The 56,667-nt window shown below is 57.2% G+C and carries 53 protein-coding genes and 4 pseudogenes (2 of these 57 running past the window's edge); 33 read left to right on the top strand and 24 right to left on the bottom strand.

The genetic code is table 11. The features are described from left to right. Positions 1-978: the 5' portion of a UDP-2,4-diacetamido-2,4,6-trideoxy-beta-L-altropyranose hydrolase gene (pseG, locus tag I6L36_RS04965; RefSeq protein ID WP_109111779.1), read on the bottom strand. It extends 294 nt beyond the left edge of the window; the window shows 978 of its 1,272 coding nt (coding positions 1-978); its start codon is at positions 976-978; its stop codon lies off the left edge, out of view. Beyond that, entirely contained in the window at positions 968-1,663 is a 696-nt protein-coding gene (gene pseF, locus I6L36_RS04960; RefSeq protein WP_053288546.1) for a pseudaminic acid cytidylyltransferase, read from the bottom strand. Before pseF ends, pseG begins: the two co-directional genes overlap by 11 nt. 205 nt (positions 1,664-1,868) lie before the next feature. Here pseF and I6L36_RS04955 point away from each other — a divergent pair, with 205 nt between their 5' ends. The 18 genes and pseudogenes from I6L36_RS04955 to I6L36_RS04870 all read left to right on the top strand — a co-directional run. Beyond that, positions 1,869-2,432: a GNAT family N-acetyltransferase gene (locus I6L36_RS04955; protein WP_053288545.1), complete on the top strand. Its 564-nt coding sequence runs from the start codon at positions 1,869-1,871 to the stop codon at positions 2,430-2,432. Then, positions 2,432-2,665 (top strand): acyl carrier protein, encoded by a 234-nt coding sequence (locus I6L36_RS04950; RefSeq protein ID WP_053288544.1) that lies wholly within the window; start codon positions 2,432-2,434, stop codon positions 2,663-2,665. Before I6L36_RS04955 ends, I6L36_RS04950 begins: the two co-directional genes overlap by 1 nt. Next, positions 2,665-3,411, top strand: a complete 747-nt coding sequence (locus I6L36_RS04945; protein ID WP_081000964.1) for an SDR family NAD(P)-dependent oxidoreductase — start codon at positions 2,665-2,667, stop codon at positions 3,409-3,411. The genes I6L36_RS04950 and I6L36_RS04945 overlap by 1 nt, the downstream gene beginning before the upstream one ends. Then, positions 3,408-4,793 carry an AMP-binding protein gene (locus tag I6L36_RS04940; RefSeq protein WP_081000963.1) on the top strand — a complete coding sequence of 462 codons (1,386 nt, stop codon included), beginning with the start codon at positions 3,408-3,410 and terminating at the stop codon, positions 4,791-4,793. The genes I6L36_RS04945 and I6L36_RS04940 overlap by 4 nt, the downstream gene beginning before the upstream one ends. 32 nt (positions 4,794-4,825) lie before the next feature. Next, positions 4,826-5,884: an acyl-protein synthetase gene (locus I6L36_RS04935; protein WP_053288541.1), complete on the top strand. Its 1,059-nt coding sequence runs from the start codon at positions 4,826-4,828 to the stop codon at positions 5,882-5,884. Beyond that, positions 5,863-7,044 carry an acyl-CoA reductase gene (locus I6L36_RS04930; RefSeq protein WP_053288540.1) on the top strand — a complete coding sequence of 394 codons (1,182 nt, stop codon included), beginning with the start codon at positions 5,863-5,865 and terminating at the stop codon, positions 7,042-7,044. Before I6L36_RS04935 ends, I6L36_RS04930 begins: the two co-directional genes overlap by 22 nt. 206 nt (positions 7,045-7,250) lie before the next feature. Further along, positions 7,251-8,222 carry a glycosyltransferase gene (locus I6L36_RS04925; RefSeq protein WP_053288539.1) on the top strand — a complete coding sequence of 324 codons (972 nt, stop codon included), beginning with the start codon at positions 7,251-7,253 and terminating at the stop codon, positions 8,220-8,222. Next, positions 8,219-9,379: a UDP-galactopyranose mutase gene (gene glf / locus I6L36_RS04920; protein ID WP_109111778.1), complete on the top strand. Its 1,161-nt coding sequence runs from the start codon at positions 8,219-8,221 to the stop codon at positions 9,377-9,379. Before I6L36_RS04925 ends, glf begins: the two co-directional genes overlap by 4 nt. Before the next feature lie 344 nt (positions 9,380-9,723). After that, on the top strand, positions 9,724-10,836 hold the full coding sequence (locus I6L36_RS04915) for a glycosyltransferase family 8 protein (RefSeq protein WP_081000962.1): 1,113 nt from the start codon (positions 9,724-9,726) through the stop codon (positions 10,834-10,836). Between the two features lie 17 nt (positions 10,837-10,853). Beyond that, positions 10,854-12,176 (top strand): glycosyltransferase, encoded by a 1,323-nt coding sequence (locus tag I6L36_RS04910; protein ID WP_152952581.1) that lies wholly within the window; start codon positions 10,854-10,856, stop codon positions 12,174-12,176. Positions 12,177-12,234: 58 nt separating this feature from the next. Further along, the gene (locus tag I6L36_RS04905; protein ID WP_152952580.1) at positions 12,235-13,713 is read left to right on the top strand and encodes a glycosyltransferase; all 1,479 of its coding nucleotides are present in this window, start codon (positions 12,235-12,237) and stop codon (positions 13,711-13,713) included. 26 nt (positions 13,714-13,739) lie between these two features. Then, positions 13,740-15,023 (top strand): glycosyltransferase, encoded by a 1,284-nt coding sequence (locus I6L36_RS04900; RefSeq protein ID WP_160317947.1) that lies wholly within the window; start codon positions 13,740-13,742, stop codon positions 15,021-15,023. Positions 15,024-15,040: 17 nt separating this feature from the next. Continuing rightward, positions 15,041-16,144 (top strand): DegT/DnrJ/EryC1/StrS aminotransferase family protein, encoded by a 1,104-nt coding sequence (locus tag I6L36_RS04895; RefSeq protein ID WP_081000958.1) that lies wholly within the window; start codon positions 15,041-15,043, stop codon positions 16,142-16,144. Between the two features lies 1 nt (position 16,145). After that, positions 16,146-16,799, top strand: a complete 654-nt coding sequence (locus I6L36_RS04890; protein WP_081000957.1) for a NeuD/PglB/VioB family sugar acetyltransferase — start codon at positions 16,146-16,148, stop codon at positions 16,797-16,799. Between the two features lie 105 nt (positions 16,800-16,904). After that, entirely contained in the window at positions 16,905-18,032 is a 1,128-nt protein-coding gene (locus tag I6L36_RS04885) for a hypothetical protein (protein WP_216987044.1), read from the top strand. Positions 18,033-18,405: 373 nt separating this feature from the next. Next, positions 18,406-19,080 (top strand): annotated as a pseudogene (locus I6L36_RS04880) (IS481-like element ISAs19 family transposase); the annotation flags it as partial. An 88-nt stretch (positions 19,081-19,168) separates the two neighbouring features. Continuing rightward, the gene (locus tag I6L36_RS04875; protein WP_049636888.1) at positions 19,169-20,782 is read left to right on the top strand and encodes an IS1634-like element ISAs25 family transposase; all 1,614 of its coding nucleotides are present in this window, start codon (positions 19,169-19,171) and stop codon (positions 20,780-20,782) included. 20 nt (positions 20,783-20,802) lie between these two features. Beyond that, a pseudogene (locus I6L36_RS04870) lies at positions 20,803-21,162 on the top strand (integrase core domain-containing protein); the annotation flags it as partial. A gap of 168 nt (positions 21,163-21,330) precedes the next feature. Here I6L36_RS04870 and I6L36_RS04865 read toward each other — a convergent pair. From I6L36_RS04865 to I6L36_RS04830, 8 genes are all read right to left on the bottom strand, one after another. Continuing rightward, positions 21,331-21,705 carry a class I SAM-dependent methyltransferase gene (locus tag I6L36_RS04865; protein WP_109113141.1) on the bottom strand — a complete coding sequence of 125 codons (375 nt, stop codon included), beginning with the start codon at positions 21,703-21,705 and terminating at the stop codon, positions 21,331-21,333. A 418-nt stretch (positions 21,706-22,123) separates the two neighbouring features. Next, positions 22,124-23,266, bottom strand: coding sequence for a UDP-4-amino-4,6-dideoxy-N-acetyl-beta-L-altrosamine transaminase (gene pseC, locus I6L36_RS04860; RefSeq protein ID WP_053288533.1), 1,143 nt, complete (start codon positions 23,264-23,266; stop codon positions 22,124-22,126). Continuing rightward, positions 23,263-24,267 (bottom strand): UDP-N-acetylglucosamine 4,6-dehydratase (inverting), encoded by a 1,005-nt coding sequence (pseB, locus tag I6L36_RS04855; protein WP_053288532.1) that lies wholly within the window; start codon positions 24,265-24,267, stop codon positions 23,263-23,265. Before pseB ends, pseC begins: the two co-directional genes overlap by 4 nt. Before the next feature lie 168 nt (positions 24,268-24,435). Further along, positions 24,436-25,212: a cobalamin-binding protein gene (locus I6L36_RS04850; protein WP_162540678.1), complete on the bottom strand. Its 777-nt coding sequence runs from the start codon at positions 25,210-25,212 to the stop codon at positions 24,436-24,438. A gap of 61 nt (positions 25,213-25,273) precedes the next feature. Further along, positions 25,274-26,206: a cobalamin biosynthesis protein gene (locus I6L36_RS04845; RefSeq protein ID WP_043156392.1), complete on the bottom strand. Its 933-nt coding sequence runs from the start codon at positions 26,204-26,206 to the stop codon at positions 25,274-25,276. 26 nt (positions 26,207-26,232) lie between these two features. Next, positions 26,233-26,925: a 5'-methylthioadenosine/S-adenosylhomocysteine nucleosidase gene (gene mtnN / locus I6L36_RS04840; RefSeq protein ID WP_043156394.1), complete on the bottom strand. Its 693-nt coding sequence runs from the start codon at positions 26,923-26,925 to the stop codon at positions 26,233-26,235. A 100-nt stretch (positions 26,926-27,025) separates the two neighbouring features. Next, positions 27,026-27,784 (bottom strand): ABC transporter substrate-binding protein, encoded by a 759-nt coding sequence (locus I6L36_RS04835; protein WP_010674307.1) that lies wholly within the window; start codon positions 27,782-27,784, stop codon positions 27,026-27,028. A gap of 142 nt (positions 27,785-27,926) precedes the next feature. Then, positions 27,927-28,856: a ZIP family metal transporter gene (locus I6L36_RS04830; RefSeq protein WP_109113155.1), complete on the bottom strand. Its 930-nt coding sequence runs from the start codon at positions 28,854-28,856 to the stop codon at positions 27,927-27,929. Positions 28,857-29,151: 295 nt separating this feature from the next. Here I6L36_RS04830 and I6L36_RS04825 point away from each other — a divergent pair, with 295 nt between their 5' ends. Together I6L36_RS04825 and I6L36_RS04820 are read left to right on the top strand one after the other, a co-directional pair. Further along, positions 29,152-30,783 (top strand): methyl-accepting chemotaxis protein, encoded by a 1,632-nt coding sequence (locus I6L36_RS04825; protein ID WP_109113156.1) that lies wholly within the window; start codon positions 29,152-29,154, stop codon positions 30,781-30,783. 121 nt (positions 30,784-30,904) lie between these two features. Then, a complete protein-coding gene (locus tag I6L36_RS04820; RefSeq protein WP_010676218.1) occupies positions 30,905-32,233 on the top strand; it encodes an IS4 family transposase in 1,329 nt (442 codons plus the stop codon). A gap of 57 nt (positions 32,234-32,290) precedes the next feature. Here I6L36_RS04820 and gloA read toward each other — a convergent pair whose 3' ends face one another. From gloA to rsxA, 8 genes are all read right to left on the bottom strand, one after another. Beyond that, positions 32,291-32,698: a lactoylglutathione lyase gene (gene gloA / locus I6L36_RS04815; protein WP_109113135.1), complete on the bottom strand. Its 408-nt coding sequence runs from the start codon at positions 32,696-32,698 to the stop codon at positions 32,291-32,293. A gap of 77 nt (positions 32,699-32,775) precedes the next feature. After that, positions 32,776-33,417 (bottom strand): endonuclease III, encoded by a 642-nt coding sequence (nth, locus tag I6L36_RS04810; protein WP_005302279.1) that lies wholly within the window; start codon positions 33,415-33,417, stop codon positions 32,776-32,778. Between the two features lie 14 nt (positions 33,418-33,431). Beyond that, positions 33,432-34,190 carry an electron transport complex subunit E gene (locus I6L36_RS04805; RefSeq protein ID WP_010674312.1) on the bottom strand — a complete coding sequence of 253 codons (759 nt, stop codon included), beginning with the start codon at positions 34,188-34,190 and terminating at the stop codon, positions 33,432-33,434. Between the two features lie 16 nt (positions 34,191-34,206). Beyond that, a complete protein-coding gene (gene rsxG / locus I6L36_RS04800) occupies positions 34,207-34,839 on the bottom strand; it encodes an electron transport complex subunit RsxG (RefSeq protein ID WP_043156385.1) in 633 nt (210 codons plus the stop codon). Positions 34,840-34,882: 43 nt separating this feature from the next. Continuing rightward, positions 34,883-35,935: an electron transport complex subunit RsxD gene (gene rsxD, locus I6L36_RS04795; protein WP_109113134.1), complete on the bottom strand. Its 1,053-nt coding sequence runs from the start codon at positions 35,933-35,935 to the stop codon at positions 34,883-34,885. A gap of 3 nt (positions 35,936-35,938) precedes the next feature. Further along, the gene (rsxC, locus tag I6L36_RS04790; RefSeq protein WP_216987043.1) at positions 35,939-38,410 is read right to left on the bottom strand and encodes an electron transport complex subunit RsxC; all 2,472 of its coding nucleotides are present in this window, start codon (positions 38,408-38,410) and stop codon (positions 35,939-35,941) included. A 14-nt stretch (positions 38,411-38,424) separates the two neighbouring features. Next, positions 38,425-38,991, bottom strand: a complete 567-nt coding sequence (gene rsxB, locus I6L36_RS04785; RefSeq protein WP_043156390.1) for an electron transport complex subunit RsxB — start codon at positions 38,989-38,991, stop codon at positions 38,425-38,427. A gap of 4 nt (positions 38,992-38,995) precedes the next feature. After that, entirely contained in the window at positions 38,996-39,577 is a 582-nt protein-coding gene (gene rsxA / locus I6L36_RS04780; RefSeq protein WP_039038677.1) for an electron transport complex subunit RsxA, read from the bottom strand. A 111-nt stretch (positions 39,578-39,688) separates the two neighbouring features. Between rsxA and I6L36_RS04775 the strand changes: the two genes are divergently transcribed. Further along, a complete protein-coding gene (locus I6L36_RS04775) occupies positions 39,689-40,585 on the top strand; it encodes a DMT family transporter (RefSeq protein ID WP_041212829.1) in 897 nt (298 codons plus the stop codon). Between the two features lie 61 nt (positions 40,586-40,646). Then, positions 40,647-40,844 (top strand): hypothetical protein, encoded by a 198-nt coding sequence (locus I6L36_RS04770; RefSeq protein WP_104455715.1) that lies wholly within the window; start codon positions 40,647-40,649, stop codon positions 40,842-40,844. Between the two features lie 72 nt (positions 40,845-40,916). On the opposite strand, the gene I6L36_RS22140 is transcribed toward I6L36_RS04770, so the two are convergent. Then, positions 40,917-42,164 carry a methyl-accepting chemotaxis protein gene (locus tag I6L36_RS22140; RefSeq protein ID WP_162540669.1) on the bottom strand — a complete coding sequence of 416 codons (1,248 nt, stop codon included), beginning with the start codon at positions 42,162-42,164 and terminating at the stop codon, positions 40,917-40,919. A gap of 137 nt (positions 42,165-42,301) precedes the next feature. On the opposite strand from I6L36_RS22140, the pseudogene I6L36_RS04760 reads away from it, so the two are divergent. After that, positions 42,302-42,571, top strand: a pseudogene (locus I6L36_RS04760) (transposase); the annotation flags it as partial. Between the two features lie 55 nt (positions 42,572-42,626). Here the strand turns inward: I6L36_RS04760 and I6L36_RS04755 are convergent. Continuing rightward, positions 42,627-43,544, bottom strand: coding sequence for an IS5 family transposase (locus tag I6L36_RS04755; protein ID WP_216987042.1), 918 nt, complete (start codon positions 43,542-43,544; stop codon positions 42,627-42,629). A 75-nt stretch (positions 43,545-43,619) separates the two neighbouring features. Between I6L36_RS04755 and I6L36_RS04750 the strand changes: the two are divergent. The 8 genes and pseudogenes from I6L36_RS04750 to I6L36_RS04720 all read left to right on the top strand — a co-directional run. Then, positions 43,620-44,279 (top strand): annotated as a pseudogene (locus tag I6L36_RS04750) (IS5-like element ISAs13 family transposase); the annotation flags it as partial. 209 nt (positions 44,280-44,488) lie between these two features. Continuing rightward, complete coding sequence (locus tag I6L36_RS21905; protein WP_254203467.1) at positions 44,489-44,935, top strand: hypothetical protein; 447 nt, start codon at positions 44,489-44,491, stop codon at positions 44,933-44,935. Between the two features lie 24 nt (positions 44,936-44,959). Beyond that, positions 44,960-45,364: a hypothetical protein gene (locus I6L36_RS04740; protein WP_216987041.1), complete on the top strand. Its 405-nt coding sequence runs from the start codon at positions 44,960-44,962 to the stop codon at positions 45,362-45,364. Positions 45,365-45,391: 27 nt separating this feature from the next. Beyond that, positions 45,392-46,384: a hypothetical protein gene (locus I6L36_RS21900; protein ID WP_254203466.1), complete on the top strand. Its 993-nt coding sequence runs from the start codon at positions 45,392-45,394 to the stop codon at positions 46,382-46,384. Continuing rightward, the gene (locus tag I6L36_RS21895) at positions 46,381-47,340 is read left to right on the top strand and encodes a hypothetical protein (RefSeq protein WP_254052434.1); all 960 of its coding nucleotides are present in this window, start codon (positions 46,381-46,383) and stop codon (positions 47,338-47,340) included. The genes I6L36_RS21900 and I6L36_RS21895 overlap by 4 nt, the downstream gene beginning before the upstream one ends. Beyond that, complete coding sequence (locus I6L36_RS04730; protein WP_109113040.1) at positions 47,337-47,561, top strand: hypothetical protein; 225 nt, start codon at positions 47,337-47,339, stop codon at positions 47,559-47,561. The genes I6L36_RS21895 and I6L36_RS04730 overlap by 4 nt, the downstream gene beginning before the upstream one ends. 228 nt (positions 47,562-47,789) lie before the next feature. Continuing rightward, positions 47,790-48,983 (top strand): enoyl-ACP reductase FabV, encoded by a 1,194-nt coding sequence (gene fabV / locus I6L36_RS04725; protein WP_041212832.1) that lies wholly within the window; start codon positions 47,790-47,792, stop codon positions 48,981-48,983. 162 nt (positions 48,984-49,145) lie between these two features. Beyond that, on the top strand, positions 49,146-50,621 hold the full coding sequence (locus I6L36_RS04720; RefSeq protein ID WP_109113039.1) for a YfcC family protein: 1,476 nt from the start codon (positions 49,146-49,148) through the stop codon (positions 50,619-50,621). A gap of 65 nt (positions 50,622-50,686) precedes the next feature. Here the strand turns inward: I6L36_RS04720 and I6L36_RS04715 are convergent, their stop codons facing one another. Continuing rightward, complete coding sequence (locus tag I6L36_RS04715; protein WP_005302243.1) at positions 50,687-51,901, bottom strand: pyridoxal phosphate-dependent aminotransferase; 1,215 nt, start codon at positions 51,899-51,901, stop codon at positions 50,687-50,689. A 355-nt stretch (positions 51,902-52,256) separates the two neighbouring features. On the opposite strand from I6L36_RS04715, the gene I6L36_RS04710 reads away from it, so the two are divergent. Both I6L36_RS04710 and I6L36_RS04705 read left to right on the top strand, forming a co-directional pair. After that, positions 52,257-52,466 (top strand): DUF1653 domain-containing protein, encoded by a 210-nt coding sequence (locus I6L36_RS04710; RefSeq protein WP_010674028.1) that lies wholly within the window; start codon positions 52,257-52,259, stop codon positions 52,464-52,466. A 121-nt stretch (positions 52,467-52,587) separates the two neighbouring features. Then, positions 52,588-53,916 (top strand): IS4 family transposase, encoded by a 1,329-nt coding sequence (locus I6L36_RS04705; RefSeq protein ID WP_010676218.1) that lies wholly within the window; start codon positions 52,588-52,590, stop codon positions 53,914-53,916. A 47-nt stretch (positions 53,917-53,963) separates the two neighbouring features. Here I6L36_RS04705 and I6L36_RS04700 read toward each other — a convergent pair whose 3' ends face one another. The 3 genes from I6L36_RS04700 to I6L36_RS04690 form a co-directional block, all read right to left on the bottom strand. Beyond that, positions 53,964-54,221, bottom strand: a complete 258-nt coding sequence (locus I6L36_RS04700) for a GrxA family glutaredoxin (protein ID WP_010674029.1) — start codon at positions 54,219-54,221, stop codon at positions 53,964-53,966. A gap of 211 nt (positions 54,222-54,432) precedes the next feature. Continuing rightward, on the bottom strand, positions 54,433-55,866 hold the full coding sequence (dacB, locus tag I6L36_RS04695; RefSeq protein ID WP_216987040.1) for a D-alanyl-D-alanine carboxypeptidase/D-alanyl-D-alanine-endopeptidase: 1,434 nt from the start codon (positions 55,864-55,866) through the stop codon (positions 54,433-54,435). Positions 55,867-55,953: 87 nt separating this feature from the next. Continuing rightward, positions 55,954-56,667, bottom strand: the final stretch of a protein-coding gene (locus I6L36_RS04690) for a DEAD/DEAH box helicase (RefSeq protein WP_053288525.1). Its footprint extends 1,047 nt past the window's final position; the window shows 714 of its 1,761 coding nt (coding positions 1,048-1,761); the start codon falls outside the window, past its right edge; the stop codon is at positions 55,954-55,956.

Here is a 56,667-nt window from a genome sequence, read left to right as displayed (position 1 = left end):
GGCGGTGAGGCGATCGAGCCCCAGACCATCCACTTGCTGCTGACCGCGTTGGCGATACGCCTCGGCCTCTTGTTCCAGTGAACACAAGGCCTGCGCGAGTCGTGAGGGGTCAGCGAGCTCGCTTAGCGTCAGGCGTTCGGCCAACTGGAAGCGGGCGATCACCTCATCATTGAACTGCTGGTTGTCGACGATGGGCACCGCCAGGGTTGGCAGGCCGAGGCAGGCGCGCTCCCAGGTCATGCCGCCGGCGGCACCGATGGCAAAATCGTGGCGCGCCATCAACTGCGCCATCTGATCGTTCTGGCGCAGCAAGTCGATGCGAAGTTCGGGCAGTTCGACAACCCTCTGCTGCAATTCGTTCCAGAAAAGGTTGGCGCCGCCCGCCACCAGAGTCCACTGGATGGTGCGGGCCCAGGGTAGACGAGCCAAGCTGTTGAGGGTGGTGAGGCAAGCGCCGGCTGGATCGGCGCCGCCAAAGCAGATGAGTCCCCGTTGCCACAGGTTGATCTCTTGGCGTGCAAGCTGTCGGAATGCCGGGCGCAGCAGGGCGTAATCCGTTCCCAGCAGCAGGCGACAGTTGTCTGATATCAGGGGCTGATAGTCGGCTGCGGTGCGAAGAGGCCCCTGATCCAGCAGTAGCTGACAGTGATGCGGTCGATCCGCCAGATCGTCGATCACCAGCAACTGACTACAGTGGCGCGCCAGCAAGGCTTCAAGCATTTGGTCGATGGCGTAGTGGTCGACGATAAGCCAGGCCGGTCGTAGTCGGGGCAGTGGCCCCGCGTCATCCAGCGCAGCCAGAGGGTGGTAGTGGTGCTGCTTAAGCAGGGGCTGCAAGTGAGCCGGCAACCCATAACAGAGAAAGTGGCACTCGGCTCCCATCACCTGCAACCGATCGGCGATGGCCAGACAGCGCATCAGATGGCCCAGCCCTTTCTCGGGGCTCGCATCGAGCCGAAATGCGATATCAAACGTCATGCTGGTGTAATACCCGATAGAGCAGTTCGGCCAGTTGCCAGTCCTCTTCGGTGTCGATATCGACCACCCGGTAGCGCGGCAGCACCTGTGCCAGTCCGTTGCCATCGAACACCCCGCGGCCACCCAGCCAGGCCTCGCGCCGTCCCCAGTAGAATTGACCGGCATCCTGGTAGGCCGGGGTCAGATCCTGACTGCGTTTGCCCATGTTCTCCGGCCAGAAAGGGGTGGCACAGCCATTGGCGGTCAGTTGCAACGCGCGCTGGATGGGAAAGCCAAAGGCGGCGGCGCTGAAGGCATAATCGGCAGTGCTGGTCGTCAGCCGCTGGTAGGCGGCCTGCAGATCGCGGGCGCGGATCAGGGGCACGGTGGCATAGATGCAGCAATAGGTATCGGCCTGGATGCCGAGGTCATCGAGCCGGCGAATGGCATCGACCACGACGGCCGTGGTCCCGGTATGGTCGTCGGCCAGTGTCGGGTCACGCAGGAAGGGGGTTTCGGCACCGCAATGGCGGGCAACAGCGGCAATCTCGGCGTCATCGGTGGAGACCACAATGTGCTCGAAACAGCCGGCGGCTTGGGCTGCCTGGATGGCATAACGGATCATCGGTTGCCCGCAAAACGGACGGATATTCTTGCGCGGAATGCGTTTGCTGCCGCCGCGTGCCGGAATGATGGCGATGGTCATGGGGCACCTCCTGGCGTGGAGCTCAAGTTAATACGCTTGTTGCCGATAATAGGATCGGCTGTACGCTCTGTCACCAACTGACTGAATTATTTCAAAAAATGAGTGTGCAATCCCGCTATCGACTTCCTCGGATGGTATAGTGGGTCTCGTATTGGGTCGAGCCCCGGGCGTAGTGGGGCGCCAACAGGCAGTAAGGAGAACTGGCATGTCACAAGGGGTATCCCCCCCGGGTTTCAGCCCCAGCTATGAACGTTATGGTGTGCAACTCAGACGGTTGCAGGTCGACGAGCTGGAATTGGTACGCCAATGGCGAAATGACCCGAAAATTGCCAGTCAGATGCTGGATCAGACCTTCATCACGCCACAGATGCAGCAGGCCTGGTTTGAGCGTCTACAGTGCTCGGACTCCGCCTGTTATTACGTGGCCTGGTTTCGTCAGCAACCGATCGGGGTCGTCTCCCTGACCGCCATCGACTGGCAGGCCGGTACGGCCGAGCCGGGCATGTATATCTATCCGGATGAGTTTCGTAGCAACCTGGTGCCGTTTTGTGTCGCTTTTGCACTGAATGACATGGCGTTTGAACAATTGGGTCTGACCCGGCTCTATGGCAAGATTTTCACCACTAACCCGGCTTCCATCCGGTTTCATGAAGCCTGTGGTTACCAGCAATTCGGTGAGGCGGAGGGTCCGCTAATCCACTACCAACTGGTGCCAGAACACTACCGTTCGGCCCGCGATCAAGTTTCCCGTTTTATTAGGTACCGATGATGAAAAAATCCCTTGTCCAGATCTTTGCCGATGCCCTGGCGATCGCTCCTGAGTTGGTCAGCGATGAGTTGACCTATCAGGGCATTCCTCAGTGGGACTCTGTGGCTCATATGACGCTAATTGCCGCCATCGAAGACGAATACGAGATCATGCTCGATACCGATGACATCATCGACATGAGCTCGGTGGCCAAGGCGCGGCAGATCCTGGCCAAGTACGGGATCGAAGCCTGATGGGGCTGCTTAGCGGCAAGAGTGCGTTGATCACCGGCGCCGGCCGCGGCATCGGCCGCGCGGTGGCCGAGCGCTTTGCCGCCGAGGGGGCCACCCTGTTTCTGGCGGTGCGGAATATCGAGCAGGGGATGCTCCTCGCGGGTGAGCTGCAGGCAAAGCATGGTATTGACTGTCATGCCCTGAGTTGTGACGTATCGGATGCCGACTCGGTCAAGACGCTGTTTCGTGAGCTGTTTAGCCACAGCAAAACCCTCGACGTATTGGTCAACAATGCTGGGGTGCTGGATGATGCGCTGATTGGCATGGTGACGCCGGCACAAGTGGAGCGCACTTTCGCCAGCAACAGCTTCAGTGTGCTCTATTGCAGCCAGTATGCGGCGCGGATGATGCAGCGTGCTGGTGGCGGCAGCATCATCAACCTGGCGTCGATCATCGGCCGGGTTGGTAATGCCGGTCAGGCAGTCTACGGTGGCAGCAAGGCGGCGGTGATCGGCATCACCCAGTCGTTGGCCAAGGAGCTGGCGCCACAGCAGATCCGCGTCAATGCCATTGCGCCGGGTTTTATCGATACCGACATGGCGCACTCATTGCCGGACGACAAGTTCCAACAGCGGCTGCAGAGCATCGCCATGGGACGCATCGGCTCGGCCGACGAGGTGGCCAAGGTGGCACTATTTCTGGCCAGCGAGCTGTCGAGCTATGTCACCGGTCAGGTGATCGGTGTCGACGGAGGCATGCTGATATGAGGTTGTGGCAGCGGTTGCTGGAGCACGAGGGCATCGCCGCCTATGCCGGTGAACAAATGGTGAGTTACGCCGAGTTGCGCGCGCAAAGTCAGGCTTTGGCCGTGCAGCTCTGGGGGGCATCGCCCCGGGCGAGCGGGCGGCAACTGGTGCTGCTGCAGGCGGACAACAGCCTGCCGAGCCTGCTCAATTATCTGGCCTGCCTGTGGGCGGGTCATGCCGTGCTGCTGGTGAATGCCGAATTGCCGGCGGCCAGCGTCGAGACACTGCTGCAGCAATATGATCCGCACCTCTGGCTCCGGCCGGATGCGGCCCCGGTGCCCCGCCATCATCGCCCGATGTCGCTGTTGCCGGAACTGGCGCTGCTGCTGACCACCTCCGGCTCCACGGGCGGCGCCAAGCTGGTTCGCCTGAGCGAGCAGAACCTGATCGCCAATGCCGAGTCCATCGTCGCTTATCTTGAGATGGCGCCGGATCATCTGGCGCTGACCGCCTTGCCGTTTGCCTACTCCTATGGTCTGTCGGTGATCCACTCCCATCTGCTGTGTGGCGCGGGATTGGTGCTGACCAACGAGACGCCTCTGCAGCGCGGCTTCTGGGAGTGCCTCAAGCGCTATCCGGTGACGCAATTGACCGGCGTACCTTACAGCTACCAGATCTACGAGCAGCTGCGCCTGCGCCGCCAGGCGTGGCCCCATCTGCGCATCCTGACCCAGGCCGGTGGTCGGCTGGCGCCGGAGCGGGTGCTCGATTATGCCCTCTGGTGCCGGGAGCAGGGCATCCGTTTCTATGTGATGTATGGCCAGACCGAGGCCACGGCGCGCATCAGCTATCTGCCGCCCGAACTGGCGGCTGAGTACCCAGACAGCATTGGTGTGCCTATTCCTGGCGGTGAGCTACTGTTGCTCGATGAGCAGGGCAACGAGATGGCTGCCGAGCCTGGTGTGGAGGGCGAGCTAGGCTATCGAGGCTCCAATGTGATGCTCGGCTATGCCGAGTCGCTGGCCGATCTGGCGCTTGCTCCCATGAATCCTCTGCTGCGTACCGGCGATCTGGGTTACCGCTCGGCCGACGGACTCTGGTTTATCACGGGGCGGCTGAAGCGACAGATCAAGCTCTCAGGGGTACGCTGGCAACTGGACTCGCTGGAGCGGCAGTGTCGCGATCTGGGTTGGGAGCTGGTGGCTTGTGGTCAGGATCAGGCGCTACGGATTGCCTGTTCCGAGCTGGCACAGGTGGCCGTGATTCGTGACTATCTGCAACTGCAACTGGGGTTGCACCCGAGCCTGTTTCGTGTCGCTGCGCTCAAGGATCTGCCACGCACCGTTGCCGGCAAGGTCGATTATTCGGCATTACAGCGCGCGATCGAGGAGGCGAGTGCATGATGGCATCGCCTACCGATACTTTGGATCTAAGCTTGGACGCTCTGCTGGCTGCCCCCGTCTATGGCTTATCTCAGGCCGAAAAATCCGCCCTGCTCATGGCTCGTCTCAATGCCCTGAGTGAATGGCATCGCCAGCACTGCCCCGAATTTGCCCGCATTCTTGATGGCTACGGCTGGGATGCCGCCGCGTTGAGCGATGATGAGTTACCCTATCTGGCGGTGCGGCTGTTCAAGCATCTGCTGCTGGCCAGCGTGCCGGAAGCCGAGCGTTTCAAGACCTTGACCTCTTCCGGCACCACGGGGGCTGTGTCGCGCATCGTGCTGGATCGCGCGACCGCCGCCCTGCAGAGCAAGGCGCTAGTCAAAATCCTGCAGGAATTTATTGGCAAACAACGGCTACCGATGCTGCTGGTGGAACAGCCGGCGTTGATCCAGAACCGCAGCGGCTTCTCGGCGCGTGGGGCTGGTGCCCTTGGACTCTCATTTTTGGGCCGCGATCACCACTATGCACTCGATGAACAGATGCGGCCCAACTGGCCGGTGATCGAGGCCTTCTGTGAGCGCTATGCCAATCAGCCGGTGCTGATCTTCGGCTTCACCTTCATGGTCTGGCAATGCCTGCTGGAGCCGCTGCGCGAGCGGGGGCTGAGTCTGCCGCTCGCGCAGGGGATCCTGTTTCACAGCGGTGGCTGGAAGAAGCTGCAGCATCTGGCGGTGGATAACGCCGCCTTCAAGACGCGCTGCCAGCAGATTCTGGGGCTGAGCCGAGTTCATAACTTCTATGGCATGGTCGAGCAGGTCGGCTCCATCTTCGTCGAGTGCGAAGCCGGCCATCTGCACGCGCCTGTGCTCGCCGATGTGCTGGTGCGCGATCCGCAGACCCTGGCGCCGCTACCGATGGGGCAACCCGGCTTGCTGCAGGTGCTCTCGGCGCTGCCGCAGAGCTATCCCGGCCACAGCCTGCTGAGCGAGGATCTGGGCACCCTGCTGGGCGAGGATGATTGCCCCTGTGGTCGTCATGGCCGTTATTTTGCCGTGCTGGGTCGCCAGCACGGAGCCGAGGTGCGCGGATGCAGCGATACATTCCAGTGACCCCATCCTGGCCCGAGCAGGGCATCGAATTCGTGCTGCCGTCCTCCGGTTGGCAAGGCTTTACACCGCAACCGCTGGCGGTGGGGGATGAGAGTGTGCTGGCGTTTTGCGGCGAATTGTCACAACGGCTGCAGGCGCTGGGCCGTCCATGGCCCGATCTGGTGGCGCTGGGGTTCTGGCTGCGTCCCGCCGCGCTGCATGCCCATCTGCCCGCGTATGCCTCGCGCTCACCGCTGGGGCTGACACTGCACCTGGTGCCGTCCAATGTGCCGACGCTGGGAGTGTTCTCCTGGCTGATGGCGTTGCTGGCAGGTAACAGTGCGATAGTACGCCTCTCGCGCCGTCAGGATCCGGTGCAGCAACAGTTGCTGGCCGTGTGCGCCGATTTGTTAGCCAAGCCCGAGTGGCAGGCGATCGCCGCTCGGGTGCGGTTCATTCGTTACGGCCATGACGAGGCGATCACCGCCGCGTTATCGGCGCAGTGCGATCTGCGCGTCGTGTGGGGGGGCGATGCCACCGTTACGGCCATCCGGGCCATAGCGCTGCCACCACGCGGGCGGGAACTGGTGTTTCCGGATCGCCGTTCGCTGGCGCTCCTCGACGCTTCCGCCTGGCTGGCGTTGGATGATGCCCGCCGCCAGCGCCAGCAGGCCGCGCTGGCGCAAGACATCAGCCAGTTTAACCAGCAGGCCTGCGCATCACCGACCACGCTGGTCTGGTTGGGTGACTGGCCGGCTCCGGCACGTGAGGCGTTGTTGGCGGCGTTGGCCGCACCGTTTGCTCAAGATCCGGCTAACGGCATGGCGCGGCTGGTGAACAGCCAGCTGGCGTTGGCCAGCGGTGAGGTGCTGGCGCAGACTGCGGTCGGTAGCCTGAGCCTGTTGCAGCCTGGCGGGGTGCAGACACAGATCGCGACGGGCGGCGGCGTTCTGCTGGAACGGCACTACGCCGATGTGCCGTCCTGGCTGGCCGCCGGTGATCAGGTGCAGACCTGTGTCTGTGTCGGCATCGCGCCTGCGGCGGTGGCGGCCTGGCTGCGTCAATATCCCGACACCCGCATCGACCGGCTGGTGGTGCCGGGTCAGGCGCTGGCGTTTGACTGGTTCTGGGATGGGCAGGATCTGCTGGCGCAGATGAGCCGGCAGACCCGGGTCGGCTAATGCTGCGCCCAGCGCAGTGTCGGCTAACCCGGAGTGTGAAAGCGTTCGCACTTTTAGCACTGAGTGTACGGGCGCTGGCATACAACTTGTATCTGTCTGGCAACAGAGCCGCAGCATGAGGCGCCATTCCCAGTACCGCGTCGTGCGGTAGCCATGCCTGCCGCGGCCGCTTGGCGTCAAATTGAACCGATAACATAGGATAAAGAATGAAAGTCAGTGTGCTGGTTCCGGTCTACAACCTCGAGCGTTTCATTGCCCCCTGTCTCGAGAGCCTGCTGACGCAACAGGCCGACTTCGATTATGAGGTCATCGCCATCGATGATGGCTCCAGCGACGGCTCCTGGGCCATCATGCTGCATCTGGCCAGTCGTTACCCGCAGCTGCGCGCATTGCAGAATCCGCAGAATATCGGTTTGGCGCGTACTCAGAAACGGTTACTGAGCGAGGCTCGCGGCGACTATATCGCCTACGTCGATGGCGATGATCTGGCGCTGCCGGGCAAGCTGCAACAACAGGCAGGCTACCTGGACGACCATCCGCACTGCACGCTTTGTTACCACGAAGCCGACATGTTTGACGATGAGAGCGGTCGGACGCTGAAGCTGTTTACCCGCGACTATTACAACTACCGCTATTTACGCCCGGTCGGCGATATCACGGATCTGATCCGCTATGGCTGTTTCGTCAACGCCAGCTCGATCATGTTCCGCCGGCATGAGCGCATGGGTGAAGCCATCGATGATGGTTGCAAGATCATCCTCGACTACCCCTGGCACATTCTGAATTTGTCACTGCGGCCTGGCACGCTGGATTTTATTCCCGCGGTATTGGGGCGTTATCGCTATCACGCCAACAGTTTTGGCGGCCAGACCCGTCAATCACCGGAACGGCGTGAACAATCTCTGCGCGACCTGCTGCGTGCCTGTAACAATGCGGCGGCATTCGGCGCGGATTCGACGCTGATTGCCCAGGGGCGAGCCCATCACCTCTATTCTGCGGCGCTCTATTTTCTGCGCCAGGAGGACACGCCGCGCTTTAACCACTTTCTCCAACAGTCGGTGAACGAGGTGGCCGCGCTGGCCCCGGGCTGGTTCTTCGACGACCGTCATCAGCTGGCGTGGCAACTCAGGGCCGATCCGGTTCAGGTCAGACAACAGCTATTTGGAGCAAACCCATGACCTATCAGGCAATTGTGATTGGCGCCGGCCTGTCTGGCGCCGTGATGGCCGAACGCATGGCCAGCCAGCTCGGCTGGCGTGTACTGGTGCTGGAGCAGCGTGACCATCTGGCCGGCAACTGTTTTGACGAACAGGATGCGGCGGGCGTGCTGATCCACCGTTATGGGCCGCACCTGTTCCATACCGATAAGCCAGCGGTGGCCGACTATCTGTCGCAATTCACCCAGTGGCATCCCTACGAGCATCGGGTGCTGTCGCGTATCGATGGCCAACTGGTGCCGCTGCCGTTCAACCTGACCAGCATCGAACGTTGTTTCCCCGCCGACAAGGCGCAAGCGCTGATCGCGGCACTGGTGTCGCGCTATGGCGAGGGGGCGCGGGTGCCGATCCTGACGTTGCGTCAGCAGGCCGATCCGCTGCTCGGCGAGTTGGCGGAGTTCATATATCAAAAGGCGTTCGTCAACTACACCAGCAAGCAGTGGGGCATGCCGCCCGAGGCGATTTCGCCGGAGGTGACCGCCCGGGTACCCGTGGTGGTCAGCCGTGATGATCGCTACTTTACCGATCCGTTCCAGGCGGTGCCGCAAGGGGGCTACAGTGCCATGGTGGCGGCGATGCTGGCCCACCCCAACATCGAATTGCAGTTGTCGACGCCGATGAGCGCCCGCGTGGCGCTGGACTGGGGGCAGGGGCGTGTCATGCTGGACGGTGCCCCGTTCACCGGCCCGCTGATCTACACCGGCATGCTGGATGTGCTCTGTGCCGGCAGTGAGCCACTGCCGTACCGTTCGCTGCGTTTCGAGCACCGTCACTTGGCGCAAGCACAGTTCCAGCCGGTGACGACGGTGAATTACCCCAATGAAGAGGCCTATACCCGCATCACCGAGTTCAAGCACCTGACCGGGCAAGTGCACGCGGGCACCAGCATCGTCTACGAGTATCCCTGTGCCTACGAGCCTGAACAGGGATTGGAGCCCTATTACCCGCTGTTTACCGACACTGCCCAGGCGCGCTATGCCGACTGCCGTGCCCGGCTGGAGTGCTTTACCCAGTTAATACCGTTAGGCCGCCTGGCCGAATACCGTTATTTCGATATGGACGATGCGGTGGACAATGCACTACAGACATTTAGAACAAGAATTGAAAACGGTAATTGAGCTTATAAGTATTGAGTTACGTAGAGAGTAATGCTTAATGTTGGAAAAAATAATATGCTAATTAATGGTCTTCTGGCTGATAAACTTGTTGAAGTCGTTGCAGCATATTAATAATTCCCACATCACCTATGTATTATTGATAAAATGACTGTTGCATGGAGTGCCAACTTCAGAAATAGAAATGATCTGCAGTGCATTAGTGTGATCGTGTTATAGGTAGTACAAGAGCAGTTGATAGGTATATGCTGCTGCCAAAATCTAGTTTCCATACTCTTATGGCTATCATATTCAATGCGTCATCAACGTGGTAATTTATGATGTTTTACCTGCTGCTAGGATAATAGATGAAAATAAATACGATTGAGTTGGCGTTTTGTATTGACAATGAGTATGCAACACACTTGGCTGCACTCATAACAAGTATACAAAGAAATTTATCCACAGACTATAAGATTAACTGCCATGTGTTTGGTAGGCTTAACCAGAATACAAAAAAAAAATTGATGACATTAGAGTGTCAAAACACTCAAATCGAGTTTCATTCAAATTTACCGGATTATAGTAATCTGCAAATTAGTGACCGGTATAAAGAACGATTAAATGAAGTAACATATTATCGGTTTTCTGTCCCAGAGATATTAAATGATCGTGATCGGGTTATATTCATTGACGCTGATGTAATAGCCCAAGGTGATATATCTCCATTATGGGAAGTTAACTTGCATGGTTGTATTGCTGGAGTTGTGACCGATCAGCTATTAGGTGACGATAAAGAGGGGCAGTTAGCAAGAGGAATCGCGACTGGTAAATACTTTAACGCAGGAATGATGGTTATAGATGTTGTTGCCTGGAATGATTTTAATGTGAGTAAAAAAGCAATCGATTTGCTGATAAGAATGCAGGGCATGGAGCACAATGATCAAGATGCACTAAATGTTGTTATTGAAGGGCAGTGTTGTTACATCGATAGCATATGGAATGCTCAATCGTTAATAATAACACCCGATTTAACAAAGAAAGCCCGTCTTATCCATTTCTGTGGTCAGGAAAAACCTTGGCATGTTACATCTGAACACCCACTCACATCGGTATATTTGAAGTACAAGGCGCTGACATCATTTAGTGATGAGCCCCTAGAACTATTCTTAGATCCAACGGACATTGACATTATTAATCGACTCAAAAATGAATTGCCAAATGGTGGGGTCTTAGCAATCTGGGGGCGAGGGCAGCGTGGACGACGTTTATGTTATCATATAAAAATGAATATGCCGGAGTACACAATTCAATATCTGATCGACAAAAATATATTGAATCCTTATCTCGGTATACCCGTATTTAAGGGGCTAGACAAGTTTAATGTAATTGATGCATTGGTCATAGCTTCTGTTCCATACCGACAAGAAATTATTTCATCGCTGCCGTTTGATACAACGTTGAACGTCAAGATAATATAATATTGGAGTGTGAGCTAATGACCAAGACTGTAGTCTCAATTATTATTCCATGCTATGAACAGCAATCATTATTAAAAAGAGCACTCGATTCACTTAATGACCAAGATGTTGACCTTGATGTGATTGTTATTGATGATGGATCTTCTGAAGCAGTATATATACCGACATCTAATTATAAATTTAGTATAAGATTGATTAGGCAAGAAAATGGCGGTTTGTCGGCCGCAAGAAACACCGGTCTAAAATATGCGGTTGGCGAGTATGTGAAATTTTTAGATGCGGATGATGCGTTACTTCCATATTCACTCAAAAAACAAGTTGATAGTATATCGCTTAGCGAGAACGTCATTAGCATTATAGGCGCTATTGAGGTTGATGAAGATACTGGACTGAAGAAAAAAATCATTCCGACATTTGGTGATGCATTACCATCTTTATTCATGGATAACTTGGCGCCTGTTCACTCTTATCTGTTTAAGAAAAAAACTCTAGATTTGTTTGGTGGATTCATTTCAGGAGCAAGAACAGAAGGCGGGTGCGAAGATTATGATTTAATATTCAGGCTGGCTATTAAAGGATGTAGTTTTTTATCGTTGCACGATCTGGGGGTGATCTATTTTAGGCGACATGGAACTATGTCAAGGAACAATACACGGATGAAAATAGCCAGAACGAATGTATGGTTGGATAATGTTAGCGAGTGGCTTGATTCCTCTACTCTTCATAGTAGCGAACACATAATTCCGTTGCTTACCGGATTAACCAAGTTATGTGGCATTGTGCCGAAAGAGCAAACATATAAGTTAAAAAGACTGGTGTATAGGATCCATGACTACATTTTAGATAATAATTATAAACTTTCACCAGTAGAATGTAAGCTATTGCTCAGTTTAATGAAGGGACACACTGTTTTAGACGAAATATCAAGAATTATTAGATCATTTGCTAATGAAACAAACTGTATGACATTAAGTATTGTCCCTCAGTCACTCAATGATTACAGAGTCCACTTATCATCAGGTTCCTCATCGCTGGATTATGACTGGATCTGTTCTATTCTTGAAAATGCAAACAAGTATGATGGCTATATTGGTATATATGGTGCTGGCGATATCGGATTTAAAATAGAGCAGCTTTGCCGTTCCGCTGGATTTGGTATCAAATGTTTTTTTGACAAGAATCCATCTACTGCACGAAAAGACCTGAACTCTCCGGTCAGACATATAGACGAAATACCAGCGTCTGATATCAGGTTACTAGTTATTGCTTCGATATCATTCTATGATGAAATAAAATTAAATTTGAATAGTTGCGGTTATGTTGGTTTGCATATCATTTGATTTGTGTATTGTTTTTCGATGGCTTAGCTCATGAATATTAGAATTAGGACTACATTCTGTGAATTCATCTAAAAAAGAAGTAATCGTTTTGGGTACTGGTGGACTTTTCGATGCTTTTTATACACACATAGAACGACACTATACAATTTTAAAGTTATTTGATAACGACAAACTAAAGCATGGAAAAGTAATTCACAATCTGATAGTAGAGAAACCTGCCCATGTCCATGACGCTAATATACTAGTGGTAAGCTATTATTTTGATGAAATCAAAATGCAGTTGATTAGTTTAGGATATAAGGAGGAAAGTATTTTCCATGTATCCGATGACATGCAATTAATGAATTCAGTAAAAAGTGGGTTAATAATAAAACAACACATTCCCATTGCTGTCAATCAAGTTAACAGACTAAAGAAAACAGACAAAAACAACATTCTAATTGTAATGAATTCGTTAGGAGTTGGTGGTGCTGAAAAATCATTGATTAATTTTGTTAACACAATTGATGCGGATAAAAATAATGTAATAATTTTGGCAATCAATGGTGGGGGAAGTTGGACTAATAAATTTAATAAAATCGCCAATGTCGTTGATATTTTTTCAAATTGGAATGACATAATCCTACAACCATATTTTTTTAAAAACTTAAGCTTTAACGAGATTAAGAACTTATTCGCATCCCTAAGTTTTGATAAGGTTATAGCTTATAGTGTCGGTTTTTCTGCAAAATTAGCATGTGAAATTAATGCAAAAATTCGTATTGCTTGGATTCATTCTGATCTAAGTGTGGAACACCCCACAAAATTCTGTTTTAATAATCTATCGGAAGAGGTTGATTGTTATAATAAATATTCAAAATTAGTGTTTGTATCTCAATCTGCACTTAATGGTTTCCAGCGTTTATTTTCCTCGGTGAGGGCAAGCTTTTTTGTGTTAGGTAATATTTTTGATCTAGAAGATGTTAATAAAAAAGCAAGTGTAACAATAGATTTCCAGCCTGCAATAATAGACAAAAATAAAATGGTTTTTCTATATGTTGGTAGGTTTTCTAAAGAAAAAGGCATTGATAGATTGCTACATGCTTATATGCAGGCAAAAGTTAAGTTCAAAAATATTGCCTTGATTTGTATAGGCGATGGTCCTTTGTTTGCTCAGATTTGCAATGATGTGAAATCAAATGCTGCTGACCTCGATATATACCTTTTAGGTGAGATGGATAACCCATTCCCATATATGCAAGTAGCTGATTTTTTGGTTTTGCCATCATACTATGAAGGTCAGCCAATGGTGCTAGGGGAAGCTTTTATATTAAATACTCCCATACTTGCAACTAAGTCTAGTGGTACTGAGGAAATGTTAAAGATGGGTGAGTATGGCATGTTGGTTGATAATTCGATCTCGGGATTATTCAGTGCTATTTGCGAAATTGCCTCTAAACCAGAGCTCATTGAACACTACCAGAGAAAGTCGATGAATGGTTTATTAAGTATAATAAGTAATCTCTCAAAAGTTGAATCAATATTAAATGATGTCTGACGGTTATTTCATCGCGAGGTGATATTGTGAAAGTTCTTCAGCAAGCATCATCAGATGTGCTCGTGTCAATATGTTGTTTGAGTTTCAATCATGAAAAATATATAGCTCAAACATTAGACTCATTTCTATCGCAGAAAACAAGTTTTAAATTTGAAATACTTGTGCATGATGATGCATCAACAGATCAGACGCGAAAAATACTGTTAAGATATAAAAAAAAGTTTCCAGACAAATTTCGCTTGATGCTAAGGCGCAAAAATCAATACTTAAATCATAGGCATTATGCTATTTGGGCGTTCTTTTTAAAAGCCAAAGGGACATTTGTTGCCCTGTGTGAGGGTGATGATTACTGGTGTGATGAGTATAAATTACAGAAGCAGGTTGATTCCCTGATGCAGCATAAATGTGCGCGTTTTTCCTTTCATAGAACGCGTGTGCAAGATGATTGGAAGGTAGCTAAATGTACGATTCCTTCATCTGGTTTTGATGGTCACAATAACGTATTAACACCAAATCAGATGATGGAATTAATTGAATATGAATTGATCCATTTTTCATCATTTATGTTTCGTTCTGACTTGCTTTATCCAATATGCAGCACTTTTAAAAAGTACAATCAGATTGACACCGGTGATTATTTTATTCGGCTAATATGTGTTGTTGCAGGTGATAGCGTGTTTATTGATGACACAATGTCGGTGTACAGATGTAATGTCGAGAATTCCTGGACGACCAATACAAAAAATGATGTAGACAGATTAATTGTGCATGCTTGTAAAATGTTAAAGAATGTCAGTGCGCTGGAAGAAATACTCGGTAATAACCATGTCAGTTTTGTTGAACACCATAAAAGAGAGTACGCGCTAAGTCTTTTTACTTCAGCATGTAAAAAGTATGGTGATTGTTTTCGTGATGACGTATATGAATACATTGCAAACAAACTTGTCCCATTAATTGCTGTGAACGACGAGTGTCCCGTATTTTATGGGGCTGGTCCATTATTTAATAAAATTAAAAACAAGCTGATAGCTGAACGGCCGAATCACAAGTTATTGTTTCATGTTATAGATGTTTCACAACCAAAACATGTTGACATAGTCTCAGGGGCTAACTATCTAGGTCTTGATGATGTGTTAGATTTCGAGGCAACCTTTGTTATAACCCCCCTGTTCAGATGCGCTGGGATTGAAAAAAAACTATTAGAAAGATTTGGGGGGGTACGAAAGATGCTAAAAGTTGATGACTTTTTTGATGCTTCCGACCTCATTAGTTTCATTGATAATCATAATATGTGTGGTAATGAGATTTAACTTATTCGGAGTAAATCATGATGAATATTCCAGTAACAAAACCATTTTTACCTCCTCTGGAAGAGTTTATCCCATATTTGGAGAAAATATGGGAAAATCACCAGCTTACAAATAATGGCCCGTTCCATCAACAGTTGGAAAAGGCTCTCTGTGAGTATCTTGGTGTTGAATATATATCATTGTTTGCAAATGGAACAATAGCCCTAGTTACTGCTTTGCAAGCTTTACGGATAACTGGTGAAGTTATTACTACTCCTTATTCTTTTGTCGCTACAAGTCATTCATTAATATGGAATGATTTAACTCCGGTATTTGTTGATATTAAACCTGGCTCGTTCAATATTGATCCGGAAAAAATTGAGGCGGCAATAACTCCACGCACAACAGCCATTATGCCTGTACACTGTTATTCAGAGCCATGTGCTCTTAATGAAATACAGCAGATAGCTGATAACTATGGCCTAAGCGTTATTTATGACGCAGCTCATGCATTTGGTGTGAAGTATCAGGATAAAAGCATATTGCAATATGGTGATATGTCGGTGCTGAGTTTTCATGCGACTAAGGTATTTAATACTTTTGAGGGCGGGGCTATAGTCTCTCGTACAAAAAAAGTTAAGCAACGCGTAGACTATCTAAAAAATTTTGGATTTGCCGATGAGGTAACCATTGTCGCTCCAGGTATCAATGGAAAAATGAGTGAAATCAATGCTGCATTCGGTCTTCTCCAGCTTAAACATATTGATTCTGCCATAGCTAAGCGAGCAGAGATTGATGCGCTTTATCGACAGAAATTATCTAATGTGCGTGGAATATCACTTCCTCCAATATCTTCTGAAACTAAGCACAATTATCCATATTTCCCAATCTTGATAAACTCCGATTACCCACTATCGCGTGACAGGATGTATCAAGTGCTTAGGGAGCAGGGAGTTTATGCCCGTAGATACTTCTATCCCCTTATCAGTAATATGCCTATGTATCGTGGGCTCCCTTCCTCTGCTGTTGATAATTTAAAACAGGCAAACATTATCTCTGAACAGGTTATTTGCTTGCCTATTTATCCTGAATTGTCGGTGACAGAGCTAGAGCGCATTATTTCGATTATTAAGGAGATATAAAATGACAATACTTTATGCGGTTTACGGTGCAGGTGGATTGGGTCGCGAAGTCATGCCTTTGCTACGCCAAAAAATTCACGATGGTGGCAGTCTTTTTTTTGTGGTTGATGATAAAAACAATATGTCACAAGTGAATGGGTACCCCGTTCTCTCATTTGAAGAATTTAAAAACCATAAGGCATATGAAAAATATTTTATTGTCGCCATTTCGGATGGCGAGGTAAGAGCAAGAATATTTGAACGTTGTTGTAGTGCCGGTTTTAAACCTTATTCGCTAGTGGCTGATAACGTTATTATTATGGATGACGTTAAATTAGGTGCTGGGGCAATATTAAGCCCATTTTCATGTCTAACATCCAATATAGAGATTGGTCTGTGTTTTCAGGCTAACATTTATTCATATGTTGGTCATGATTGTAGAGTGGGTGACTATGTTACGCTCGCCCCTGGTGTGAAATGTAATGGCAATGTTGTGATTGAAAATCATGTTTATGTTGGAGCTGGAGCCATCATAAAACCAGGGTCGCGATCAAGCCCTACTATTATCGGTCGAGGTGCTACCATCGGCATGGGGGCTGTTGTTATTCAGAATGTGGCTCCTGGTGCGCATGTTTTCGGTAATCCAGCCAGAACCTTTAGCATAAATAAAAACTGAGCTTATGATTTATATCGGTCATAATGGCTCTATGAAACGTTATTTCATGATTTAATTTTGTATTTGTAATTCTTTTTTTATCTTTTTTTGTAGAAGAGAAAACCCATGAAAACGTTGGTTACTGATTTGCTTTTTCCGTCAAAATATTCCAAGTGGCGAATTTCGGAAATATCTTCTTTTATTGTTGACCGAGGCGCTGATATATTGGTGTTTAAGGTGGATGCTTATGCAAATATTACTTATGGGTTCGATTATGATGAGATGTTCCATGAGTTTTCTCTGGAAGGGTATAACATTTTGATATTTGATCAAAAATATAATTATATAAATAAGTACAACAAGAGAGTCGATGGTACTGCGTGGAATGGTAAATACTACGGTAGCTATTTGTTTACTAGAAGCTTAGATTTTAACCCCGATGATTATGGTTTTGTTTATCATATTTTTTTGAATAACTACTTGGTGTTTAATAAGTATTTTAATTTTCCGATGGAAATGCAGGCCGTTCATCTCTATCCTGGTGGAGGGTTCATTGATGAGAAGTCTTTAGTTTCTTTGCACAAAACCACTAAAGTTATATCAACAACACCGAAGACCTCGAAGCTGTTATATAATATTGGACACACAAATTATATAGAATGTCTTTGTGCTCCGTTAACGTCGTCTGCGGATGAAAAACCAATATTAAGGAAGAAAAATCAAGGAAAATTAAAAGTTGTTTTTGCCAGCATGGGGCATGCTGCTGAGAAAGGCGATGAGCAATATAGATGGATTGTAAATGCATATAAGGAGCGGTATTTGCATGATGGTGTAGATTTTCTTTCTATATCAATATATCCCTTATCTGATAACATTAAAAATTATATGCCTATGTCGATGAAAGAACTCACTGATTTTTATAGACATAACGTCGATTTAATTATTAGTATCGACACTGGGCTCGCGTTTCATGGTTGGCCGTTAGGTTTAGAGGCTGTACTTACTGGAGTCGCGCTGGCGACGACGGATCCGCATAAATGGCGCGAGATGTATGAAATATCGGACGATGCAATTTTTGTATTTGATGTAGACAAGCTAGATAGTGTCGTTTCGTTCATTCATGAGCTTTATTGTGACCGAGACTATTTGCACGCGATTTCAATAAAGGGTCAAGCTGAGTTTTATAAGCTATGTTGTTATAGTTCTCAGCAAGAAATGATTTTTAATTATATCGATGGAAATATGCGTTACTAGTAATGAACAATAAATAAATCAAGTCTTTGAGTGCCTGCTCGTGCATTGGTTAACTGATTTCAATATGTCAATGAAATGTGTGTTTATTGTTCTGGGTTTAATTTTTCTTTTACTTAGATTTGCGCTCGCTAGTGCCAGAGTGTATGGAGATGGTATTCACCTGACAGTTGCCCACAAAAGGGAGTGGTCATACGGCTTCAAACCGGATAACAAAACGGTACCCCTACCGTGTTATCCGGAGTCACCGTATGACCACCAACGAGAAAGTAGCACGTCGTAAACTCAGCCTGCTAGGGAAGGTGCGAATAAGTCATATGGCACGAGAGCATTTACTGGTAACCCATTGATATTAAATGACTAAAATTTTCATTTTTTGTTCGTGGGATACTTGTTCGCACTTTCCCTAGAGCTCGCCAAAGAGCTTAATAACGTCAGCAAAGCCTGCAAGCTCATCGGCTACAGCCGCCAGCAGTTCTACGAGATTCGCCGTAACTACCAGACCTATGGGGCTGAGGGCTTGCTCGACAAACTCCCCGGCTGCAAAGGGGCGCATCCCAACCGGGTCGCTCCCGAGATTGAGCAGGCCATCCTCGATTACTCCCTCACCAGACCAACCCATGGCCCGCTGCGGGTCGCGCAAGAACTGGCTCTGCAAGGCATCAACGTCAGTGCGGGCGGTGTGCGTGGCGTGTGGCAACGTCACGACTTGCTCTCCAAGCATGACCGCTTGTTGCGCCTCGAGAAAACCCACAGGGAACAGACGATTGAGCTCAATGACGAGCAGATCCGCCTGCTCGAGCGCTTCAGCCCCGAGTTTCGCGAACGCCAAATTGAGGTTCACTACACCGGGGAACTGGTGGCGGTCGACACCTTCTTCGTCGGCGCACTCAAGGGGGTGGGCAAGGTGTATCTGCAAACCGTACTGGACTGCTACAGCCGCCACGCCTGGGGACGGCTCTACACCAGCAAGCTGCCGGTGACCTCGGTCCATGTGCTCAACGAAACGGTCCTGCCGTTCTTCGAGGCTCACGAGGCGCGGGTCTATACCCGTCATTCCGCACCTGATTTTGCTATTTTCAGTGCTTGACGGCGATCGGCCGTTCTGATCTATTACTCTCTTTTGCAGGTAGATCATCATGGCCGCACCCGCTATCTCGATCCGTAACCTCGATCACCTTGGTTTGGTCGCCGCACTCTGCCAGGAACTGGGCATTGCCCGCATGATCGATGCCTTGCTCCCCAAAACCCCGCCTTTCAAGGTCTCACATGGTGAAGCCTTGGTCGCCATGATAGTGAACGGCCTCGGCTTTCACAGCAGCACCCTGCACATGTTCCCGCAATTCTTCGCTAACAAGCCGGTTGAGCGCCTGATTGGCCCCGGGATCTGTGCTGATGACCTCAATGATGATGTGCTCGGTCGCTGTCTCGATGCCCTCTTTGAGGCCGATGTCAGCGCCTTGTATCAGGTGATGGCGGCGCAAGTTGTCGAGCGGCTGGGGCTCAAAAGCACCGCAGTGCACCTCGATATTACCAGCTTCCACGTCGATGGCGCCTATGACTGTGCCGATGGGGATCTGGTCGGTAAGCTGCAACTGGTGCGTGGTTATAGTCGTGATCACCGGCCAGAGCTGAATCAAGTGATCCTTGAGCTCATCTGTGAAAATCAGGCCGGCCTACCTGTCTATATGCAGGCCCTGAGCGGCAATAGTAATGACACCAAAGCCTTTGCCCAGACCGTTCGTCGCCATTTGAGCAGTCTCAAGGCCGCGCAGGAGTGCCGTTATCTGGTCGGCGATGCCGCACTGTACTGCGCCGATACCTTGCAATTACTGGCGCAACAGCAGCAACTATTTGTGACCCGGGTGCCCGTCACTCTCAATGAGGCAAAGCAGGCCGTGGCAACCATAGGTGCACAACCGCTGACCGCTCTGGGCAATGGCTATCATGGCCGTTGGCAACACGCGAATTATGCCGGGGTCGCGCAACGTTGGTTGCTGGTGCGCAGCGAACAAGCCAGCCACCGCGAGCAGCAGACATTGGCCAAAAACCTGCTCAAAGACAGTACCCGCGAGCTCAAAGCCTTCGCCAAATTGTGTGCCCGACGCTTTGCTTGTGAGGCGGATGCCCAAGCTGAGTTGAGCTGTTTTACCGCCAGCTTGATGCTGCTGCAACTGGATGCCGAAGTGGTAGGTGAACCCGTTTATACAGGACGTGGCAGACCCAAGCGTGGCGAAGAGCCAATTGGCCATCAGTTTCAAATCACTGGGTTGGCGGCAACTAGCCTGGCTTGCGTTGAAGAGGCCCACAACCAGACCGGGGTGTTCATCCTGGCGACCAATGACCACAGCGATACGCTGACCATGGCCGAACTTTTGGCCACCTATAAAGCGCAGCAGAATGTCGAACGGGGCTTTCGTTTTCTCAAGAGCCCGGAGTTTTTAACCTCCTCACTGTACCTGAAAAAGCCGGAGCGGATTGAAGCGTTGCTCATGGTGATGACCTGTAGCCTGATGATTTACGCAGCGTTGGAGCACCGGATCCGGCAGGGATTAGTGGAGCAGAATCGCAGTGTGGCGGATATGAAAAAGAAACCGACCCAGCAGCCGACGGCCCGTTGGATCTTTTTGCGCTTTGGTGGCATCCATGAATATCGACTGGGAGAAGCTCCGCCACAAGTAACGGAGCTAACAGGAGACCAGCAGATCATTTTGGAGGTATTGGGTGAGCGCTATCGGCAAATTTATTCCTAAATCAGGTGCGGAATGTCGGCTATACCATCCTGTCGGACAACGGGCGCGAGTTCTGCGGGCGCCCTGACCATCACCCCTACGAGCTGTTCCTGCAACTGGAGGGGATTGAGCACCGGACCACCAAGGTACGCAGGCCGCAGAGCAACGGCTTTATCGAGCGGCTACATCGCACCCTGCTGGATGAACACTTCCGTATCAAGGGGAGGACGATCTGGTATGAATCAGTGGAGCAGATGCAGACAGACCTGGACAGCTATCTGGATCACTACAACACCCAGCGGCCACATCAGGGCAGGATGATGGAGGGTCAAACCCCCTACAGCATGTTCAAAAAGGGTCTGAAATTGATACCGAAGGAAGTGCGCACTAAAGTAGCGTAAACAAGACACCGGTTTGAGGCCGGTGTCAGGTGATAACTAGATCTGTACAGCCAGAGAATGGCGCTAGCGAGAATGCTATTTTTTCATGTAAATAGCCCATGTATCTTCTTCGGTTATTAAACTTGATACAGGTAATAAATTTTCGTCAATAGCACGTTTAACACCTGGTCAATCAGTATCATCCATCACGATCATGCCGCCACTTTTTATTTTGGGTAAATGATTTATTATGTCAGCCTTGACGCAATCATAATCATGATTTCCATCTATATGAATAAAATCATATGTGTCCGCTGTAAAGGTATGATGTATATCTCTAGAGTTGTCTCTGACTAAATTAACGTAACGATTTAACTTGTTGCTGTTAATTATTTCAACTAATTCACTATAAATTCTATCAAGTGTCAATTGGTCCGGAATTAGCTTACGCACCGTAATTGCTATGCTTTCGTCTTGAATATGATTCCATATTAAATCGTAGTCATAAGGGTCAATTGCTGTTACATGCCCTGATGTTTTTGTTACTGCTTCGGTGATATACATTAAGCTTGCGCCACGCCAAACGCCTATTTCTATACAGTCTTTGTATTGATTTTTGTGATTAAAGACATCATCATCTCACCTTTTCGTGGAGTGCATCTTCCCCCTCCATCTAGTCGGTCTTTCTTTATTAGGTCAATCAAGTTATTCATATCCCATCTCCAATTGATAGCCTTATGGAAGAAGTATTACGAGTTGATGTATATGCGTTTCGTTAGTCATGCTACATGTTATTATTCTGATGTTGCTCTTGTTTATTTTTTTTTTTTTTTTTTTTTTTTTGCCCTGAGTGTCAAATGTTGTTATTCAATTTCTTATTTAAGCTAATAATCATTGCATGCTTAAACTTGTATATTTCTAGAGTCATGTTTGCTGTTACATATTACAGTATTGATATGAATAGCATTTATTCATCCAAGGTCTATTTTGTTTGAAAATAATTCAACAATACGTTTTTAACCATATCTAGCTGCTCGATTTGCAGACACGGAAACAGCGGCAGCGTGATGGCGCCAGCATAGAACTGTTCGGCGTGCGGCAAGGGGCCCGGGGCCCAGCGTTGATACCAGGGTTGCTTATATATCGGCATGTAGTGCACGTTGGCACCGATGCCCTGTGCTCGCAGCTGCGCAAACCGGGCTGCACGCTGTTCCGGGGCCACGTGGTGCACAAATAGATGAAACGCACTGCGCCGCTCGGCACTGAAGTAGCGGTGGAGGAGTTCTGGCGCTAGAGCCTCGAAATAGCGGCGGGCCAGTTCACCGCGCTTGCGGATCCAGGTTTCCAGATTGGCCATCTGGCTCAAGCCCAATGCGGCCTGGATATCGGTCATGCGGTAGTTGAAGCCGAGCTTCTGCTGCTCGTAGTACCAGGGGCCGTCCGGCTGGTTGATAAAATCTTCCGGCTCGCGGGTGATGCCATGGCTGCGCAGCAGGCGCATGGTTTTGGCCAGCGTGGCGTCATTGGTCATCGCCATGCCGCCTTCACCTGTGGTGATGATCTTCACCGGGTGGAAGCTGAAAATGGTGATGTCGCTGTAGCGGCCGTTGCCGGTGGGCTCGCCGTGATAGCGTGCGCCGAGGGCGTGGCAGGCATCTTCGATGATCCGAAAACCATACTCTTGTCCCAAGCGGTGGATATCCTGCATGTCGCAGGGGAGGCCAGCGAAGTGTACCGGTATTACTACTTTGGGTAGTTTTCCTTCCGCCTGGGCGGCAATCAGTTTCCTCTCCAGCTCCACTGCGCACATGTTCCCTGTATCGGGCTCAATGTCGACGAAGTCGACTTGTGCACCGCAATAGAGAGCACAGTTGGCGGATGCAACGAAGCTGATGGGCGATGTCCAGACCCAATCCCCGTGGCCGACGCCCAGCGCCAGACAGGCGATATGGAGTGCTGCAGTACCTGAATTGACCGCCACCCCAAATTTAGCTCCGCAGTAATCAGCTACTGTTTGCTCGAAACGGGGGACGACTGGCCCCTGAGTCAGGAAGTCGGACTTGAGAACTTTCACGACAGCATCGATATCTGCCTGGCTGATAGATTGACGGCCGTAGGGGATCATTCTGCTACCTTGCTCTGGTTCATCTTCTGCAGTTGTTTAATAGAGAAAAAGTCAGGGTTGCTGCGAGAGTTGTATTCAAATCCCTGCTCGACCATCTTTCCCTTCTCGCCTGCCGCAGTTTTGGAGAAATCGTTGTTGCGGTTATTGAAGTTGATGGTTGGGCCAATTACGAAGAAGTCATCAAATTCAAAGGTGTGATAAGAGTCATCGGCAGGGCACATCACTTCGTGAAGCTTTTCTCCCGGGCGAATGCCGATGATTTTGTGTGGCAGGTGAGGGGCCATGGCACAGGCCAAATCTGTGATGCGAACAGATGGCAATTTGGGAACGAATATTTCCCCTCCCTTCATCCGCCCAAAATTGTCCAGTACGAAATCTACCCCTTGCTGCAAAGTGATCCAGAAACGCGTCATCTCCTCATGGGTGATGGGCAACGCATCCGCATTCTGGTCAATCAGCTTTTGGAAGAAGGGGACGACAGAGCCGCGAGAACCGACCACGTTGCCGTAGCGGACTACGGCAAAACGGGTGGGATCCTGTCCCGCGATGTTGTTTGCTGCCACGAAGAGCTTGTCTGATGCCAGTTTGGTGGCACCGTAGAGATTGATTGGATTGGCGGCTTTGTCAGTGGAGAGGGCAATAACTTTTTTGACTTGATTGAGCAAAGCGGCCTGGATGACGTTCTCTGCACCATGGATATTGGTTTTAATACACTCCATGGGGTTGTATTCAGCGGCTGGAACCTGTTTCAGTGCTGCTGCATGAACCACGTAATCGACGCCACGCATTGCCATGGTAAGCCGGTTGGCGTCTCGGACATCACCGATAAAATAGCGCATGCAGGGGTCGTTAAACTCCTGCTGCATCTCGAACTGTTTCAACTCGTCGCGCGAGTAAATGATCAAGCGACGGGGTTCATAACGCTCCAGTATGGTCTTGATAAAAAGCTGGCCGAAAGAGCCTGTGCCACCGGTGATCAGGATCGTTTTATCATTGAACATAGTGAGCATCTCATTTAAAAAAACATTGATGAATCATATAGTAACAAATAAGACTCCAGAGTCTTGCAAGAAGAATGTGATCGACCGAGAAAATGATGACTTTACAGATATCGACGCATGTGGTGAAAAACTTGAATTTTATCATGCTGTCTTAACATGATGGGTCTACTAATCAGCACCTTGTCCCGTATGCGCATCCTCGATCGCCTCGCATATCTGCTCCACCGCGTTGAGGGCGCGGGGGGTGAAACGGTGCAGTTCATCGGCGTTGATGAGGGCGAGCCGTTGGTGTTTGACGGCGTCCAGCATGGGCCACTGCCGCCAGTGATCCAGCACGGAAGGATCCCGGCCGCCAGCCAGGATAAGCCCGGGATTGCCCTTGATCACCTGCTCCAGCCCGACTTGGGGGTAGGCTGCTCCCGTCTTCGCCATGATGTTGCGTCCGCCGCAGAGGGTGATGGCCTGCCCCGGCCAGGTCGAATTATTGACGCTGGTGAGCGGCGGGTACCAGAGCTGATAGAAGACCGACAGGGGCTTGGGCTCGCCGTAGCGCGCAGCCAGGGCGTCGAGCCGGGTCAGATAGGCGCGGGCTTGCTCGTCGGCTCTGGGCGTGAGCCCGAGCAGGTGCCCCAGGCTGCGCATCTCGGTGGCCAGGGAGGCAAAGTCGGTGGGCTCCGAGTAGAAGACGGGGATGCCGAGGCGCTCGACCGGGCCCAGCATGCGGGCCTGGGCGGAGCGCCAGGCCACTACCAGATCCGGCTTCTGGGCCAGCAGCGCCTCTAGGTTGATGCTGCGATAGTTGGCCACCCGGGGGAGGTTGGCCACCTCGGCGGGGTAATCGGAGGCATCGTCGGTGGCGACCACGCGATCCCCGGCGCCGATATCGAACAGCAGTTCCGTCAGATGGGGAGTGAGGCTCACGATGCGCTGCGGCGGGGTGGCCATGGCGCACAGTGAGGTGCCCAGCAGGCAGACAAACAGGCCCAGGGCACGAAGGGAAACGCGATCAGCCATGATTGAGCGCCATCAATGTCAGGAGCAGCGAGAGCCCGAGCCAGCCCCAGCCGGTCAGTTGCAGACGCTGCAGCAGGCGCAGGGGCAGGTTGGCATCGGGTTCGCTCCCTTCATCAAATACCGGAAAGCGCACCAGCTGGCCCTGATAGTAGCGGGGGCCGCCGAGTCGGCGGCCCGTGGCCCGGGCCAGCAACGCGAGCAGGACCCCCATGGCGGGATGGGGCCAATGCAGCGCAGGTCGCACTCTGTTGCCCAGCCCGCGCACCTGGGTCAGGCACAGGGGGAGCGCCAGCAACAGGATGGCGGGGGCGCAGAAACCCTGATAGAGCGCCGCAGCCGGGCGGCCGAAGTGGACGAACGCGCTTTGCTTGGGGTTCCACGCCAGATGGGTCAACTGGGCGAGCCGCACCAGCAGGGCACCCTGTACCCCGGCCAGGGCGAAGCCCAGCAGGGGGGCGGCCCACTGACCGACGAGGCGCAGTACGCAGGTCTCGCTCACCGCCTTGTTCAACCCCATCACCGAGAGCTTGCCGGTTTCCCGCTTGAGCCAGGGGGCGACCTGCAGCCTCGCCACGACCAGCGTCTCCTGGGTCGCCAGGGCGCGGCTCCCCCGGGCGAGTTCCCGCAAGGGGCGGGATTCGAGCATCAGCAGCAGGAACAGGAGGTCGAACAGAGGTTCGGACAGGGAGAGATTGCGCACCGCCCAGAGACCGGCTGCGCAGGGCACCCAGACCACCAGCAGGGCAAGGAGCCCGGCCTGGCTCTGCTGGCGTGGCGTGCCGTCGGGGCGATAGACCTTCTGGCCGAGGCGGGTGAGCAGAGGCACGGCTGCGCCGGGTCGAAAGCGTGCGGGCCAGGGCAGCAGGGCCTCCAGCAGGGCGGCCCCCACCATGATGGCCGCCGTCGTGGAGGCGAGGGCGGTCATCAGGGCATCCCAGGAGGGGGCGTCGATCACAGCTTGCCGAGCAGCGCGATGATCACTTCGGCGGAGTGTTGACCCGCCACCTCGATGAAGGCATCGAAGGATTCCACCTGCTCCTTGCCGGCGATGTCCGACATGGCCCGTACCACCAGATAGGGCACCTTGAACATGTGGCACACCTGGCCGATGGCGGCCCCTTCCATCTCCACCGCCAGCATCTGCGGAAAGTCGGCACGGGCTTTCGCGATGGCGTCCGGCTTGCACATGAACTGATCGCCGGTGCAGATGAGCCCGACCTTGGTCTGGTGCTTGCCTTGCTCGGCAATGCAGGTCTGTGCCAGGGCGATGAGTTTTTCGTCGCAGGGGAAGGCGGCGGGCTGCTGGGCCATCTGGCCCATTTCGTAACCGAAGGCGGTCACGTCCACGTCGTGGAAGCGCATCTCGCTCGCGATGACCACGTCACCGATGTGCAGATCCTGGGCGAAGCCACCGGCAGAACCGGTGTTGATGACGCAGTCGGGGGCGAATTTTTCCAGCAGCAGGCTGGTGGCGACGCTGGCGGCGACCTTGCCGATGCCGGAGCGGGTCAGGATCACCTCTTTACCGGCCAGGCGGCCCTGATAAAACTCGCAGCCACCCAGTTGCAGGGTGGTGGGTTCGCTCAGCTGGCTGCGCAGCAGGGCCACTTCCTGCTCCATGGCGCCGATAATACCTACTTTCATCATCTACCTCGTCTCGATGGCCGCTGGGCCGAAAAAGTTGGCGGGGATGATAACAAAACTTGGCGATGGCGCCGAGCATTGCGATGGCGCGGATGGGGGGTCAGGGGTAGCGTCTGGCCAGGGCGGCCAGTTCACCACTGTCTGCGAGCCGTTGCAGGGTGTTGGCGAACAGGGTCAGGCGCTCGGGGGCACTGTGGCGATGGAACAGGATGTAGAAGGGAGTCTCTTCCATCACGGTGGGGAGGATGCGGATCTTGTCGGCCAGCCCCTGTTCGCGCAAGTCGGACTCAAACCCAGGGGAGCGGTAGTAGACGAAACGGCCGCGCTTCATTAACAACTTCTCGTAGTTGGCCTGGTTGCTGATCCCGCCGCTGTCGATGATGAGGCCGCCGATGTCCTGGAGCCGGGCGATGGCACCGCTGCCATGGTTGATGAGGATGATGCCCGCCTGGCCGAGGGCCCTGACATCCTGCCAGCTGCGTATCTCGACGGGATCGTCACGGCGCACCGCCAGGTGGTAGCGCACCGTGAAGATGGCGGGGGTCAGGACGATGAAGTGATCCCGCCTGGCCGGGCTCTCTCCCACGCCGCAGATGAAGTCCAGCTGGCCGTGCTGCACCTTCTTTTCCAGCCGTCGCAGCGGCAGGAAGCGCTGATCTCCCTCAATGCGAAGGGCAGGCTCCCTCGCTTCCATGAGCCGGAAGAGATCGACGCAGATCCCGCCGACATGCCCGTCGGGGAGCGTCACGTACTTGGGGGACGACGCCTGTTGCGCGGCCGTATGAAAGACCTCGGTGGCGCCAATGGCCCTGGCGGTGAGGACAAGCAGACACAGCAGCAGGATTATCCTGAGGGTCATCCGGGCAGGCTTCCGATGGGATTCAGGCGCCGTACATCAACCAGTCAAAGGGCGCCGGGGGCTCAACATTAGGCGATTTCCCCCTCTTATTTCAAGGGGTTCGCGCTGTCGTCATCGGGCGCACGGGGCTTGAGGGGGGTGATCAGCCGAGTGCGGTGTCGAGGGTCATCATCAGGGCGAAGCCCGCCATGAGACCCAGGGTGGCGTGGGTCTGGTGGCCGTTGCGATGGGTTTCCGGGATCACCTCGTGGGAGACCACAAACAGCATGGCACCAGCCGCGAGCCCGAGGCCGATGGGGTAGGCGATGGCCATGCCGCTGGCGAGTCCGACCCCGAGCAGGGCGCCGAGCGGTTCCAGCAGGCCGCTGCCGATGGCGACCAGCACGGCCACCGGCGGGCGAAAACCGGCTGCGCACATGGCCAGCGCTACAGCCAGTCCTTCGGGAATGTCCTGCAGGGCAATGGCGGTCGTGAGGGGCAGTCCCACCGTCATGTCCCCCTGGGAGAAGCTGACCCCGATGGCCATGCCTTCGGGCAGGTTGTGCAGGGCGATGGCGAAGACGAACAGCCAGACCCGTGAGCAGCTCTCATGGCCGGGACCACAAGGGCCGGTCTTGTCGTGTTCGTGAGGGGTGAATTGATCCAGTCCCAGCATCAGCAGCACCCCGAGGGTCATGCCGGCCACCACCACGGCGGCGGCGAGGAAGCCGTCACCCGTGATCCCCTCGGCGGCCTCGAGCCCCGGCAGCAGCAGGGAGAAGGCGCTCGCCGCCAGCATCATGCCGGCGGCGAACCCCAGCATGGCATCTTCCACCCGTTGGGGAACGGCGCGCAGGAACAGGGCAGGCAGGGCGCCCAGCGCCGTGGCGGTAAAACCCGCAGCGCCGCCGATGAGGCCATAGCGTACCCCGGCCGTGATCTCTCCTGCTGCCAGCATGACGAGACTCTGCACCAGGAGCAGCAGCACGGCGACCAGGGCGAGCAGCAGCCCCAGGGCGATGAGGGGGCGATCCGCTATCTGCTCGCGCAGTTGGACAGACCAGGAAGGGGAGAGGGTCGATACGTTGTCCATGGGGCCTCTGAAGACAGGAATGGGGAGAGACGAGCGGCCATTACATAACCTGGCCCCTGCTTTGTCCATGACGGCGGACCGATTGTGGCAATCGGCTCAAGTTTTGCGTCGAGCTGGTCGCTACTGTGCTGGCAGCCTCGTGGCGGGCACAAGGCCCGGCGTGGGGCGAGCGGGAAGCAAGGGATCCCCTCTCTTCGCTCCCATCGTCATTTCCCGTCAGGAGTCTCGGGTCACCGCTTACACGGATGTGATCATTGTGTCACTGCACATCTGCAGTCGAGGATCACCAGCCAACATGTCTTACAAGCATCTCTCCATCGGCAAGAAGATTGCCGCCGTCTTTGCGGTCATTGCTGTCATCAACGCCGTCTTCGGCCTGTTTCTCGCCACCGAACTGCGGGACATTCGGGATCGGGTATTGAACTTCACCGACTCCACCCTGCCAAGCGTGCTCTCGGTGGACAACCTGCTCTACGACGTCTCCTATGTGCGCCGTGCCCAGTTTGCCCTGCTGATGGTGGAAGATGCCGTCGACAGGCAGGTTCGCCGCGCCCGCATCCAGGAGAGCCTGGGCAAGGTGCAGCAGGTCATGGATGCCTACGAGGCAACCGTGGGGGCCGAGCATGAACGCCAGGCCTTCAACCGCGTCAAGCAGCAGTGGCTGCAATATCTGGGGGCCGTCAACCAGGTGGATGCCCTGTTGTTCCAGGGCAGCAGGGATGAGGCCAGGGAGGCGCTGTTTCGCTCGAACGGGCTCTACACCGAGCTGGAGCTGGCGGTGCGTGCCCTGGTGAAGGTGAATCTTGGCTTTGTGGAAGAGAACCGTGGCAGCCTGCTTGGCAGCGTCACCATGGTGATGACCTTTGCCGTGGTGAGCATCGCGACCCTGCTGATCTTTATGGGGGTCATGACCTGGTTCCTCACCCGCCAGATCTGCCTGCCCCTGCAAGCCGTGGTGGCCCAGGCCAATGCCATCGCCCTGGGGGATCTGACCCATCGGCTGGATCGCCAGCACATCGGGCAGGACGAACTGGGGATGCTGGCCAGCGCCTCCCTCAAGATGCAGGACAACCTGCGTGGGCTCATCGAGGAGGTGGCCGCCGCCGTGACCCAGCTGGGGGCCGCCATCGAGGAGATGAGCGCGGTCTCCGAGCAATCATCCCAGGGGATCCAGAGCCAGCAGCAGGAGATAGCCCAGGTCGCCACCGCCATGGCCCAGATGAAGGCAACGGTAGCAGATGTGGCGGGCAACACCGAGGTGGCCTCGGAGTCGGCAAGCTCTGCCAATGCCCTGGCTCGTCGCGGCAGTCAGGATGTGCAGGGGGCCCTGGATGCCATCACCCGGGTGGCTGGTGAGATGGAGCAGGCGGGCAACCTGGTGAGTGAACTGGAGAAAGAGTCTGCCCAGATCAACCTGGTGGTGGATGTCATTCGCGGCATTGCCGACCAGACCAACCTGTTGGCACTCAATGCCGCCATCGAGGCGGCCCGTGCCGGTGAGCAGGGGCGCGGCTTTGCGGTGGTGGCCGACGAGGTGCGCACCCTGGCGGGGCGTACCCAGGCCTCCACCGGCGAAATCGTCGCCATCATCGAGACCCTGCAGGCCCGTGCCAACCGGGCGAAGTCGGTGACCGGCCAGAGTTGCGAGATGATCCGCCAGTGCGTGAGCCAGAGCGAACGCACCAGCGTGGGCATTCGTCAGATTGAAGAGGCGGTGGCCCAGATAGCCGACATGGCGATCCAGATTGCCAGTGCCTGTGGCGAGCAGGATGCGGTCTCCGATGAGCTGGGCCGCAACGTGGCGCGCATCAACGACTCCTCCAACGAGGTCGCGACCGGCGCGGATCACACCGCCAAAGCCTGTCTGGAGCTGAGCCAGCTGGCGGCGGGTCTGCGCCAGAGCATGGGGCGCTTCCGCCTGGCCTGACGGTGGCCGCAGCCAATGAAAACGGGGCCCTGGGCCCTAATGCCGATCAGTTAAGGATCCATTGACCGATCCTCAGGCTGTGTAAGAATCCGAAACTCCTTGTTGGGTTTCGGATTTTTTTATGCGTATCGACCAAGCTCTCGACTTCATTCACGCCTGTCCTCCCGGAAAGTTTGAGTCCCTGTCTGACCTGCTGTCACCTGAACTGGTGCAGGCTTGCTTGGCCGAGACGGGCTCCGTCTCCTTGCGCCGACGGCGCATGCCCATGGAGCGGGTGCTATGGGCCATTATCGGGATGTCCTTGTTTCGTCATGTCCCTATGGCCCAGCTGGCCAACCAGCTCGATATCCTGTTACCCGGCGACCGGCCGTTTGTCGTCCCCAGCGCCTTCATCCAGGCGCGCCAAAAACTGGCTGACCAAGCCGTTCGACAGGTGTTCCAGCAGACCGCCACACTCTGGCATCAGCTGTGTCAGCACCCCACCTGGGCCGGCTTGCAGCTGCTGGCCGTGGACGGGGTGGTCTGGCGCACGCCCGATACTCCGGACAATGCCGGCGCCTTTGCCAAGTCGAAAACCGTCCAGGGGGAGACGCAATATCCCCAGGTCCGCATGTTGTGTCAGATGGAGCTGACCAGTCATCTGCTGACCCAGACAGTGATGGACTCCTGTGCGGTAAACGAGATGGTGTTGGCAGAGCAACTGATTGAAAAAACACCCGATAATAGCCTGACCCTGTTCGATAAGGGCTTCTACTCACTGGGGTTACTCCATGCCTGGCAACGCCAGGGCGTAGCGCGTCACTGGCTTATTCCGCTGAAAAAGGGGGCTCAATACGAGGTCATCCGCAAGCTGGGGCGGCAGGATGTGCTGGTACGCCTCAGAGCCAGTCCGCAGGCCAAGAAGAAGTGGAGCGAGTTGCCGGAGCAGTTCGAAGCCCGGCTGCTGACCCGGACGGTAAACGGCAAGGAGCGGCAGGTGCTGACCTCGCTCACCGACCCGCTGCGCTTCCCGGCCAGCGAGTTGATGGAGCTATACCAGAATCGCTGGGAAATCGAGCTGGGCTATCGGGAGATGAAACATAGCCTGCAACAGCACCGGCTGACGCTGCGCAGCAAGAAACCCGATGGAGTAAGGCAGGAGCTATGGGGCTTGGTATTGGCCTATAACCTACTGAGATATCAGATGGTTAGGATGGCGGCGAGCTTAAAGGGCTATACGGCCAGCCAGTTGAGCTTTCACATGGCATCGGTGTATCTGCTGCATGAACTCAGTTGCCTGCCGTTTGTGTCACCGGGCATGGTTCCAGGGCGTGTCGCTGAGTTGGACAAACAGGCAGAGCAGTTCAAGTTACCCGCCCGCCGAGAACGAAGTTACCCAAGGTGCATCAAAGCCAAACCACAGAAGTATGCGACGAGAAAACCTAGTAAAAACAATGCCAGTCAGGCTTAACTGACTGGCATTAGGCCCTGGGCCCCGTTGTTTTTCTCACCGCCAGGCGGCGTGGGTTCAGGCGCCCAGGCCGTTACCGGCGTCTTTCTTGGCAATCAGCTCAATCTTGTAACCGTCCGGGTCTTCCACGAAGGCGATGACGGTGGTGCCGCCCTTCACCGGGCCCGGCTCGCGGGTGATCTTGGCGCCGGCGGCGCGCAGCGCCTCGCAGGTGGCATAGATGTCGTCCGCTTCCAGGGCGATGTGACCATAGGCGGAACCGATCTCGTACTCGCTCACGCCCCAGTTGTAGGTGAGCTCGATGACGGCTTCATCCTTCTCGTCGCCGTAGCCGACGAAGGCCAGGGTGTACTTGTATTCGCTGTTCTCGCTCTTGCGCAGCAGTGTCATGCCCAGCACTCGGGTGTAGAAGTCGATGGAACGTTGCAGATCGCCGACGCGCAACATGGTATGCAGAATTCTCATTGCTCAATTCTCCGGGTTGGTGGATTGGTACTGCCTTGAATCCATGGCCCGAGACCGGATCCGCAGAGGCCTGCAGATCAACTCTCGGGATAGACCTTCTCTTTGTATTCGCACAAATCTTCGATGATGCAGGAGCCGCAGCGGGGCTTGCGGGCGAGACAGGTGTAACGCCCGTGCAGGATGAGCCAGTGGTGCACGTCCAGCTTGAACTCGGCGGGGACCACCTTGAGCAGCTTCTCCTCCACCTGATCGACGTTCTTGCCCACTGCAAAGCCGGTGCGGTTGGAGACCCGGAAGATATGGGTGTCGACGGCGATGGTGGGCCAGCCGAAGGCGGTGTTGAGCACCACGTTGGCCGTCTTGCGGCCGACGCCGGGCAGGGCCTCGAGGGCCTCGCGATTCTCCGGCACCTCGCCGCCGTGGCGCTCCAGCAGAATGGCGCAGGTCTTGATGACGTTTTCGGCCTTGGTGTTGAACAGGCCGATGGTCTTGATGTACTCCTTGACCCCGTCCACCCCCAGATCCAGCATGGCCTGGGGGGTGTTGGCCACCGGATAGAGCTTGTCGGTGGCCTTGTTGACGCTCACGTCGGTGGCCTGGGCCGAGAGCAGCACGGCGATGAGCAGCTCGAAGGGCGTGGTGAAGTTGAGCTCTGTGGTGGGATGGGGGTTGTCATCGCGCAACCGCTCCAGGATCAGCCTGCGTTTCTGGTTGTTCATGGCTCTCTCTTGTCTCAGAGCTGGGTAGTGCGGGCGCCCGCCGCCGGCACGGTGCAGTGGGCCTTCTCGGCACTCTGCTTGCGGCCCATCCAGTCGTTGATGGCGTTTTTGCCGGCGATCATCAAACCGAGGCCGATGAAGCCGCCGGGGGGCAGGATCGCCAGCAGCAGGCTGGCGTCGGCGTGGAACAGCTCGACGCGCAATGACTTGGCCCAGTCACCCAGCAGCAGCTCGGCACCGTCAAACAGGGTGCCCATGCCAATGATCTCGCGCAGCCCACCCAGCACCAGCAGCACCAGGGTAAAGCCCAGCCCCATCATGAAGCCGTCGAGGGCGGCAAGCAGGGGCGGGTTCTTGGAGGCATAGGCTTCGGCGCGGCCGATGATGACGCAGTTGGTGACGATGAGGGCGATGAAGATGCCGAGCGCCTGATAGAGGCCGTAGGTGTAGGCGTTCATCAACAGCTGCACGCTGGTCACCAGGGCCGCGATAATCATCACGTAGACCGGGATGCGGATATCCTTGGGCACCCAGTTGCGCACCAGGGAGACGGCGAGGTTGGAGCAGACCAGTACCACCATGGTGGCAAGGCCGAGCCCCAACGCATTGGTAAAGGTGGAGGAGACCGCCAGGGTGGGGCAGAGTCCCAGCACCTGCACCAGGGAGGGGTTGTTCTTCCACAGTCCCTGCAGCATCAGCTCCTTGAGCTCTTCGCGGCGGCCACTTTCCCCGGCGGGTTGGCTGGCCGTGTCAATCACGTCGACTTGTTCCATAGCGTGTGCTCCGGCGTTAGGGGTTGGTATGGCAGGAGGGGGCATCGTGCAGCAGTTCGGGGTGCTCCTGTTGCAGCCTCAGCAAATTTTTCACTGCCTTGACCACGGCCCGCGGGGTGATGGTTGCCCCGGTGAAGGCGTCGAATTCGCCGCCATCCTTCTTCACCGCCCAGGTGGTGTCGTTGTCGGCCGTGAGGGACTTGCCGGTGAAGCTGTCGATCCAGCTGGATTTCTTCAGCTCTATCTTGTCACCAAGCCCCGGGGTTTCCTTGTGGGCCAGCACCCTGACCGCGCTGACGGCCCCCTTTGCATCGGTGCCGACCACCATGCGAATGGCTCCACTGTAACCATCGGGGGCCACGGTTTCCAGCGCGTAGCCGGTATGCACCCCTTTGAGAGTGGCGGTATAGAGGGGCATGGGCTCATCGCTGCCCAGGTATTCCCGGCTGCTGACCAGCTTGCAACTGGCCACCAGATCGTTGTCATAACTCCCCTCGGGCAGCAGGGCCTGCAGGGTGCGCAGCTTCTCCAGCTCTTGCTGGTGGGCGATGCGATCCCGGGTCAGTTCGTTGGTCAGCACCACCATGGCGGTGCAGCCGAGGGCAAAGAGGGCCAGGGTCAGGCCATTCTTGCGCATGCTTTTCAACATGGGAGGCTCCCTGTCTCGCGTCTGCGGCAATTCAGATGGGGGTTCATTTGCGACGGGCTCCATAGACCTTGGGGCGGGTCAGACTGTCAATCAGGGGAACGCACAGGTTGGCCAGCAACACGGCGAAGGCGAAGGCATCCGGATAGCCGCCAAAACTGCGGATGACATAGACCAGCACGCCGATGAGCACACCGTAGACGAGGCGCCCCTTTGCGGTGGTGCTGGCACTCACCGGATCGGTGGCGATGAAGAAGGCCCCGAGCATGGTGGCACCGCTGAACAGGTGCAGCATGGGGGTGGCGGTGGCATCCGGGGTGGCCAGATAGCCCAGGGTGGCAGCGAGCAGCAATGCGCCCAGCACGGCAGTCGGAATGCGCCAGTTGATCACTTTCTGCTGGAGCAGGAAGAGGCCTCCCAGCAGGTAGCCGAGGTTGACCCAGCTCCAGCCGATGCCACCCCAGCCCTCGAAGACCTTGTGGGTCATCACTTCGGTGGCGGTCAGCCCCTGGGTCAGCCCGGTCTTTAAGGTATCCAGCGGCGTGGCCATGGTCAGGCCATCCACCCCCTGCTTGAGCTGCAGCATGCTGTAGCCGTCGAGGCTGAAGCCGGTGAAGATCACCGAGGCCGCATCGGCGAAGCCGATGTCGTAGGCGGCGATGCTGGAGGGGGGCAGCCAGCTGGTCATCTGGACCGGGAAGGAGACCAGCAGCAGCACATAGGCCACCATGGCAGGATTGAACAGGTTCTGACCGAGCCCGCCATAGAGATGCTTGGCGATGATGATGGCGAACGCCGTGCCCAGCACCAGCATCCACCAGGGCAGCAGGGGGGGCAGGGAGAGACCGATGAGCACGGCGGTGAGCGCCGCGCTGCCATCCAGCAGGGCCGGTTTGACGGGGCGGCCGCGCAGGCGAAGGACCAGGGCCTCCGAACCCAGGGCCGTGACCAGCGCCAGCAGGATCTGGATCAGGGTCCCCCAGCCGAAGAACCAGGTCTGCGCCAGGAAGCCGGGCAGGCAGGCCAGGATCACCAGCACCATCAGGGTCTGGGTCTGTTTGCGGTTGTGGGCAAAAGGCGCACTCGCGATATTGAACATGGATCAGTGGCTCTTGTCGGTCGAAGGGGAGGAGGCAGCCTCGGCCGCCAGCTTCTTGGCTTTGGCCCGGGCGATGGCGGCGGCGATGGCCGCCTTCTTGGGGTCCACCTCGGCGGCGGGTCCGGATGCGGCGGCCGGGGCCTCAACGGCGTTATCGCTTGTGTTCACGGATGTCTCACTCGCGACCACCGGCCCATCACCTTGCGCCTGAGCAGCCTTCTTGGCCTTGGCCCGGGCGATGGCAGCGGCGATGGCCGCCTTCTTGGGGTCTACCTCGGCGGCGGGCTCGGATGCGGCGGCAGGTGCCTCGGCGGTGGCGGTATCGCTTGTGTTTGCGGAGATGCCACCTGCGTCCAGCGGTGCGTCACCTTGCGCCTGGGCGGCTTTCTTGGCCTTGGCCCGGGCGATGGCAGCGGCAATGGCCGCCTTCTTGGGGTCCCCCTCGGCGGCGGGTCCGGATGCGGCGGCAGGGGCCTCGGCGGTGGCGGCATCGCTTGTGTTCACGGATGTCTCACCCGCGACCACCGGCCCGTCACCTTGCGCCTGTGCGGCTTTCTTGGCCTTGGCCCGGGCGATGGCGGCGGCAATGGCCGCTTTCTTGGGGTCCACCTCTGCGGCGGGCTCGGATGCGGCGGCCGGGGTCTCAACGGCGTGTTCGGTTGTATTCACGGATGTCTTATCCGCGACCACCGGCCCGTCACCTTGCGCCTGGGCGGCCTTCTTGGCCTTGGCCCGTGCCAGGGCGGCGGCGATGGCGGCCTTCTTGGGATCCAGCTCTACCTTGGGATGTTGCTCCCCAGGTGCCGGGGTGTCAGCCAGCCCATTGCCCTCGCCATTGGCGGCCTTGGCGGCACGACGGGCGATGGCCTCCTGCTTGCGCGCCTCACGGGCGGCAATCATGGCCTCGTTGTCCGGTGCGGGTTCACTCACGGCCACCTGGGCCGTCTCCTGTTTGGCCTTGATGCGGGCCAGGGCGGCGGCGACCGGATCTTCGCCCCCGGCCGTCGTCATGGCCTGGCGACGCTGGGCTGCGGCCTCGGCGTGGCGGGCTTCGCGGGCCGCCTTCTCACGCTCGAAGCGAGCCTGCTTGGCCTCGAAGCGCTGCTTGGCACGTTCGGCCTTCTCGGCCTCTGCACGGGCCTCGCGAATGTCATCCTTGGCGATCTTGTAGTACTGCACCAGGGGGATTTCGCTCGGGCAGACCCAGGCACAGGCGCCGCACTCGATACAGTCAAAGAGGTTGAGCTTCTCGGCCTTGTCGTACTCCTTGACCCGGCTGTACCAGTAAAGCTCCTGGGGCAGCAGGGTGGCGGGGCACGCATCGGCGCAGGCACTGCAACGGATGCAGGCCTGTTCCGGGCCGGGGGGCGGCAGCTCGGCGCGGGTGGGGGAGAGCAGGCAGTTGGTGGCCTTGACCACGGGGACCATGGCGTGGGGCAGGGTGAAGCCCATCATGGGGCCCCCCATGATGACCCGCTGATCCGCCTCCGGTTGCAGCTCGAAACGCTGGAGCAGCCAGCGTACCGGCGTGCCCAGACGCACCCAGGCATTGCCGGGCTTCTTGAAGGCGTCGCCGGTGAGGGTGACGATGCGCTCGATGAGCGGCTCCCCATCGATGATGGCGCGCTTGATGGCAAAGACGGTGGCGACGTTGAGCACCATGATGCCCATGTCCACCGCCCGGCCTCCCTTGGGCACCTGGCGTCCGGTGAGCAGCTCTATGGTCTGCTTGGCGCCGCCGGAGGGGTACTTGGTCGGTACCGACTTGACCAGCACGTCGGCGTCGCTGGCATGGCGGGTCAGGGCCTCGATGGCCGCCGGTTTGTTGTCTTCCACCCCGATCAGGGTGAGCTTGGGCTTGAGCAGGTGCTTGAGTACCCGGATGCCGTCCATGATCTCGTCGGCGTACTCCTGCATCAACCTGTCATCCGTGGTGATGTAGGGTTCGCACTCCAGCCCGTTGACGATGAGGATCTCGGTGAGCTGGCCACGGCCGTCGAGCTTGCTGTGGGTCGGGAAGACAGCGCCGCCGAGCCCGGCGATGCCGGCCTGCTGGATGCGCTCGAGCAACTCCCCCCGCTCCAGGTTCCAGTAGTCAGGCTGGGGTGTGCGCTCGCCCCAGGCATCGTCTCCGTCCGGGGTGAGGAGGATGCAGAGATCGTCAAGACCGGAGGGGTGCGCCACCGTGTGCTGTTCGATGGCGGTGATGGTGCCCGAGGTGGAAGCGTGCACCGGCACGATGCGCCCCTTGTCAAAACGGGTGAGGGGTTGCCCCTTCTTGACCTTGTCCCCCACCCGCACCAGCAGTTCGCCGGCCGGACCCGCGTGCTGGCGCACCGGAATGATGAGCTGGGGGGGAAGGCCCGCGTCAACGACGGGGGTCAGGCTGGACTGGTGCTTGTTCTCGGGGGGATGGATGCCGCCGTGAAAATCCCACAGAGTGCCGGCTTTGATGCGTTCGAGCAGATGCTGCATGGTTACTCCGCTGTTTATTCCACTATCTTGACCGGAATGGCGACCTTGGCCAGATCCCATTTCCAGTTGTCGACCGTGGTCGGCACCGGGATCATTTCGATACAGTCGGTCGGGCAGGGGTCGACGCAGAGATCGCACCCGGTGCACTCGGCCGCGATGACGGTGTGCATCGCCTTGGTGGCACCCAGGATGGCGTCGACCGGACAGGCCTGGATGCACTTGGTGCAACCGATGCACATGTCTTCGTGAATGAAGGCCACCTTCTTGACGGGGATTGCCGCGTCTTCACCGCCGTCCAGAGACTGGGGCTCGACCCCCATCAGGTCGGCAATCTTGCGCATGGTGGCGTCGCCACCGGGCACGCACTTGTTGATCTTGTCGCCATTGGCCAGGGCGTCGGCGTAGGGTTTGCAGCCCGGGTAACCGCACTGGCCGCACTGGGTCTGGGGCAACAGGGCATCGAGCTGATCGACGATGGGATCGGCCTGCACATGAAACTTGACGGCGGCAAAGCCGAGAATGATGCCGAAGGCCAGGGCAAGCAGGGCCAGCACCAGAATGGCAAAGAGTATGTGAATCATAGCGTTATATCTTGATGAGGCCGGTAAAGCCCATGAAGGCCAGCGACATCAGGCCAGCGGTGACCATGGCGATGGAGACGCCACGAAACGGTGCCGGCACGTCGGCAGCCACCAGCCGCTCACGCATGGCGGCAAACAGGATCAGCACCAGGGAGAAGCCGACGGCGGCCCCGAAGCCGTAGATGATGCTCTGGATGAAGTTGTGGCGCTCGTTGATGCTGAGCAGCGCCACGCCGAGCACGGCACAGTTGGTGGTGATGAGCGGCAGGAAGATGCCGAGCAGGCGATAGAGGGTCGGGCTGCTCTTGCGGATCACCATCTCGGTGAACTGGACCACCACGGCGATCACCAGAATGAAGCCCAGGGTGCGCAGGTAGGCGATCTCCAGCGGGATCAGGATGTAGTGCTCCATCAGATAGGAGCAGGCGCTGGCCAGCGTCATGACGAAGGTGGTGGCCAGACCCATGCCGATGGCGGTTTCCAGCTTGCCGGAGACACCCATGAAGGGGCAAAGGCCGAGGAACTTCACCAGCACGAAGTTGTTGATCAGCACTGTGCCGACCAGTAAAAGCAGGTACTCAGTCATTGAAGATGGGTTATCCGGTATGAAGGCGGCCGTATTATCTGATGTTAGGTGCCTTTAGACAACCGCAAGGCCGTATGGTTATTATTCGAATGCCCAATTCATGGAGGCATTGTGCGCCCTTTACCCGTCTTGACGCTGACCCTGGCCATGCTGCTCTGGTCCAGCTCCTTCATCGCCCTCAAACATGTGCTGGAAATCTGGTCCTTCGGTCAGGTGCTCTTCATGCGGATGGGGGTGGCGTCCTGTTGCTGGCTGCTCTGCTACCGCCAGCTTGGCCGCGTCACTTACCAGAAGGGGGATTGGCGCTGGTTGGCCCTGATGGGGGCGCTTGAGCCCTGCCTCTACTTTCTTCTTGAAGTCAACGCCCTGCGTTACACCAGTGCCGGCCAGGCCGGTATGGTCTGTGCCCTGCTTCCCCTGATGGTGGCTCTGGTGGCCTTCGTACTGCTTGGAGAGCGGGTGAGTCGCCGCCAGCTGCTGGGCTTTGCCATCGCCATCGTTGGCATCGCCCTGCTGGGGTTGGGGGAGGGCGCAGACGAGTTCGCCCCCAACGCCCTGCTCGGCAACAGCCTGGAGATGGGCGCCATGCTCTGCGCCGCCACCTATTCCGTGGTATTCAAGAAGCTCTCCAGCCGCTACGGCGTGATGACACTGACAGCGTTGCAGGCCTTCGTCGGCATGCTCTTCTTCGCGCCCTTTGCCTTCAGTGCGCCCTGGCCCGCGAGCTGGGCCTGGCAGGACATGGGGGTCATCCTCTTCCTCGGCGCCTTCGTGACACTTGGTGCCTACCTGCTCTACAACTGGTCGGTGACCCAGGTGAAGGTGACCCTGGCGGCTGCCTATGTGAACCTCATACCGGTCTTTACCCTGCTGCTCGCCTATCTGCTGCTGGGAGAGACGCTCACTGCCCTGCAATGGGTGGCCTGTGCCGCCGTGCTGGCCGGCATCGGGGTGGGCCAACTGCCGTCCGGCAGGAAGCGTGCGCAGGCAGTCGCCACCGGGGGATGAGTCGCCGTCATTGGGCTACAGTCTGGGCAGGGAAACACGCTGTCTAAGAAGGAGCCGACCGATGAGCGACATGCACTTGCTGGCCGCGGCCAAAAGCCTGTTGAGCCATCCCCCCTTTACCCTGGCCGATGCCAGAGCCCTGGAGGCGCTGGAAGAGGAAGCTGTGGAGGAGGAGGGGCTCTGCATCGCCGCGCTATGGGACATCGCCCTCGCGCTGGCGGACGAGGAAGCCAGACACTATCTCCTGGGGGATGGCTGAGCGGGTTTCGGGTGGGCGGACAGCAATGACAACGGGGGGCCTGGGCCCCCCGTTGTCATTGGCAGCTGTCGCTCAGATGGAGAGGCTCTTGACGGTGTCCGACACCGAGTTGGCGTCCTCGATGATCTCCTTGATGACGTCGGCGATGATGGTGGCCTGCTCCTGACCTGCCACCGCCTTGTCGGAGACGACGGAGACGGTCTGGGTGATCTGGGAGGTGATCTCCGAGTTGTGCTTGATGACGGTGACGATCTCGCTGATGGAGCTGGAAGTGCGCGCCGCCAGTTGCCTCACCTCGTCGGCCACGACCGCGAATCCCCGTCCCTGTTCCCCGGCGCGGGCCGCCTCGATGGCCGCGTTGAGGGCCAGCAGATTGGTCTGATCCGCGATGCCGCTGATGGTGGAGATGATGGATTCGATGCTCCTGGATTGCTGGTTGAGCTGCTCTATCTGTTTGCTGACCGCATTGACCGAGGTGTTGATGTGAGAGGAGGTGTCGAGCACCCTGTCGATGACCTCCCGCCCCCTGGCGGCGCTCGCGACGGTTTCGCTGGCGATGGCACACGCCTTCTGGGCCGCTTCCCGGGTGGAGATGGATTTCTCCACCCGCTCGGTGATGTCGCTCGCCAGCTTGATGATTTTGACCACCTTGCCCTCGTGGTTGAAGATGGGGTTGTAGGTGGCCTCCAGCCATATCTTCTCCCCCCGGTGACCCAGACGCATGAAAAGCCCGGACTTGATGTCACCCGAGCCGAGATCCTGCCAGAAATGGGGGTTGTTCTGGTAGAACTCGGTGTCACAGAAGAGACGATGATGCTTGCCGACCACCTCTTCCAGCCGGTAACCAAAGCAGTTGAGGAAATTCTGGTTGGCGGTGATGACGGTGCCATCGGGTTGGAAATCGATGACCGCCAGGGACTTGTCCAGGGCTGCCAGCAGTGCCTGGGTGCGCTCCAGGGTGGATTGCTGCTGGGTCACGTCGGAGGCGACCTTGGCGATCCGCACCACTTTGCCGTCGATCACGATGGGGAAATAGGTCGCCTCCAGCCACACGGCCTTGCCGGATTTCGACTGGCGAATGAAGCGACCGCTGCGGGAGACGCCGTGGCGCAGATCCTGCCACAAGGTCTCGTAATCCCGGGTATTGACGTCGTCGGGGAAGCAGAGGGTGCTGTGATGCTTGCCAATCACCTCGTCACGTTCAAATCCCACGATCTTGAGAAACAGCGCGTTGGCGAAGGTGACCACTCCCGCCGGGGTGAACTGGACGAAGGGGACCTGCAACTGGATAGCCTGTTCAAATGCCCCCAGTTCCACCACCCTTGCCGCTTGCTCACTGGCTTCCTTGCTTGCTTTTTGATTCCAGAACGGCGTTGTTGCCCAAATCGATGCAGCTTGAATGGAACTAACTGAGGACTTGGTGATCTGATCACCACCATCTCCTTCAAGTCTGCATCATGAGCACGTCGCTTCACCCCATCACCAACTGGCCTACATACAACAAATCTTTGATTAACCGTGGTTCACTCACCTTCTGGGTTGATGCCGAGGCCATGAACAACTGGTTTCACCACGGCCATCATGGGCGGCGGGGCCGCAGCCAACTATACACTGACCAGACCATCTGCACCTTCCTGATGCTCAAGGGGATTTTCAACCTCACTCTGCGGGCCACCCAGGGACTACTCGACTCCCTGTTCGAGTTGATGAACGTACCGCTTTGTGCGGCGTTGTTGATCAAATCCGTCGCTGGATGGCCGTTCCCCAACCCGTTGATACCACTCAATTCACTGGCTGGCGAACAGGCATACCAAGCCCTATCAGCTTGTTCATCACCTTCACGCCAGCCAGGATTTCGCCCACCTGGGCGTTGTAGTTCCGCAGGCTCAGCGTTGGCCTGATGAGTTGCTTGAACCGGTACATGGCGGTCTCGGCTATCGAGCGCTGGTGATAGCCGGAGTCTTTCTTCCATTGCTTCAGTTCACCGGCCTTGAGCGCCGTCACCGCCTCGTTGCGGGGATGGCCTTCCTCCCACGGTGCCGCATTTTTTCTCGGCGGTATGGTGGCTTTCGCCCCCTTCTTCTTCAGTAGCGCATGACAGGCCTTGGTGTCATACGCACCATCGGCGCTGACCTGTTTTATCTTGCGTCGTAAGGGGTTGAGCAACGTCGGTAACACCTCGTTATCCGCCACCGTCTCCAGGCTGACTTCGGCAGCGATGACCGCATGGGTTGTGGCATCCACCGCCAAGTGGAGCTTGCGCCACACTCGTCGCTTCTCCTTGCCGTGTTTGCGAATTTTCCATTCGCCTTCGCCATAGACCTTGAGGCCGGTGGCATCAATGACCAAGTGAGCCACCGGGCCTTGGCTGGGGAGGCGGTACTTGATGTCGACGGTCTTGGCGCGCTTGCTGATACAGCTATAGTCCGGCGACTGCAAAGGCACCGCCATCAGTTGGAACAACGAGTTAATGAAGCCTTCTAGCGCCCGCAGCGGCAACTTGAACAAGCCTTTTAGCATCAGGGCCGTCTCAATGGCGGTGTCACTGTAGTGGAAACCTCTCCCTCGGCGGCCATGGTGGACCAGGCAATGCCACTGCTTAATGGCTTGTTCGTCCATCCAGATGGTCAACGAACCGCGTTGCACCAAGGCTTGGTTGTACTGCTGCCAGTTGCTGATCTTGTGCTTGGACTTGCCCATCTGATGCTCTCGGAGACTGCGCTACAGGATCAGATCACCGAGATGACAGATAGTTCCCCGATTTGAGCAACAAGGCCGCTTTGTGCCCCCGATTACAGCTGTGTCAGCAAGCGAGCACGCACGGTGGCGGTGGCTTATCGACAGCCCTCTAAGGGGCGCATCACTGACTTGGTTATCGATTCGACGGGCCTGAAGGTATTTGGTGAAGGCGAGTGGAAGGTCAGAAAACACGGCGCCGAGAAGCGGCGAGTGTGGCGCAAGTTGCATCTGGCGGTAGACCCGGTGACCCACGATATCGTGGCGGCGGAAGTCTCGCTGGAAAATGTCCATGATGCCGAGGTGTTGCCGACCTTGCTCAACCCACTGCGGCGCAAGCTGGGAGGTGTTTATGCGGATGGCGCCTATGACAGCAAAGCCAGCCATCAGCTAATCTCGCGCAAAGGGGCGACAGCCTGTATCCCGCCTCGCAAGAACGCTGGGCTATGGGAAAAAGGACATCCAAGAAATGAGGCTGTGCTGGTGATGCGCAAGGAAGGGCTGGCGCACTGGAAGAAGATATCGGGGTATCACCGTCGCTCGCTGGCGGAAACGGCGATGTATCGGTTCAAGCAGTTGCTGGCGGGGAGAATCAGTCTGCGTAACTACAATGGCCAAGTGGGAGAAGTCATGGCGTATGTCAGTGCCATAAACAAACTGAATACCCTTGGTCTGCCTGTCAGAAAGCCCCGAGTGTAACGGTCACTTGGGGCTGGGGCAGTTGTGGCTTGATGGTTGATTTGGGAAACAGCGCCTTCCAGGGAAAGTGCGAACAAGTATCCCACGAACAAAAAATGAAAATTTTAGTCATTTAATATCAATGGGTTACCAGTAAATGCTCTCGTGCCATATGACTTATTCGCACCTTCCCTAGTGGCCTTTGACATCACTGGCCCCTGGAGGTAGCGATGGACCCACTCTATCCATTCGCCGTTATCGGTCCTGGGCTGGTGTGGGGAAACCAGGTAACCCCATCCGAGGCATTTCCCCTGCTTGAAACACGGCATCTGCCGCTGACATGCCAGCCCGGCCTGGGGGCTTACGATGCCTTGATGATGGTGACGCCAGAAGGCCGTTCCCGCGCCATGGGCTACATCGAGAGCACCGTCACCATCAACGGTGAAGGGGTCGCTCGCCGTGTGCTCTGCTTCACCCAGTCGGGGGATCTGATCGCCGAGACCATTAGCCGGGCAGGAGATGGCAAATATCGGTTCGACAGTCTTTGGCTGGCCCAACGTTACATGCTGGTCGCCCAGGACGATCCGGCGTTCGGCCCCGCCGACTACAACGCCGTGGCAGCCGACTACCAGCTCCCCACCCCTTACGCCCCCGGTGAGGGGGTCGGCCTGGCCTGATAGGGCCACACACCTGGAGGTTCTATGTTCGCGTATGCAGATGCACTGCGCACCAGCCGCGCCCAGCTGCTGGCCAGCGCCATCGACGAGGGCAGCGCGGGGCCCGCGACCCTCAAGATCTACACCGGTGGACGCCCCGCCCCGGGCGCTGCCGTTACCAGCCAGGTGCTCTTGGTGACGCTGCACTTCACCCACCCTTGCGCCCAGAGCGTGACGGGCGGGGTGCTGACGCTCAAGCCGCTGGCCGAGCAGATGGTCATCGCCAACGGGGTCCAGGCCTGGGGGCGCATCGCCAACCGGGACGGGGGCTTTGTGGCGGATCTCGACGTGGGGCCACCGGAGAGCGGCGCCGACATCGAAATCCCCGCCAGTGAGCTGTTCACCGGCGCCATGGTGCGCATCAACGACGCCATCTTTACCGAACCCTAACCGCTCCCCGTGAGCCACGAGGTCAGCATGGCCAGAACCGACGCCCGGCTGGAGTTGCAGAAGGCCCGCAAGGCCAACGCCGCGCTGGAGCTGAACCCGCTCCAGGTGCAGCGCTATGCGGCCGTGCTGCGGGGCACCAGCCTGCCGCCCAGCCTGACCTGCTCCCCGGGCCTGGTGCTACCGAGCGCACTGCAGGGGACGGGGCCCGCGACCCAGGCCAGCCTGGCGGTGATACCGGTTTACCCGGCTGCCCTGCTGGCCACGGCGCCGCAGCCGGTGGTCGAGATAGGCGCCGCCGTGGTCATCGAGGCGACCCTGGCCAGCACAGCCAGACCCCTGCTGCCTGCCATCGAGGCCGGCCACGACATCAACGTGTTCCGGGGACCGAGCCACACCAGCACCGATCATTTCGAGCGGGCCGCGCTGGTGACCCGGGCAGTGCAAAGCGACTGGCAGCAGCCAGCCCTCGTTCCCGCCCCCTGTCAGAATCATTGGCAGGAGGCCCGCCCCCTGCAGACCGAGTGGACCGGCCTGGCCGAACAGCTGCCCCGGGAGGATGGCACCGTGCGGGTGCCGTTCGACGAGGGGCAGGCCCTCGGCGCGAACAACGGCCATGGCTTCGACAGCCTGCCCCCCGGCCATGCCGTGACCCGCTCGCTCTGGGTCGAGGGGGCGCCGGTGGGCCGCTGGCAGGTGAGCGGGTTTCGCAACCCCCCGCGCCAGGACAAGGAGTGGCAAGCCGACCGCTGGCAGGAGGCCACCCCGCTTGGCTTCACCCTGGGCGGCCAGCGCTGGCAGCTCGGCCTGCAGCTGCACAAGGGCTGGCTGTCGCGCTGGGAGGAGGCGATGCAGCCCCCTGGGGGACCAGCCCGCCGCCCAAGCCGCCCGTCAAGCCGGAGCGGCCGGACAAGCGCACCCGGGTGCTGGCGTTCGGCCGCCACCGGGGTGACGCCGCCCTGGAGTTCGTCTGGTTCGGGCAGGCTCAGATTGTTATCCCAACCCGGAGGGTTTATCTGGTGAGCAACACAGCAAGCATTGTGCGGGTGAGGGATGGGGTCGATATTCCAACCACCTCGCTGAGCATCGAACTCGATACCGACTCCTGGGCCTGGCAGTTCACGGCCCAGATCCCGCGCATCGCGGCGGCGGCCATGACGGACGAGGAGGAGGTCAGCATCCACGTCAACGGCCAGCAGTGGGACTGCGTATGCGACGGCTGGCAGTCGAGCGAGAGCTTTGGCCGGCAGTCGGCGACCCTGACCGGTCGCTCTCGCACCGCTTATCTGTCGCCGACCCATGTACTGGCGCAAGCGGTGAGCGAGAGCGCCTTGGCCACCATGGCCCAGCTGGCGGAGGCGTTGTTGCCGTTTGGCTGGACCCTGGATTGGCAGGCACCGGACTGGCTGGTACCGGCAGGCTTTTTCAGCCTGGACAACCAGACCCCCATCGAGGCGATCAAGTACCTGGCCGAGGCGGCAGGTGGGTTCGTGCTGCCGCACCAGCGCGATCGGCACCTGGTCATCAAGCCGCGTTATCCGACCGTACCCTGGCAGCTCGACGGGGCGCTGGCCGACGTGGCCATCCCCCGCGCCATCGTCACGACCCTGGGCAGCGACGTCCAGCCGGGGCAGGCGGCGAACGGGGTCTGGGTCAGTGGTGGTCATCAGGGCATCAGCGCCCGGGTGCTGCGCCAAGGCACGGCAGGGGAGAAACAGGCACCGACCATCACCCACCCGCTGGTGTGCGATGTGGTGGCGGCCCGTGCCCAGGGGGTGGTGGCCCTGGCCAAGACCATGCCGAAGCGCCTGCAGGCCATCGAGCTGCCGCTATCGAACGACACCGGACTCATCTTGCCGGGGGCGTTACTCGCGGTGGATGGCTGGAAGGGTTTTAACCGGAGCGTGCGGGTCTCTGCAGAGCTGCAGGACAGGGCTATGAAGGTACGCCAACAACTGAGCGTGGAGCGATTTGTATGAACCTGTTCAAACAGTTCCTGGAGCTGGTACCCGGTGCCGACCCTTTGCTGGTTGGTACCGTGACCGCTGTCGGTGCCACGACGACGACGCTGCAAACGATGGGGGGCGGTGTGGTGGTGGTGCGAGGGGGAGGGGTGGCCATCGGCCAGAAGGCGTTCTACCAGAGTGGTGCTATCATAGGGCCCGCTCCTGATTTACCAACCTATGAAATCGAGGTTTAAACCCCTGTTAAGCGTCTTTCAAACTGGGTGATTTCTGATTCACCGAGTTTGATAAATGTGGCCTCTGCTCTGTTTATCGTTTTACCCAGATGCGTTTTTCATTTTTCGCGGCGGGCTACAGGATCCCTGCCTGTTTCCCCGCAGTTCAACACATCAGAGCACCATAACGGGCCGCAATGAGGTATCTTATGCCCCGATTTCATCCATCAAACGGATAAGAGACAACACATGATCATCAAACCCAAGGTTCGCGGCTTTATCTGCACCACCACCCACCCGGTCGGTTGTGAAGCCAATGTTCGTCGCCAGATCGCTTACACCCAAGCCAAGGGCGCCATCGAGAATGGCCCCAAGAAGGTGCTGGTGATCGGCGCTTCCACCGGCTATGGTCTGGCCTCCCGCATTGCCGCAGCCTTCGGCAGCGGAGCTGCCACCATCGGTGTCTTCTTCGAAAAGCCGAGCTCCGAGACCAAGACGGGCTCCGCCGGCTGGTACAACTCCGCCGCCTTCGACAAGGCCGCCAAAGAGGCCGGCCTCTACGCCAAGAGCATCAATGGCGATGCCTTCTCCCACGAGTGCCGTGCCAAGGTGATCGAGCTCATCAAGCAGGATCTGGGTCAAATCGATCTGGTGGTCTACTCTCTGGCCTCTCCGGTGCGCAAGCTGCCGGACACCGGCGAAGTGGTGCGCTCCGCCCTCAAACCCATCGGCGAGGTCTACACCTCCACCGCCATCGACACCAACAAGGATCAGATCATCACCGCCACCGTCGAGCCGGCGAATGAGGAAGAGATCCAAAGCACCATCACCGTCATGGGCGGCCAGGACTGGGAACTGTGGATGGCGGCTCTGCGCGATGCGGGTGTGCTGGCTGACGGCGCCAAGTCCGTGGCCTACTCCTACATCGGTACCGACCTGACCTGGCCCATCTACTGGCATGGTACCCTGGGGCGTGCCAAGGAAGATCTGGACCGCGCCGCCACCGCCATCCGTGGCGATCTGGCTGCCAAGGGGGGGACCGCCCACGTGGCCGTGCTCAAATCCGTGGTGACCCAGGCCTCCTCTGCCATTCCCGTGATGCCGCTCTACATCTCCATGGCCTTCAAGATCATGAAGGAGAAGGGCATTCACGAGGGCTGCATGGAGCAGGTGGACCGCATGATGCGCACCCGCCTGTACGGCGCCGACATGGCGCTGGACGAGCAGGCCCGCATCCGCATGGATGACTGGGAGCTGCGTGAAGACGTGCAGCAGACCTGCCGTGATCTCTGGCCCTCCATCACCACCGAGAACCTCTCCGAGCTGACTGACTACACCGGCTACAAGCAGGAGTTCCTGCGCCTGTTCGGTTTCGGCCTGGACGAGGTGGACTACGATGCGGACGTGAATCCGGACGTGCAATTCGACGTGGTCGAGCTGTAAGTCGGTCGTCAGCACAGACAGGGCCCTGCGGGGCCCTGTTTTTTTGCAGCAGACTCAACCTGTTGCCTCAGGTTTATTATCCGCGATCACCTTTTTCCCCGAACAAACCCGCTAGGCTTGCGCTGTCCGGATCACAGACGGCACCGCCGAGGTACGAAAGCCATGACCACATCCCATGAGGCGCCCAAGAAGCGCCAGCTCCCCACGGTTTATACCCTGCTTTTCATCATCATCGCCCTGATGGCGGCCCTCACCTGGGTGCTGCCGGCGGGAAAATACAACTATGTGACGGCCAAGACCCAGCAGCCGGTGGCTGCAGCGGCCGTGGCCGACTACAGCGGTGACGAGCGACTGCTGCCGGTACCCGGCAGTTACACCGAGCTCCCCTCCCAACCCCAGGGGGTATTCGATGTGCTCAAGGCGCCCATCCAGGGCTTTCACAAGGCGGCGGACGTAGCACTGTTCGTACTCATCATCGGCGGCTTTCTGGCGGTGACCATGCAGAGCGGGGCGCTGGATGCGGGGGTCGGGGCCATAGTGCGTACCTTCGCCGGGCGCGAGCGGCTGCTCATCCCGGTGCTGATCGCCCTGTTCGCCCTGGGTGGCTCCACCTTCGGCATGGCGGAGGAGACGGTGGCCTTCTGGGCACTCATCGTGCCGGTGATGATGGCGGCGGGCTTCGATCGCATGGTGGCGGCCGGGATCATCCTGCTCGGCTCCGGGGTCGGGGTGCTCGCCTCCACCGTCAATCCGTTTGCCACCGGCATCGCCTCTGGTTTCGCGGGTATCCCCATCGGTGAGGGGATAGGGCTACGGGTCATCCAGTGGCTGCTGCTGGTGATCTTCGCCTCCTGGTTCGTGATGCGCTACGCCAGGCAGGTGCAGCAGGACAAGTCCCGCTCCGTGCTGGCCGATATCGTTTATGACGACGAGTTCTCCCAGATGAAGAGCGGCAACCTCGCCTTCAGCGGCAAGCAGAAGCTCACCATGCTGGTCTTCTTCGGCACCTTCCTGCTGATGATCTATGCGGTGGTGCCCTGGTCGGATCTGGGCATTGATCTGTTGCCCACCCTGGGCTGGTGGTTCGACGAGCTCTCCACCCTCTTCTTCAGCGCCTCCATCCTGATTGCCCTCATCAACCGGATGCCGGAGTCCAACTACGTGGCGACCTTCCTGAACGGGGCGCGGGATCTCATCGGGGTGGCCCTGGTGGTGGCGGTGGCGCGCGGCATCTATGTGGTGATGGAGCACGGCGTCATCATCGACACCATACTGCATTGGGCCGAGGGGCTGGTGAGCGGACTGTCGTCGTCGGTCTTCATCCTGATGGCCTATCTGGTGCACATCATCCTGAGCTTCTTCATTCCCTCCACCTCGGGGCTCGCGACCGTCTCCATGCCGCTGATGGGACCGCTGGCGGACTTCTCCGGCATCTCCCGGGATCTGGTGATCACCGCCTATCAGTCCGCCTCCGGCTGGATCAACCTGTTTGCCCCCACCGCCGCCCACCTGGTGGCGGGGCTGGCGCTCGCCAGGATCCCCTACGATCGCTTCGTGCGCTGGGTGCTGCCCTTCATCATCGGGGTGGCTCTGATCACCATGGTGGTGCTGGTGGCCGGGGCCCTGCTCCACGGCTGATGGCGCGGATAGAAAACGACAGACAACAAAAAGGCTCCCGCGGGAGCCTTTTTCATGAGTCTTGCTTACTGCTTGTAGCCCTTGAGGAAGCGGGCGAGGCGACCGATAGCCTCTTCCAGCTCCTCTTCCCGGGGCAGGAACACCAGGCGGAAGTGATCCGGTGCCGGCCAGTTGAAGCCGGTGCCTTGCACCAGCAGGAGCTTCTCCTGCTGCAGCAGGTCGAACACCATCTTCTGGTCATCGCGGATGTCATACACCTTGGGGTCGAGGCGCGGGAACATGTAGAGCGCCCCCTTGGGTTTGACGCAGGAGACCCCGGGGATCTCGTTCAAAAGCTCCCAGGCCTTGTCCCGCTGGCGACGCAGGCGACCCCCCGGCAGGATCAGTTCGTTGATGCTCTGGTAGCCCCCAAGGGCGGTCTGGATGGCGTGCTGCATGGGCACGTTGGCACACAGCCGCATGGAGGCCAGCATCTCCAGTCCCTCGATGTAGCCCTTGGCACGACCCTTGGGACCGGTGATGACCATCCAGCCCTGGCGGAAGCCGCAGGCGCGGTAGGCCTTGGAGAGGCCGTTGAAGGTCACCACCATGACGTCGTCGCACAGGGTGCAGACGCTGGTGTGGGAGATGTCGTCGTAGAGGATCTTGTCGTAAATTTCGTCGGCGAAGATGATGAGGTTGTGCTGACGGGCGATCTCGATCACTTCAAGCAAAAATTCGCTGCCGTAGACGGCGCCGGTCGGGTTGTTGGGGTTGATCAGCACCAGGCCGCGGGTGCGCGGGGTGATGCGGGCGCGGATGTCGTCGAGATCCGGATACCAGTCAGCCCCTTCGTCACAGCGGTAGTGCACCGCATGGCCGCCGGAGAGGGTGACGGCCGCGGTCCAGAGCGGGTAGTCGGGGGAGGGCACCAGCATCTCGTCGCCGTTGTTGAGCAGCGCCTGCATCGCCATCACGATGAGCTCGCTCGCACCGTTGCCGATGTAGATGTCGTCGATGTCGACCTTGCGCATCCCTTTTTGCTGGTAGTACTGCATCACCGCCTTGCGGGCCGAGAACAGCCCCTTGGAGTCGCAGTAGCCCTGGCTCTGGGGCATATTGAGGATCACATCCTTGATGATCTCCTCCGGTGCTTCGAAGCCAAACGGGGCCGGATTGCCGATGTTGAGCTTGATGATGCGGTGACCTTCGTCTTCGAGACGGCGAGCTTCTTTGTGCACCGGGCCGCGGATGTCATAGCAGACATCGTCGAGCTTGTGCGACTTGTCGATAGTGAACATGGTGAGCGTGATTCCTTCCCCGTGGGGCGCGTTGGCAGAAAAGCTGTTTTTAGTATCAAATTTCTCTGCCCCTATTCTTCACAGAATTGAATGCTAGAACAATCTAATTTATGGAATAAATCCCTGATATTTACCCCTGAAACAGGGTTGTTGAAATGTTAAATTCAGCATGATCGTTTGCCTCTCTTTGGTAGATCAGTGAAAGATGAGGGGCAGATTCATAAAGCAACATGAGTGTATTGAAATATCTCCCCCATCTGGCACGATTGGCTGGGGTAAAAAAGCCCCGACCCGTCGGTCTGCCAGGGGAGCACGCAGGCACGGGGGCTCATCTTTCCGCTCTCGAGGTTCACTCATGCAGGCACCCGCCACCGGTCGCTACCGCCATTTCAAGGGGGGCTATTACCAGGTTCTGGCCCTGGCCTTGCACACCGAAACCCAGGAGCAGCTGGTGATCTATCAATCCGAACAGGATGGTCAGGTCTATGCCCGCCCCGTCGCCATGTTCATGGAGTGGATTGAACATCAGGGACAGGTGGTGAGCCGCTTCACGCCGGTGGCCTGAGGCAGGCTTGGCGACATGAAAAAAGGCGCCAGAGGCGTAATGCCGATCAGTTAAGGATCCATTGACCGATCCTCAGGCTGTGTAAGAATCCGAAACTCCTTGTTGGGTTTCGGATTTTTTTATGCGTATCGACCAAGCTCTCGACTTCATTCACGCCTGTCCTCCCGGAAAGTTTGAGTCCCTGTCTGACCTGCTGTCACCTGAACTGGTGCAGGCTTGCTTGGCCGAGACGGGCTCCGTCTCCTTGCGCCGACGGCGCATGCCCATGGAGCGGGTGCTATGGGCCATTATCGGGATGTCCTTGTTTCGTCATGTCCCTATGGCCCAGCTGGCCAACCAGCTCGATATCCTGTTACCCGGCGACCGGCCGTTTGTCGTCCCCAGCGCCTTCATCCAGGCGCGCCAAAAACTGGCTGACCAAGCCGTTCGACAGGTGTTCCAGCAGACCGCCACACTCTGGCATCAGCTGTGTCAGCACCCCACCTGGGCCGGCTTGCAGCTGCTGGCCGTGGACGGGGTGGTCTGGCGCACGCCCGATACTCCGGACAATGCCGGCGCCTTTGCCAAGTCGAAAACCGTCCAGGGGGAGACGCAATATCCCCAGGTCCGCATGTTGTGTCAGATGGAGCTGACCAGTCATCTGCTGACCCAGACAGTGATGGACTCCTGTGCGGTAAACGAGATGGTGTTGGCAGAGCAACTGATTGAAAAAACACCCGATAATAGCCTGACCCTGTTCGATAAGGGCTTCTACTCACTGGGGTTACTCCATGCCTGGCAACGCCAGGGCGTAGCGCGTCACTGGCTTATTCCGCTGAAAAAGGGGGCTCAATACGAGGTCATCCGCAAGCTGGGGCGGCAGGATGTGCTGGTACGCCTCAGAGCCAGTCCGCAGGCCAAGAAGAAGTGGAGCGAGTTGCCGGAGCAGTTCGAAGCCCGGCTGCTGACCCGGACGGTAAACGGCAAGGAGCGGCAGGTGCTGACCTCGCTCACCGACCCGCTGCGCTTCCCGGCCAGCGAGTTGATGGAGCTATACCAGAATCGCTGGGAAATCGAGCTGGGCTATCGGGAGATGAAACATAGCCTGCAACAGCACCGGCTGACGCTGCGCAGCAAGAAACCCGATGGAGTAAGGCAGGAGCTATGGGGCTTGGTATTGGCCTATAACCTACTGAGATATCAGATGGTTAGGATGGCGGCGAGCTTAAAGGGCTATACGGCCAGCCAGTTGAGCTTTCACATGGCATCGGTGTATCTGCTGCATGAACTCAGTTGCCTGCCGTTTGTGTCACCGGGCATGGTTCCAGGGCGTGTCGCTGAGTTGGACAAACAGGCAGAGCAGTTCAAGTTACCCGCCCGCCGAGAACGAAGTTACCCAAGGTGCATCAAAGCCAAACCACAGAAGTATGCGACGAGAAAACCTAGTAAAAACAATGCCAGTCAGGCTTAACTGACTGGCATTAGCGCCAGAGGCGCCTTTTTTCATGGTGTCGGGGCTTACAGACCCAGATTGGCTCTGGCGTAGGCCTCAAAATCGGTGCAGCCGCCGATGTGCTGCTCATCCAGGAAGATCTGCGGCACAGTGGTGACCGGCTTGCCCGCCTTGGCGGCGAGATCGTCCTTGGTCAGCCCGGCCACGTTGATATCCACGTAGCGGAACTCGAAGTCATCGCGCTCCTCGGTGAGTTGCTCGGCAATCTGCTTGGCACGCACGCAATAGGGGCAACCGGGACGACCAAAAATCTCTACAAACATCTTTTCTCTCCATTAAACAAGCCGTTGAAGAAGGCCATTGAGATGAGGCTGGGCACAGCATAGCCCTGGCGCCCTGTCAGTCAAAGCTGAAAATAGCGATGCTTCCGTTCGCCATCTCCGATTGCGCCCACTGCTGATGATGGCGCCAGCGTCCCTGTTTCGCCCCAAGGCCGGGGAATCGGGCCGCCTTGCCGGCAAGGCAGCCCGTCTATCACTGCTCGACGATCTGGATGGGTTGTTGCTGGTAGATGCTCTCCAGCACGCCTTTTTCGAAGACGGTCCAGGGCCAGGGCGCCTTGCTGGCGCGGTAGCGATCGTGGGTCGCCGGATCCTGGGAGAGACCGCGCTGGAACATCACGAAGGCCTTGCGCTGGCCACCGGCGGTGTCGATGAAACCGGCGAGGTTCGAGGTACCTGTGATGGTACCGGTCTTGGCGTGCACCTTGTTCTTCATCATGGGAGCGGTGACGCTGCGTCGCCAGGCCAGGGTGCCGTCCACCTGGGAGCTTGGCAGCAGCTTGATGAAGTCGAGCTCGGCATCGTTCTTCTGGATGAAGTTAAGCACCGACAACATCTGGCGCGCGCTGATGAGATTGTGGGCGGAGAGGCCGGAGCCGTCGGCCAGGGTGGCGTTGCCAAGGTCAATGCCGTGCTTGGTCAGGATGGCGCGTACCGCCATGGTGCCGCTGCGATAGCTACCCGGCTTGTTGTAGTAGTGACGCCCCACGGTTTTGAGGAAGGTATCGGCGTAGAGGTTGTCGGACTTTTTCAACATCTTGGCGAGCATCACCGGCAGGGAGACAGAGTAGTGGGTCGCCAGGGTCTGGGCACCGACAGGGGCCTGATGGGTGACCCGCAGCAGGCCGTCGTGGCTGATCCCGGCGCGGTTCATGGCCCAACGGATGTTGTCCCAGCCCCAGGCCTCCACGTCATGGATGGCAAAGCGCAGCCCTTGTGGCTCCTTGTTCGGGGTGATGCAGCCCTTGAGCTCGTAGAAGTTGCCCTTGGCCATGTCTACTTCCAGAGCGCAGAACTGACGCGCCATGTCGCCATAGCTCATCACCTCCACGTTGTCGGCGCCGATGCCGATGGGCACGCCGGTGGCCACGTTGCCCACCGCAGGCTTGCCAATCTGGGTGGCGGTGATGGTGCCGTAGGCGCAGTTCTTGTCGATGATGACCGAGGAGACGGGAGCGGCGAAGCAGAGGGTCTGATCCCCCCAGGACCAGCCGTTGCCACGCTCATAGCCGTTGTAGGCACCGGTGTTGACATAGACGTTGCCCTGAATGCGGGTGACGCCCAACTGTTTGAACAGGGCAACCAGATCCATGCGCGATAGGGTCGGGTCGCCGACGAAGTTGATCCAGATGTCGCCGTTGATGGTGGTGCCCTGTTTGGCGCCGGGCTGGGCCTGGATGTCGGTGGCGAAGCGGAAGTCGGCACCGAGTTCGAGGCGTGCAGCGAGCGCGGTGAGCACCTTCATGGTGGAGGCGGGGGCTATCATGTCATCGGCGTGACGGGCAAATTCCACCCCGTTGTTGCCCTGTACGATGACGGCGTACTGGCCCCCCTTGGGCGGGGTCAGCGGGGCGGCGTGGACCGCCAGAGAAAAGAGAGCACAAAAACCAATCAACAGCCGCTGCATAGGATCCTCTAACTGAACGAAAGGGCGGCATCAGAAACCGCCCCGATAATCAAACCGGGTGACTGCCGGGTATCGCCTGCCATGGGGTCAGGCCGGGGCGTTGGCAGTCCGGTAACGCCCCTCGTAATCGAATATTTTTTCCTTCACCTGCCAGAAGCGTCCCGACTTGCGGGCGATGACGAAATCCGGGTGACGGAACTGGTTTGCCGCGAGCATCACGCTCGCCAGGGTCGTGAATTCGGGCTCCAGGCCCGGGGCGGGCCAATGATGACGCACAAAGCGTTGTTGAAACAAGCGCTGTGCACCCCGGGAGTGAAAGGGGAAGTACTCTGTCAGGGTCAGGCCATCCTCGTCGTGGTAGGTCACCCCCAGCCGCTCCCCCTGCTTGCCGCGCCCGGCACTCAGGGTCAAACCGGCGCAGCGGATCACCATGCAGTCCTTGAGATTGAGGGCTTCCTTGAGCTTGTCGTCAGGGTCCACCAGCAGCTGGTCACAGCTTTGGCAGCGACGGGCGGCGATGTCGTTTTCAGCGCCGCAACCGGGGCAGATCTTGGCGCGAAAGCGGTAGTCGCACTCCTCGCGGTTGCCCTCGTCATCTTCAAACAGTCCCTGACAGCGGCGGCCGTAGTGTTCGACCACCTTGCCATCCTCGTCGGTCTTGCCCCAGAAGGTGTTGGCAAAGCCGCAGGCGGGGCAGGGCACCTGAACCGGCTCGGTGCCGGCGTGGGGCCTGGGCTCCCCCACTTCGGGGGCAAACAGGTTGAAGTTGTTGCCTGCGTAGTCGAGCACCAGGCAATCGCT

The sequence above is a fragment of the Aeromonas sp. FDAARGOS 1406 genome (genome assembly GCF_019048565.1).
Taxonomy (GTDB): Bacteria; Pseudomonadota; Gammaproteobacteria; order Enterobacterales; family Aeromonadaceae; genus Aeromonas; species Aeromonas caviae.
This window is presented reverse-complemented; position numbering and strand designations above follow the sequence as displayed.

Excerpts from the sequence above, each read along its gene's own strand:
- pseF (WP_053288546.1), bottom strand. The coding sequence starts at position 1,663 with ATGACCATCGCCATCATTCCGGCACGCGGCGGCAGCAAACGCATTCCG.
- I6L36_RS04955 (WP_053288545.1), top strand. The coding sequence starts at position 1,869 with ATGTCACAAGGGGTATCCCCCCCGGGTTTCAGCCCCAGCTATGAACGT.
- I6L36_RS04950 (WP_053288544.1), top strand. The coding sequence starts at position 2,432 with ATGAAAAAATCCCTTGTCCAGATCTTTGCCGATGCCCTGGCGATCGCT.
- I6L36_RS04945 (WP_081000964.1), top strand. The coding sequence starts at position 2,665 with ATGGGGCTGCTTAGCGGCAAGAGTGCGTTGATCACCGGCGCCGGCCGC.
- I6L36_RS04940 (WP_081000963.1), top strand. The coding sequence starts at position 3,408 with ATGAGGTTGTGGCAGCGGTTGCTGGAGCACGAGGGCATCGCCGCCTAT.
- I6L36_RS04930 (WP_053288540.1), top strand. The coding sequence starts at position 5,863 with ATGCAGCGATACATTCCAGTGACCCCATCCTGGCCCGAGCAGGGCATC.
- I6L36_RS04925 (WP_053288539.1), top strand. The coding sequence starts at position 7,251 with ATGAAAGTCAGTGTGCTGGTTCCGGTCTACAACCTCGAGCGTTTCATT.
- glf (WP_109111778.1), top strand. The coding sequence starts at position 8,219 with ATGACCTATCAGGCAATTGTGATTGGCGCCGGCCTGTCTGGCGCCGTG.
- I6L36_RS04915 (WP_081000962.1), top strand. The coding sequence starts at position 9,724 with ATGAAAATAAATACGATTGAGTTGGCGTTTTGTATTGACAATGAGTAT.
- I6L36_RS04910 (WP_152952581.1), top strand. The coding sequence starts at position 10,854 with ATGACCAAGACTGTAGTCTCAATTATTATTCCATGCTATGAACAGCAA.
- I6L36_RS04895 (WP_081000958.1), top strand. The coding sequence starts at position 15,041 with ATGATGAATATTCCAGTAACAAAACCATTTTTACCTCCTCTGGAAGAG.
- I6L36_RS04890 (WP_081000957.1), top strand. The coding sequence starts at position 16,146 with ATGACAATACTTTATGCGGTTTACGGTGCAGGTGGATTGGGTCGCGAA.
- I6L36_RS04885 (WP_216987044.1), top strand. The coding sequence starts at position 16,905 with ATGAAAACGTTGGTTACTGATTTGCTTTTTCCGTCAAAATATTCCAAG.
- I6L36_RS04875 (WP_049636888.1), top strand. The coding sequence starts at position 19,169 with ATGGCCGCACCCGCTATCTCGATCCGTAACCTCGATCACCTTGGTTTG.
- I6L36_RS04865 (WP_109113141.1), bottom strand. The coding sequence starts at position 21,705 with ATGTATATCACCGAAGCAGTAACAAAAACATCAGGGCATGTAACAGCA.
- pseC (WP_053288533.1), bottom strand. The coding sequence starts at position 23,266 with ATGATCCCCTACGGCCGTCAATCTATCAGCCAGGCAGATATCGATGCT.
- pseB (WP_053288532.1), bottom strand. The coding sequence starts at position 24,267 with ATGTTCAATGATAAAACGATCCTGATCACCGGTGGCACAGGCTCTTTC.
- I6L36_RS04850 (WP_162540678.1), bottom strand. The coding sequence starts at position 25,212 with ATGGCCACCCCGCCGCAGCGCATCGTGAGCCTCACTCCCCATCTGACG.
- I6L36_RS04845 (WP_043156392.1), bottom strand. The coding sequence starts at position 26,206 with ATGACCGCCCTCGCCTCCACGACGGCGGCCATCATGGTGGGGGCCGCC.
- mtnN (WP_043156394.1), bottom strand. The coding sequence starts at position 26,925 with ATGAAAGTAGGTATTATCGGCGCCATGGAGCAGGAAGTGGCCCTGCTG.
- I6L36_RS04835 (WP_010674307.1), bottom strand. The coding sequence starts at position 27,784 with ATGACCCTCAGGATAATCCTGCTGCTGTGTCTGCTTGTCCTCACCGCC.
- I6L36_RS04830 (WP_109113155.1), bottom strand. The coding sequence starts at position 28,856 with ATGGACAACGTATCGACCCTCTCCCCTTCCTGGTCTGTCCAACTGCGC.
- I6L36_RS04825 (WP_109113156.1), top strand. The coding sequence starts at position 29,152 with ATGTCTTACAAGCATCTCTCCATCGGCAAGAAGATTGCCGCCGTCTTT.
- I6L36_RS04820 (WP_010676218.1), top strand. The coding sequence starts at position 30,905 with ATGCGTATCGACCAAGCTCTCGACTTCATTCACGCCTGTCCTCCCGGA.
- gloA (WP_109113135.1), bottom strand. The coding sequence starts at position 32,698 with ATGAGAATTCTGCATACCATGTTGCGCGTCGGCGATCTGCAACGTTCC.
- nth (WP_005302279.1), bottom strand. The coding sequence starts at position 33,417 with ATGAACAACCAGAAACGCAGGCTGATCCTGGAGCGGTTGCGCGATGAC.
- I6L36_RS04805 (WP_010674312.1), bottom strand. The coding sequence starts at position 34,190 with ATGGAACAAGTCGACGTGATTGACACGGCCAGCCAACCCGCCGGGGAA.
- rsxG (WP_043156385.1), bottom strand. The coding sequence starts at position 34,839 with ATGTTGAAAAGCATGCGCAAGAATGGCCTGACCCTGGCCCTCTTTGCC.
- rsxD (WP_109113134.1), bottom strand. The coding sequence starts at position 35,935 with ATGTTCAATATCGCGAGTGCGCCTTTTGCCCACAACCGCAAACAGACC.
- rsxC (WP_216987043.1), bottom strand. The coding sequence starts at position 38,410 with ATGCAGCATCTGCTCGAACGCATCAAAGCCGGCACTCTGTGGGATTTT.
- rsxB (WP_043156390.1), bottom strand. The coding sequence starts at position 38,991 with ATGATTCACATACTCTTTGCCATTCTGGTGCTGGCCCTGCTTGCCCTG.
- rsxA (WP_039038677.1), bottom strand. The coding sequence starts at position 39,577 with ATGACTGAGTACCTGCTTTTACTGGTCGGCACAGTGCTGATCAACAAC.
- I6L36_RS04770 (WP_104455715.1), top strand. The coding sequence starts at position 40,647 with ATGAGCGACATGCACTTGCTGGCCGCGGCCAAAAGCCTGTTGAGCCAT.
- I6L36_RS04755 (WP_216987042.1), bottom strand. The coding sequence starts at position 43,544 with ATGGGCAAGTCCAAGCACAAGATCAGCAACTGGCAGCAGTACAACCAA.
- I6L36_RS21905 (WP_254203467.1), top strand. The coding sequence starts at position 44,489 with ATGGACCCACTCTATCCATTCGCCGTTATCGGTCCTGGGCTGGTGTGG.
- I6L36_RS04740 (WP_216987041.1), top strand. The coding sequence starts at position 44,960 with ATGTTCGCGTATGCAGATGCACTGCGCACCAGCCGCGCCCAGCTGCTG.
- I6L36_RS21900 (WP_254203466.1), top strand. The coding sequence starts at position 45,392 with ATGGCCAGAACCGACGCCCGGCTGGAGTTGCAGAAGGCCCGCAAGGCC.
- I6L36_RS04730 (WP_109113040.1), top strand. The coding sequence starts at position 47,337 with ATGAACCTGTTCAAACAGTTCCTGGAGCTGGTACCCGGTGCCGACCCT.
- fabV (WP_041212832.1), top strand. The coding sequence starts at position 47,790 with ATGATCATCAAACCCAAGGTTCGCGGCTTTATCTGCACCACCACCCAC.
- I6L36_RS04720 (WP_109113039.1), top strand. The coding sequence starts at position 49,146 with ATGACCACATCCCATGAGGCGCCCAAGAAGCGCCAGCTCCCCACGGTT.
- I6L36_RS04715 (WP_005302243.1), bottom strand. The coding sequence starts at position 51,901 with ATGTTCACTATCGACAAGTCGCACAAGCTCGACGATGTCTGCTATGAC.
- I6L36_RS04710 (WP_010674028.1), top strand. The coding sequence starts at position 52,257 with ATGCAGGCACCCGCCACCGGTCGCTACCGCCATTTCAAGGGGGGCTAT.
- I6L36_RS04705 (WP_010676218.1), top strand. The coding sequence starts at position 52,588 with ATGCGTATCGACCAAGCTCTCGACTTCATTCACGCCTGTCCTCCCGGA.
- I6L36_RS04700 (WP_010674029.1), bottom strand. The coding sequence starts at position 54,221 with ATGTTTGTAGAGATTTTTGGTCGTCCCGGTTGCCCCTATTGCGTGCGT.
- dacB (WP_216987040.1), bottom strand. The coding sequence starts at position 55,866 with ATGCAGCGGCTGTTGATTGGTTTTTGTGCTCTCTTTTCTCTGGCGGTC.